We start from the raw sequence: 57,671 nt of genomic DNA on the forward strand, positions 1-57,671 counted from the left end.
GCAGGTCAGCCGGCTGAACCAGCGCCGAGCGCACGAAATGCGGATTTTCGCTCTGGAAGCATGCGGCCAACAGTAGCGGCAGCATCGCGATGCAAAGACGCCTGATCATGACAGCCCCCCGGCAGGTTTGATCGGCTAGACTCCTAACGCAGATTGGAAGGCTCTGCACGTCGTCTGTGCGACGCGCTGCAGTATTCGGACTGTGCGAGTTCGAGGACGGCCGTTAGGTGGTTCTTTCAATTGCGGTATAGGCTGGGATATTCCTTGCGGAACGCGGCCAGCTTCGGCTTGTCCCAGCGTGCGATGTAGGGGTGCTGCGGGTTCTTGCGCATGAAGTCCTGATGATAGGCTTCGGCAGGATAGAAGGCCCCGCTCTCCAGCTTCGTGGCGATCGGTTTGGGAAAGCTCTTCGCCTTGGTCAGCTTGGCGATATAGGCCTGCGCCGTGGCGCGCTGGAGGACGTTCTGAGGAAAGATCGCCGAGCGGTAGCTGGGGCCGACGTCGGGGTATTGCCGGTTCACCTGAGTCGGGTCATGCGCGACCGAGAAGTAGATCTGGAGCAGGGTGCCGTAGCTGACCTTGGCCGGGTCATAGACGATCCGCACGGCCTCGGCATGTCCGGTCTTCTCGGAAGACACGTCGCCATAGTTGGCTGTGCTCTTCTTGCCGCCGGCATAACCCGAGGTGACTGACTTTACTCCGCGCACATGCTCGTAGAGGCCTTCGATGCCCCAGAAGCAGCCGCCTGCCAGAACGGCCACCTGATCGCCGGACGGCACGGACTTTTCGGCCGGGGGAGGCGGGATGCGGCTGGCCGCGCTGCTCGTTTCGGCAGGCAGCAGGGTGCCGGCAGCCAGGGCGAGGGCGCCTGCGCCTGCCAGCAGGATAACGGGGACGGGGCGAATGGCCATGGTTGCTTCTCCCGGTGTCTGGGCGCTGGACGACAGTCCGTCCCATATCTAGGGCATGCAACCTGAACCTGCGCTAAAGCAGTGCCTTGTCGGCTGAAAAAGGTCAGGCGGCGCTTCTGGTCGTTCCGCGCACGATCAATTGCGGGGCATTCACGAAATGATCGGTATCCTCCCCGGCGATGCGCGCCTTGAGCTTTTCGACCAGCATCCTTGCGCCCAGACTGATTTCCTGCCGGATCGTCGTGAGCGGCGGCATGGTTTGCGAGGCAAGCGGCAGGTCGTCGAAGCTGACGATCTGCACGTCGTTGGGTACTGTGCGTCCATGCTGGTGCAGGACGCGCAATGCAGACATCGCGATCAGGTCCGAGGCTGCGAAAAGGCCGTCAGCCTGGCATTCCGGCAGCGCCTTTTCGATCTGGGGGCCCATGGTGGCGACTGCGAGGTCGATCGGCAGGTGGACGAGCGGGATGCCCGCTGCATCGGCAACGGCCTTGGCCGCCTGGTAACGGGTCGCGATCTCGATGCCGGTCGTGGTGCCGAGGAAGGCAAGGCTGCGCGCGCCGCAAGCAATCAGGTGCTCTGCCGCCATGCGGCCGCCAAGGGCATTGTCGGTTCCGACCACGCAGTGCCTCTGTCCCGGGGTGTGATGTCCCCACACGGTCAGCGGATGGTAATGCTCGGCTACGCTTTCGATGATGTCGAACTGGTCCGACTGGCCGATGACGATGACGCCGTCGACCATCCCCGAACCGCTTAACTGATCCAGCCAGTCGGTCGTATCGTCGGGGATCACGCGGCGCAGCATGACGTCGTAGCCGCTTTCCGTCAGTTCGTCGGCGATCTGACCCAGCAGCGTGAGGAAGAACGGGTCGGAGATATGCTGCTGCTTTTCATGGCCGAGGGGAACGACCACGCCGATCAGGCCCGTCTTTTGAGAGCGCAGCTTGCTTGCCATCTGGTTGGGGCGAAAGCCGTGCTCGCGCGCCAGCGTCTGGATACGATCGCGTGTTTCGGCATTGACCAGCGACTTGCCTGCCAGCGCGCGTGACACAGTGCCGGCCGAAACGCCCGCAATACGAGCAAGATCGGCAAGGGTGCGGACTTTCTGTTGGCCCCCGGTCTTTTCGGGGTAATTTTTGTTACTTGTCATAAGTCCCCATGATGGGCGCGGCTCTTACCACCATGGGATCGGGGCCGGAAGTTCATTGTCATCAAGGTGACTACTTGTTCACAATCCTTAACGACCCTTCGGCTTGCCTCCTGCCGAAACGAACATTGTCGCAATCGCGCCGATGAGCATGAGAACCCCGGCCAACATCAGTGCATTGCGCGAATCCCCGCCCAGCAGGGGCGTGTAGATCACCGGCATCGTCAGCGTTTCGATCAGCATGGGAATGACGATGAACATGTTGAAGATGCCCATGTAGATACCATAGCGTTCGGACGGGATGGAATCGGCGAGCATGACGTAAGTGTTGCCCATCATGCCGGCCCACCCCAGGCCGATGCCCAGCATCAGCGCGTAAAGCAGCGGCAGCGATCCGACGTTGGGGATGGCCAGCATGGCCAGCCCAGAGGCCGTCAGGCATGCGGCGTGGACGCTGCGTGCGCCCTGGCGCTTGACGATCGGGATGAGGGCAAGGGCGGCAAGAAAGGCGATGAAGTTGAAGAAGGCGCCCAGCTGCTGGGCGGTCAATATGCCGGAACGGAAGCCTTCGGAACCGGGGTCGGTCGTATCGAACAGAGAGCGCGCCAGCGCGAAGGCGATGTACTGCCAGTACACGAACATCGCATACCACTGGCACAGCATGGCCAGCGCAAGCTGGCGCATGGGGCGCGGCATCTGCCGGATGGCGCTGCCGATCTCGCGTAAGGTGGCTCCTGCCGTGAGCGGCGATCTGTCGATATGCGCGCGCTGTTCCTCGGAGAGGGGCAGTTCCGGTACGCGCCAGACCGAATAGACGATTGTCGCGATCGACAGGATCGCGCCGATCACGAAGGCGATGCGGATCACGATGGGAATGCCGTTGGGATCGAGCGCGTTGCGGTCGATCACGGCGGTGAGCAGCGAAGGGCTGAGATAGGACAGCGTCTGGGCAAGCCCGGTGAAAGCGCTCTGGGTAAGGAATCCGGTCGGTCGCTGGTCCGGGGCCAGGCGGTCTGCAACATAAGCGCGATAGGGCTCCATCGCGATGTTGTTGCCTGCATCCAGCAGCCAGAGCATGCTCGCCGCAACCCAAAGCGTGGGCGAATAGGGCATGGCCAGAAGGCACAGCGAACAGATCACCGCGCCGATCAGGAAATAGGGCGTGCGGCGGCCCAAGCGCGATCGGGTGCGGTCGCTCATGGCGCCGATGATCGGCTGGACGAGAAGGCCGGTGATCGGGCCTGCCAGCCAGAGCAGCGGCATGATTGCCTCGCTGGCGCCAAGTATGCCGTAGAATGGCCCCATGTTCGCCTGCTGCAGGCCGAAGCTGAACTGCAGGCCGAAAAAACCGACGTTCATCTCGACAATGCGAGCGAGCGGCAGACGCGGCTTGTTCTGCGCGGTCGACATGAACCTCTCTCCCGCACCAGACGCATGACATCGCCTGATTGGTCCATGGCTCGCACAATTGGTCTGGCCCCGCAATTCAATTGGGCGGTTTTGGCCCCCGCATCGCGAAAGCAGCGTTGCATGCCGTGAAATGGACAGGGGGGTGAAGTTTCACCCATTCGCTTGGCTATCGGGGACGGAAGGTGTGAGCGGCCGGATGAGCGGGGACACCACGATCTCGCGTCGGCCCGACCAATTTCGACATTACATGCCGAAGATTGATTATTGTTCTTTGATGTAATTTCGTTACACGAGTGGCAAGCATCATCTCGAGAAGCAACCGGCCCTCGGGTCGCAACCAGACATAGCAAAAAAGCGTTTAAAAATAATGTCGCCTTCGCATGTCACGCGAGGGCGGTTGATGCCGGAAGCCAATTCCGGGCTTATAACAGAGATTGTCGAGTCGGACCCTCCGGCGAGGGCAAGTTCCGATCCCGACAGAAAATCGCGGAGAAGGAAATGAGTGCAGGCGAAGTGGCCGATCCCGGCAAGTCGCGGTCGAGGCAGTCTTCCAGGGGCGCTTCCGGGCAGCTTGAGGAGTTAGTCGCGGATCGTATCCGGGACTCATTGCTCCCGGTCGATGGCCCTGCGGATGCCGCATGGATCGAGGACGCCGCGCGCAGCCTTCTTGCCGCCGCGGGCAACCGTCATGCCGGTGAGCCCGTGATCGATCTCACATCCGCGAGCGACGAGCGGCGCTACCTGCGCATTGCCTTGATCAACGACGACATGCCGTTCCTCGTCGATTCCGTCGCCGCGGCGATTGCCGATGCCGGGCTCGTCATCGACCGGCTTGCCCATCCTGTGCTTTCCGTAAAGCGCAATGCCAAAGGCAAGCTTGAGGGCCTTCCCGGCCTGGATGCCCCGGGAACCATGCGCGAATCGATGATCTACATCGAGACCGCGCGCGTCGATGCCCGCCAGCGCCGCGCCCTCATTCGCTCGCTCGAATCCACCCTGGCCGACGTTCGCAGCGCTGTGAAGGACTGGCCGCGCATGGTCGAGGCGATGACCATCGATGCCGAACAGGTCGACGATACCGAGGGGGCGGCGCTACTGCGCTGGTTCGCCGGCGGTATGCTCACCCAGCTCGGCCATGTCACGCGTCGGCGCGATGGTACGCATGGCCAGTTGCTGGGCGTGTGCCGCCGCGGAACCCGCGATATCCTGTCTGCCACCAGCTACGATCAGGCCTTTGCCGAGTTCGACCGCCAGGTCGAGGCGGGCACCATCGTTTCGCCGATGGTGATCAAGGCCAACCGCATGGCCACCGTGCACCGCCGCGTGCCGATGGACCTGTTCATCGTCCCGGTCATCGACGAGGGCCGGGTTACTGCCCTTTCGGTCCATGCCGGAATCTGGACGAGCGCCGCGCTCGCGGCGCCTCCGGGCGATGTCCCGCGCCTGCGCGTGCTGCTGACCGGCCTTGCCGGCAAGCTCGGCCTCGATCCGATCGGCCATACCGGCAAGGCCCTGGCCCATGCCCTGACCAGCCTGCCGCATGACCTTGTCCTTGGCCTTGGTTCCTACGACGTGGAGCGACTGGCGACGACGATGACGGGGCTGGTGGACCGCCCGCGGCCGCGCCTGCTGATCACCAGCGCACCGCTTTCGCGCCACCTTTTCGTGTTCGTCTGGCTGCCGCGCGACATGGTCTCGACCCAGATGCGCCGCCGCATCCAGTCGATGATCGAGGAAGCGGCAGAAGCGCCGACCATCGACTGGAGCCTGCAGGTCGAGGCCGGCAATCTGGCCATGATGCGTTTCACGCTCGACATTCGCGAAGGCGCCAGCGCGCTCAATGAAGATGCGCTCGACCAGCACCTGCAGGTCATGCTGCGCGGCTGGGGCGAAGCGGTTGAGGCTGTCCTGGCGCAAGGGATGGACCCGGCGCGTGCGGCTGCCGTCGCCGGGCGCTATGCCGATGCCTTCCCGCTGTCCTACCGCACCGATTACGGCCCGGTCGAAGCCGCGCTGGATATCTCGCACATGCGCAAGGTGGTCGTGGGCGAGGCGGCGGAAGGCGAACATCGCCATGGCCTGCGCGACGCGCGTCTCTATCGCCATGCCAGCGACGATGCCGCGCACCTGCGCCTCAAGGTCTATCAGGCAGAGGGCAGCCTGCCGTTGTCCGATGCGGTTCCGGCGCTTGAGAATTTCGGCTTTCGCGTCCTTGCCGAAGTCCCCACGCCGCTGGAGAGCGGGCGTATCGGCACGATCCACGATTTCACGCTGGCGCTGCCGGTCGGCCGCAGTGCGGAGGAAGTTCTGGGCCTCGGCGAAATGATCGAGGATGCGCTGTGTTCGGTCCTCAACAACGAGAGCGAGAACGATGCGTTCAACCGCCTCGTGCCGATGCTCGGCCTCTCCAAGCGCGAGACCAACTGGCTGCGCGCCTGGTATCGTTACTTGCGCCAGGGCGGTACCCATTTCGGGATCGCCACCGTAGTCGATGCGCTGCAGGGCGCGCCCCGCGTGACGACAGCGATCATCGCGCTGTTCCGCGCCATTCACGACCCGCAGTTCCAGGGCGACAGGGAGCAGGCGAGGCTGGATGCGGAAGAGCAGATCCGCGCAGGTCTCGCCGATGTCGTCGCCATCAACGACGACCGCCTGCTGCGCGCATACCGCGATCTCGTGCTGGCGATGCAGCGCACCAATGCCTTTGCCCATGCCGGGCAACTGGCACTGGCCTTCAAGTTCGATTCCGCGCTCGTTCCCGGCCTGCCCCGGCCGCTGCCCTGGCGCGAGATCTTCGTCTATTCTCGGCGCGTCGAAGGCATCCACTTGCGCGCCGGGCCGGTTGCACGCGGCGGCCTGCGCTGGTCCGATCGCCGCGACGACTATCGCACCGAGATCCTCGGGCTGATGAAGGCGCAGCGCGTCAAGAACGCGGTGATCGTGCCGACCGGGGCCAAGGGCGGCTTCTATCCCAAGCAGCTTCCCGATCCCGCGCTCGATCGGGCCGGATGGGCGGCAGAGGGGCAGGGCTGCTACGAGGTTTTCATCGCCACCCTGCTTTCGGTGACCGACAACATCGTCAAGGACAAGGTGGTCCATCCCGAAGACGTGGTGATCCTCGACGGTGAGGACCCCTATTTCGTCGTCGCGGCGGACAAGGGTACGGCCAAGTTCTCCGACGTTGCCAACGGCATCGCGGAATCGCGGGACTTCTGGCTCGACGATGCCTTCGCCAGTGGCGGATCCAATGGCTACGATCACAAGGCCATGGGTATCACCGCCCGCGGCGCCTGGCTTTCGGTGCGCCGCCATTTCCTTGAAATGGGCATCGACGTGCAAAGCCAGCCGGTACGCGTCATCGGCTGCGGCGACATGTCGGGCGACGTCTTCGGCAACGGCATGCTGCTGTCCAGGGCGATCAAGCTCGTCGCCGCCTTCGACCACCGGCACATCTTCTTCGATCCCGATCCGGACCCGGCAAGCAGCTGGGCTGAGCGCAAGCGCATGTTCGACCTGCCGCATTCCAGCTGGGACGATTATGACAAGTCGCTGATCTCGAAGGGAGGGGGAGTTTTCCCGCGCAAGCTCAAGTCGATCCCCCTCTCGCCGGAAATACGCGCGGCGCTGGGCATCGAGGCCGAGGCGCTCGATCCGGATTCGCTGATCACGGCGATCCTTTCCAGCCAGGCCGACCTGCTGTGGTTCGGCGGCATCGGCACTTACGTGAAGTCCGCCGGCGAAAACAATGTCGCCGTGGGCGATCCGGCCAACGACACACTGCGCGTCAATGCGGCCGACCTGCACGTCAAAGTCATCGGCGAGGGCGCCAACCTCGGCGTGACGCAGGCGGGGCGCATCGAGTTCGCCGCGCGCGGCGGGCGCATCAATGCCGACTTCATCGACAATTCGGCCGGCGTCGACTGTTCGGACAACGAGGTCAACATCAAGATCGCGCTCGCAGCGGCGCGCCGCTCGGGCAAGCTCTCGGAAAAGAAGCGCAACGAACTGCTGCGCGAAATGACCGACGAAGTCGCCGAACTGGTACTGGAGGACAACCGCCTGCAGGCCCTTGCGCTTTCGATCGCGCAGCGGGGCGGGGCCTCGTCCATGCCGTCGCACATTCGCCTTATCGAAATGCTGGAGGAAAGCGGCAATCTCGACCGCCGGAACGAGGGGCTGGCCGAGAACGACCTGCTCCAGCGCCGCGCGCTCGACGGGCAGGGGCTTACCCGTCCCGAACTGGCCGTGCTGCTTTCCAGCGGCAAGCTGGTGTTGCAGGACGCCATCGAGCAGAGCGACCTGGCGGCCGATCCCAGCCTGACCGATCTGCTGCTGGGGGCCTTCCCGGATCCGATGCAGGACAAGTTCGCGCGCTTCATCAAGGGCCATCGCCTTGCGCCTGAAATCATTGCGACCAAGCTGGCCAACCGCATCGTCAATCGCCTCGGCATCGTCCATCCCTTCGAGCTGGCCGAAGAGGAAGGCGTGGGGCTGGCGCAAATCGCCGCGGCCTTCGCCCTTGCTGTCCAGCTGTTCGATCTCGAAACGCTGTGGGAACGGCTGGAAGCCGCGCCGATGTCGGAAGATGCGCGCCTGCTGATGTTCGACCGGGTCGCGGTGGCCACGCGCGGGCACATGGCCGACCTGCTGCGCGCAGGGGCCGGGCAGGTTCCGCCGCATGAGTTCTTCGAGCGGATTGGCAAGCACGTGGCAGCGCTGGGCGTGGGAACCCAGTCCCTCCTGGGTGAGCGGACCCTGGCCCATTCGCAGCGGCTGCGCGCGGCGCTGCTGGAACGCGGCGCACCGGAAGCGGAAGCCACGGACGTGGCGCACCTGTTCGATCTCGACGGTGCGGTCGGCATCGCCGAACTGGCCGACAGCACCCGCATCGATCCGCGCAAGCTGGTCAACGCCTTTACCCGTATCGGCACTGGCCTCGGGCTCGACTGGGCGCAGTCGAGCGCGGCGATCATGAACCCGTCCGATCCCTGGGAGCGCCTGCTGGTTGCCGGGCTGGCCCGCGATTTCCAGCAGATGCGGCTCGAGTTCCTGCGCTCGCTGGCGCGCAGCAAGCTGGGCAAGTCCGATCCGATCGCCGCCGTCGAGGAATGGGGGCGGCACCACCGCACCTCGATCAGCACGTTCCGGGCCACCGTGGCGCGGGCGGAGAACACCGCCCCGATTACGCCGGCCATGCTGGCCCAGATCGCCAGTCAGGCACGCAACCTGCTGGGCCGCTGAAGAGAAGCCCACAGGTTCGCCGCCCCCCGGATCGGGTCCGGGGGGCGACCATCAATCGAATTCGCTCAGTCCAGCGGCATCGCGCGCATTTCCTTGATCGTCTCAAGCACGATGATCGACTTGACGTCGCGCACCCCGGGAATGCGCAGCAGCGACTTGAGCGTGATCTGCGACAGGTGCTCGACATCGCGCGCGATCACGTGGACGAGGTAGTCCATGTCGCCGGTCACCGCGTGGCAGGCGATGACATAGGAATTGTCCTGAATCGCCTGCTCGAAGCGCGAGATGTTGTCGTCGCTGTGCGCGTCGAGATTGATCAGCACATAGGCGTCGAGCTCGAATCCAAGCTTTCGCGCGTCGAGGATCGGCTGGTAGCCGACGATTACGCCATCGTCCTCCAGCCGCTTGATCCGGCGGCTTACCGGGGTGGCGGAAAGGGCCGTGCGTTCCGCCACTTGCGCCACGGGCATGCGCGCATCGATCTGGAGCGACTGGACGATCTTGCGGTCGAATTCGTCTAGGGGCACGGATCACCTACCGGAATGACTGTTCATGGTGGAATCCACCAATACCACAGCTAAACCATGAGACAATCGCATGAATATGAAGTGAAGTTCGTGGTATTGTCCAATCCATGAAGAAGCCCAGCACGGATACCAGCGCCAGCGGCCTTCGTGGCGAGTACGAGGGTGCCTCCGACGATTATACCGTCGGGCAGGATTGGCATGCCTATACGCCCCAGATGCACGAGCGCTGGCGGCGGCTTCATGCGCGCCAGTCGGCACTCACCGACCGTTATGCATGCCGCTCCTTCCGCGAGGGTCTGGCCCGTCTCGACTGCGCCGAGGGGATCCCGCGTTTCGAGGATGCCAACGCCATCCTTGGCCCGGCCACTGGCTGGCAGCTCGTCGCGGTCCCCGGCTTCATTCCCGATGCGGTGTTCTTCGATCATCTGGCCCACCGCCGCTTTCCGGTGACGCGCTGGGTCCGCGAGGAGCACGAGCTCGACTATCTGGTCGAGCCGGACGTGTTCCACGATTTCTTCGGCCACGTGCCGATGTTGCTTGATCCCGCGATCGCCGACTTCCTCGAACTCTATGGCAAGGCCGGCGAGCGGGCGATGGCAATGGATGCGCTGCCGATGCTGGCGCGCATCTACTGGTACACGATCGAATTCGGCCTCGTGCGCGAAGGCGATGAGCTGCGCGTGTTCGGCGCGGGGATCATCTCCTCCCACAGCGAGACGGTCTATTCGATCGACGATTCCGGTGTCCTGCGCCTGCCGTTCGATCCGGTCCGGGTCATGCGCACTGGCTACATGATCGACGATTTCCAGAAGACCTACTTCGTGCTCGAAAGCCTGCCCCAGCTCATCGACGACCTGGTCGGCCTCGATTTCGGGCCCGTCTACGAACAGTGGCGCGATGCGCCTGCGCTGCCGGCGGGCGAAAGCCTGCCCGGCGAAACCCCCTACAATCCGAAACGCGAGATGACCCCATGACCACCCAGTCCCCCACCGACCTGTTCGACAATCCCATCGGCCTCGACGGCTTCGAGTTCGTCGAATTCTCCGCGCCCGAAAAGGGCGTGCTGGAGCCGGTGTTCGAGGCCATGGGGTTCACGAAGATCGCCCGCCACCGCTCGAAGGACGTCGAGCTGTGGCGCCAGGGCGAGATCAACTTCATCACCAATTACGAGCCGCACAGCCCGGCCTGGTTCTTCAGCCGCGAGCATGGCCCGAGCGCCTGCGGCATGGGTTTCCGCGTGCGCGATGCGCGCAAGGCCTATGACGAACTGCTCGCCCGTTCGGCCGAGCCGGTGCAGGTCGCGACCGGGCCGATGGAACTGCACCTTCCCGGCATCCGCGGCATCGGCAACTCGATCATCTATCTCATCGACCGCTACGAGCGCGACGGTGATGGCGCGCTGTCGATCTACGACATCGATTTCGAATACCTGCCGGGCGTCGCACGGCACCCCGAAGGCGCCGGCTTCGACCGCATCGACCACCTGACGCACAACGTCTACGGCGGGCGCATGGCCTATTGGGCCGACTACTACGAGAAGCTCTTCAATTTCCGCGAGATCCGCTACTTCGACATCAAGGGCGAGTACACCGGCCTTACCTCCAAGGCGCTGACTGCGCCCGACGGCAAGATCCGCATTCCGCTCAACGAGGAAGGCGAAGGCGGCAAGGGCCAGATCGAGGAATTCCTGCGTCAGTTCAACGGTGAGGGCATCCAGCACATCGCGCTCATCACCGACGATCTGCTGAAGGCCTGGGACCGCCTCAAGGCGCTGGGCGTACCGTTCATGACCGCTCCGCCCGAGACCTATTACGAGATGCTTGATGAGCGTCTGCCCGGTCACGGCCAGCCTGCCGGTGAACTCAAGGCGCGCGGCATCCTGCTTGACGGCACCACAGAAGGCGGAAGCCCGCGCCTTCTGCTGCAGATTTTCGCCGAGGCGCAGGTCGGGCCGGTCTTCTTCGAGTTCATCCAGCGCAAGGGTGACGAAGGTTTTGGCGAAGGCAACTTCAAGGCCCTGTTCGAATCCATGGAGCGCGACCAGGTTCGCCGCGGTGTGCTGAAGGTGGAAGAACCGGCCGAGTGACACCGATGGGACCAGCGCGTCGGCGCCCGATGCGCGGCCCCACAAGGCCTGCCGGACCGAAATCCATTCCGGGTCGCCGGTCCGGCAGGTTCACGAACAAGCGGAGAGCGATACGATGACTGAAGGCAAGCATGCTAACGGAGCGCCCCGACTGGGGGGCATTCACCACGTTGCCTATCGTTGCCGGGATGCGAAGGAGACGGTCGAGTTCTACCGCGATGTCATGGGCATGGATTTCATGCTTGCCATCGCCGAGGACAACGTGCCCTCCACAGGTGCGCCCGATCCGTACATGCACATCTTCATGGATGCCGGCGGCGGCAATGTGCTGGCATTCTTCGAGCTGCCCAATGCGCCTGACATGGGCCGCGACGAGGCCACCCCCGCGTGGGTCCAGCACATTGCCTTCAAGGTCGATAGCGAGGAAGACCTGCTCGCCGCCAAGGCACGGGCCGAGGAACGCGGGCTGGAAGTGGTCGGGCCGACGCATCACGGCGTCTTCAAGTCGATCTATTTCTTCGATCCCAACGGCCACCGTCTTGAACTGGCCTGGCAATTCGGTACGCCCGAACAGATGAAGCGCCTCAACGACGTGGCCGAGGACATGCTCGAGGAATGGTCGCGCACCAAGAAGGCGCCGCGCCATGCCGCCTGGCTGCACGAGAAGATCGCCCAGGAAAGCTGAAAGGGCGGACCGCAATGCGTCTCTATTCCTACTACCGCAGTTCGACGAGCTATCGCCTGCGCATCGCCCTCAACCTGAAGGGGCTGGAGTACGAGATCGTGCCGGTCAATCTGCTCAAGGCGGAGCAGCGCGGCGAGGAATTTCGCAGGATCAATCCCTTCGCGGGCGTGCCCGCGCTCGAAGCAGAGGGAAGGTTCTATGCGCAGTCGATGGCAGTGCTCGAATGGCTCGACGAGCGCCATCCCGACAGGCGGCTGCTGCCGGTGGATGTCGAGGACCGCTTCGTCATGCGCGAGCTGGCGATGGCGATCGCAACCGAACTGCACGCCCCTCTGAACCTGCCCGTACTCAAGTATCTCAAGGCCGAACTCGGCCACTCGCAGGAAGAGATCGACACCTGGTATCGCCACTGGCTGGAAAAGACCCTCGTCCCGCTTGAGGCGAAGCTGGCGGCGCGCGGATCGGGCGATTTCCTGTTCGATGCGCCCGGCCTGTTCGAATGCGTGCTGGTGCCGCAGCTCTACAATGCGCGGCGGTTCGATTTCGATCTTGCGGCAATGCCGCAGATGACCCGGATCGAGGCGGCATGCCTGGCCCATCCTGCCTTCGTGGCCGCACATCCCGACAATCAGCCGGATTGCCCGAAATGACCTTGCAGCGCCCTTCCAGCGGCACCGTGTCAGGGGGGCTAAGGGCGTTTACTTAGAATTAGGCATAGTGTGTACATAAGTGCGCATGACTTCCCGACGCCACACAGAACGGAGATTCGCCAGCCGGGAGGTGCATGGGCTGCAGCACTCCTATCTGTTTCGCGTCTCGCCGCGCATGGCCTGGGTCATCGTCGCCACGCTCCTGCCGATCCTGGCGATAATCGAGGTCCATGCCTCCCCCGGCATCTGGTTCGGCCCCGTTTACCTGGCGATCCTTGCCTTCGCCGCATGGTCGCTCAACTCGCTGGTCGCCGTGGCCATCGGTTTCGGCATCATCGGCGTAAGGCTTGCAACGGGCGAATTCCTGCTTGCCACTAGCAATGGTCCGGATGGCGCTCCGAACCTGGCGGTGCGGATCCTGGGCATCATGATCGTGGTTCTCGTCATCGGTGCGGCCCGCAAGGCCTGCGAGCGCGAATGGCGCGCGGCCCGGATCGATGCGCTGACCGGGGCCTGGAACCGCTCCGCCTTCTTCGAGATCCTGCGCAAGAACCGGAAAAGCGACGGCTGGCATGCGCTGATCTATGCGGACATCGACGGCCTCAAGCGCGTCAACGACGAGGAAGGTCACGCACAAGGGGACGAGAACCTCAAGGTCTTCGCCGAGACCGTGCGCAAGACCATCCGCAAGGGCGACGTGCTGGCGCGCATGGGCGGCGACGAGTTCGTCATCTTCATGAAGCTCAAAGACAAGGACTCCGGCACTGCGGTCGCCAACCGGCTCGACACCGCCCTGAACACCGAATTCGGCGAAAGCCGCTTTCATCTGACGTGCAGCCTTGGCGTCCTGCTTCTGCCGGAAGGCTCGACCTCCATCGACGGCGAACTGCGCGCGGCCGACGAACTCATGTACATGGCCAAGAAATCGCGGTCCGGCGTGCTAGTGTCGACCGCCTTCGAAAGTGGCGGCAGGGTCCAGTTTTCGCCGTGCCTGATCGAGCAGGACCAGCTCGGACACGATTCCGTAGTGCGCCAGGTCGACAGGGTACCCATGGCCGAGCCATCCTCGGTTTCGGACAGTCACGCCGCCGCCTGACTGCGGAGCGAAGCCGCCGGGTTCCTGATCACCTCGCGCCGTGACGCGCAAGTGCACCTCATGCCCTGGGGCGATACGGGAAGCGCGGGGGTGTCCGTTTCCGCCCGCTTCTGACCGCGGCAGAAGTTTCGCTCAGAACGCGCCGCGATCCAGTTCTTCGAGGCCCAGTTCGCGGCAAAGTGCCGCGCGGGCGGCGACAAGCTCATGCCATAGCGCGGGTGAGGCGAGGTCCTCTACTGCAAGCTGTTCCGGCCAGAGCCGGGCGACGAGCGCCTCGATTGCGCTGAGCTTTTCGGGTGTCGCGATGAAGCGCGGGTCGACCGTCGCGGGATCGGCCACTACGCGCAGGCGCAGACAGGCCGGGCCGCCGCCATTGGCCATCGATTCGCGCAAGTCGTGGACGAAGAGGTGCCGGATCGGTCCGTTGCCCGCGACATGCGCTTCCAGCCATTGCCAGACCGCGGGCGTCTCTCGCGCCTCGCCCGGAAGCACCAGCGCCATTTCGTCCGAGGGCAGCGTCACCAGCTGGGCGTTGAACAGATAGGAGGAAATCGCATCGGCGAGGCTGACCGCGCTGGCGGGCACTTCGACGATCTCGATTTCCGGCAGCTTGCCGCGGAGCTCTGTATAGAGGCCCTCGCGGTCGGCGAAGGCCTGTTCATGCGTGAAGAGGACCCGCTCGTTGGCAACGGCGACGACGTCGTTGTGGAACGCGCCCGCGGCGATGGCCGCCTCCGACTGCAGCGCGAGGACCGTGCGCTCCGGCGCAAGGGCATGCAGGCGAGCGACGGCGGCGCTTGCCTCGCGGTGCTGTCGCGCTGGGAAAGGGCCGCCGCTTTCGCCGTAGACGAAGACCTCGATGCCGGGTCGGTCATGGCCCGCACACAGTCGCATGTGATTGGCCGCCCCTTCGTCTCCGAAGGGGGCAGGGACCGGCGGGTGAACCGCGAAATGCGCTTCGTTGGCGAAGGCGATCTGCAATTGCGCCAGCGTTTCACGCCATTCGTGGCTGCGGTGCGGCATCGTCACGAGGTTGGCCACGGTCAGGTGGCAGCGGCCGTCGGCGGTGTCCGGGCCGGGCGAGACGGTCGCGGCATTGGCCGCCCACATCGACGAGGCGGACAGAGCATTGGCCCGCAAGGGCGCGCTGGCGGCAGCCATGTCGGTGCCGAGCTGACGCAACCAACCTTCGTCCGGACGGCGTTGCGGCAGGAAGAAACCCTGCGCCAGCCCGCGCTCGAGGTTCGCGCGCATTTTTGCCAGGCCCTGAAGCGCCGCGGCGCGAGGCCGCGCGACTTTCCCGGCGTTCTTTGCGGAAGCCAGATTGCCAAGGCTCAGGCCGGCATAGTTGTGGCTGGGTCCGACAATTCCATCGAAGTTGATTTCCGTCAGCATCAGAGCACCTCAGGCAGGGGCGTAAGTTACGGTATCGCCAACGCTCACGCCCAGCAGTCTGGCGGCCTGTTCGTCGAGGCTCACCCCGTCTTCGGTCTCGGCAAGATGACCAAGGCAGGCGCGGAATCCGGCAAGGTGGCCGGTGGAGACGAGATGCGAGGGCGAGCCTTCGACATTGGCCGTAATCAGCGCGACCTTGGCGTCCTTCGCCTCCTGAATGGTGCGGATGCGGTCGGTTTCGACCATCATCGAAGGGCCGCCGTCGAAGATGTCGATATAGTTCTGGAAGGCAAAGCCCTCGCTCTCCAGCATGCGCATGGCCGGGCGGCCGGAGAAATGGGGCTGGCCCATGACCTGCCGGGCCCCTTCGGACAGCAGCGCGGTATAGATCGGGTGCTTGGGCATGAGGTCGGCAATGAACTGGTTGCCGTGACGGCCGTTGAATTCGTCGGCATCGCGAAAGCTCATGTCGAAGAAGCGGCCTGCAAGTCCGTCCCAGAAGGGCGAATTGCCGGCATCGTCGATGGCTCCGCGCAGTTCGGCCAGGGTGCGGTCGGCGAAGCGCGCGCGATGGGCGCGAATGAACAGGTAGCGGCTGCGCGCCAGCAGCTTGCCGACGCCCGCCGAACGCTCGGTCGCATCGAGGTAGAGCCCGCCCACCTCGCTCGATCCGTCGAGGTCGGTGCACAGGGTCAGCATCTCGGCCCGGAAAGTGCGGTCCAGCTCCTTGGAGTGCTGGGTGATGCGCCCGATGCGATAGGAATAGAACGGCCACTCGGTGCCGACCTGCGAAAAGATCTGGCAGGTGCCGTGCACCTTGCCGGTCTCGGTATCCTCGAGGATGAAGACGAACAGGTCGTCGTTCAGCGTGTCCTCGTCGCGGGCAAAGGCGCGCGCGGCGCGTTCCAGCTTGCCCTTGAGCGTCGGCTTGTCGGGCGGCAGGTTGGTGAACCCGCCCCCGGTGCCCTTGGCCATGCGGTAGAGGGCATCGAGATCCTTTTCCCGGGCCGTGCGCAGCAGGAACGTCATCGGGCAACTCCGTGTCTGTCGAGGCGGTGCATGACCAGCGCGGTCAATTGCGCGCGGGCATCGAGCGAGTCGGCCAGCAGGAACTCGTCCGGTGAGTGGATCGCGCCGCCGCAGGCGCCCATCGTGTCGATCACCGGAACGCCGCAGGCTGCAATGTTGTTGCCATCGCACACGCCGCCGGTGTCCTTCCAGGTCATCGCCTGCCCCAGATCCGCCGCAGCCTGGGAAACGAGGCCGAACAGCTTCTCGGTCTTCTCGCCCACCTGCTTGGGAGGGCGCGAAACCCCGCCATGCAGGTGTATCCGAACTTCGTGGCGGACGGATACTTCGGCGATGGCCGCCTCGATCATCTGCCGGGCATGCTCGGCCAGCTCGGGCGTGCGCGGGCGGATGTTGAAATGCACGATGGCAAGGTCGGGCACGGTATTGTTGGGCGCACCGCCCTCGATCCGGGCCGGGTTGACCGACAGCCCTTCGCGCTTGCCGGCGGCAAGACGCATGGCAAGGTCCGAAGCAGCGACGACGGCATTGCGCCCGTCCTCGGGGTTGCGCCCCGCATGGGCGGACTTGCCGGTAATCACCGCTGCGTAATTGCCCGAACCGGGGCGCGAGCGCGCCATGATCCCGCCGGGAAGCGCAGGTTCATAGGTCAGCGCAGCCAGCTTGCCCTCGGCAAGCCGGGCAATCAGCGGCGCCGAGGACAGCGAGCCGGTTTCCTCATCGGCGTTGATCATCACGTCGTAACCCAGCGTGGGCCCGCCCCGCTCATAGGCTTCCAGCCCCGCCAGCATCAGCGAGAGGCCGCCCTTCATGTCTGCGGTGCCGGGGCCGTGCAGGGTGTTGTCGTCAAGCCAGTCGCACGTCTGGAAGGGGTGGTCCTTGGCATAGACGGTGTCCATGTGGCCGGTCAGGATCACCCGGCGCCTGGCCGCTGGCCGCACGGAGACGACGAGATGGCGACCATGAGCGACCTCGTGGGTCTGGCCCGTGGCATCGACTTTCTCGACCGGCGCAGGCTCGACCAGCGATACCTCGCCCGGCAGCACGGCAAAGGCATCGGCAAGGCGTGAGGCCATTGCGGCCAGCCCATCGAGGTTGCCGGTGCCGCTGTTGATCGCGGCCCAGTCCAGCGTGCGTTCGAGGATCGGCGCGCGTTCCACCGGCGCCAGCAAGGTGCGTTCGTCGTGCGTCAACCCGGTCATCAACGCAGCTTTCCGTCGAGCGCGCCCATGTTGCCGCTCGCGTCGGAGGCTTCGAAGCTGGCCATCGGGTAAGCGCAGTAGTCGGCGGCGTAATAGGCGCTGGGGCGGTGGTTGCCGCTCTCGCCCAGACCGCCGAAGGGCATCGAGCCTGCCGCGCCGGTCGTTGGCCGGTTGCGATTGACCACGCCCGCCCGGCTTTCGAGGACGAAGCGCTGCCACAGGCCGTCATCGGCGCTGACGAGACCGGCGGAAAGGCCGAAGCGGGTGTCGTTTGCCGCTGCCATCGCGGCATCGAAGTCCGCCACGCGGCAGACCTGCAGGACCGGGGCGAAGATCTCTTCGTCCGGAACCGATACGCCGGTCACGTCGAGCATGGCAGGGCGCACGAAGGCGGCGCTGCGGTCCTCGACGCTGCCGAACGGCTCGACCACGCGCGCGCCGCGCTCGACCAGTACCTCGAACTGCGCGCGGGCCTTCGCGGCGGCGCCGCTCGAGATAAGCGGGCCGATATAGGGCTCGGGCGTCTCGTCCCATGCGCCGATCAGCAGGCGCCCGGAAAGGTGCGCGACCGCTTCGACGAGGTCATTGCCGAAGGCGGTATCGGGCACAATCAGGCGGCGCGCGCAGGAGCAGCGCTGCCCGGTGGTGACGAAGGCGGACTGCACGACGATGGCCGCGGCTTCCTCCACGTCTCCGTCCCATGCGACGAGCGGGTTGTTGCCGCCCAGCTCCAGCGCGAGGATGACGTCGGGCCGGTCGGCGAAGAGGTGCCGGAAATGCGCGCCCGCACCGGCGGAACCGGTGAACAGCAGCCCGTCGATCGCGCCTGAAACCAGCGCCTCGCCGGTTTCCCGCGCGCCTTGGATGCACTGGAACACCCCCTCTGGAAGACCGGCCTCGGCCCAGGCCTCGGCCATCGCCGCGCCGGTGGCAGGCGTCATTTCGGAGGGCTTGAAGACCACCGTGTTACCCGCGAGCAGGGCGGGGACGATGTGGCCGTTGGGCAAGTGGCCGGGGAAGTTGAACGGGCCGAGCACCGCCATGACGCCATGCGGGCGATGCCGCAGGACCGCCGCGCCGAAGGGCATGTCGCTGCGCCTTTCACCGGCGCGCTCGGCCTGCGCGGTGATCGAGATGCCGACCTTGCCGATCATCGAGCCCAGTTCGGCAAGGCCCTCCCAACGCGGCTTGCCGGTTTCGCGGCTGATGATCGCGGCAATCTGCTCCTTGCGCGCTTCCAGCACGGCCTTGAAGCGCTGGACGGCGGCGACCCGGTCTTCGACGGCAAGCGCTGCCCACCCGGGAAAGGCCCGGCGCGCGCGGCGCAGTGCGGCGTCCACTTCGGCCCGGCCGGCGGCTGCGCCTTCCCAGACCACGGCGCCGGTTGCGGGATCGATCGACTGAATATGGCTCATTGCTGCCTCGTGACTGCGAAGATGCCGGTGGCGTTCCCGGAGTCGAACGTCAGGTCCAGCATACCGGTTGCCGGGTCGATGTCTCGCGTGATGAATTCGTAGAACGAGCCGGGCACCTCGCGCATGATTTCGGAGCCGTCGGCAAGGCGGAACGGGCGTTCCACCTTGTCGGCAAGGATCGCGGTCTGGCGTACCCGGCCGTTCTGCGACACCTCGACGCTGGGCTTCATGGGATAACCTTCCTCGCGAAGGTCCTCGGCAAGTTGTACGACATCGTCGGTGCGCGTGGTGGCGTGGTTGAAGGCGTTGCCTTCGGTGGCGATCCAGGCGGCTTCCTTGCTGTGTTCGAGCAGGGCTTCGTAGTCTGCGAGGGCCGGTGCCGGATGCTGCCGCCCGAAGGCGCGCAGGGCACCGGCAACGATGGTCGCCGCCTGTTCGGGCGAGCAGTCTCCTTGCGCATCGAGCGCCTGCAGCGCCGACCACTCTGCCACGCCGATGGGATCCTCCGAACCTGCGAAGACGCGCTCGGCTGCCGCTTGCGTCGTCTCGGGCAGCTCGTTGACATGCAGTTCCGAGACGAAGAACTGCGGGACCGTTTCGGGCAGGTCGCGATGGAGGAGGGCGCGGCCGGTCATCTTCAGCTTGGGCAGCGGGTAGAGCCCGCCGACTTCGTAGCCCATCGGCGCAAGGAAGCGCGTGAAGGCCTCGCAGCCCGAAGGCAGGTCGCCGGTCGCCCCGTCGATGGTGCGCAGCGCGCCGTGGTCGAAGGCGATCGTCTCACCTTTTGCGCGGATCTGCGCGACGTAGCGCGCGGCCGTAGGGACCCGCTCGAGCAGGTCCAGGAACAGCGCGGCATTGAGCGCCATGGCCACTTGCGCGCGGCTGGGCCGCTCGTCCGTGTCCCGCAGCACCGGGTCGATCGAAAGCGTCGTCAGCGCGAACGCGGCGCGGTCCTCGCCGACGGCTGAGGCGAGCAGGCGAAACAGGGTTTCCCGGCTGGAGACGGCGGTGCTGGGGGCGGCAACCATGACATCCTCTTTGTTTATTTATTGCGCGTACTTGCAATATATGTAACGCGCAGGGCGAAGTCCACCACCGCGCGAAACTTCACGCAAATGGCTGGAAACCGACTTTTTCGAGGATGTCTTGCAAGATCCGTGCGGCAGCGCCGGGCGGAAGACCGTTCCGCCCGGGCCGCCGTGCCGGATGTCAGCCGTGAGCGCCGAATTCGTTGGCGATGGCGGTGGTGATCCGCAAGCTCAGGGCATAGGACCTGGCGATGGGATCGATGTAGTCGCGGTGGATCTGCGAATAGCCCGACGCGCTCGAGTCCGGATAATCGCTCGGCAGGTCGACGCTGAAGTCGTTGATCGACGGGAAGCTGATCGGGAACGCCCGGCGCAGCTGCGACAGACCGTCGTCGACGCGCAGCGAGAAGAACATCTCCAGCACGTCCTCGCGGCTGATGTCATTGGCGCGGCTGAAGGCCGGAACCATGACCGCGCGCAGGAACATGTGCTTGAACAGCGCGATGCGCAGCGATTGCAGAACGCCGAGGCTGCGGCGGGTATGCTCGCGGTCGGGCAGCGGCGATTCGTCCGGGATCTGGTCGAGCAGGCGGTGCAGCTTCATCGCATCGACCCGCAGGCGCGAGGCGAGGCGGCGGAACACGCCGGTCCGGTCGTCCTTGGTCAGGTACTCGCCGATCTTGAGGCAGGCATCGGAGATGTGCTGCTCGTCGCCGCGATAAGGGCGGCTGGCCCAGTAGGCCGAGTTGAACAGCTCGCCATAGGCGGCCACCGTCTTGATCGAACCCAGCGCATTGGCCGCACGGGCGAGCCGGATGAGCTGGCGCCCGCGCTCGCTTTCGATGAGCAGGCTGGCGATTTCCTCGATGTTGCCATCGGCCGCCGTGCCGATCCCGGCGATCACGTTCACCGGATAGCCAAGCTGCTGGAGGATCGCATTGTGCGGGATCGCGCGGATCTGGCGCAGGCTCATGGTCCGGTCGCCGGAAAGATCCGACTGTCGGCGCGACTTGCGGCTGCCGGTATCGTTGAGCAGGCCCAGGCCGAAGGCGGTGATCGCGCGCGAGTAAGTGTGGCTTTCCAGGTGTTCGTGCTGGACACCGCGGATCGCCCGGTAGAAGTCGAGGCTGAGGTCGGTACGGCGATAGAACACGTCGGTAGGCGAATTGGTATCCGCACCCCACAGCGGCCGTTCGGCCATGCGGGTCAGCGTCGCCAGGGCCAGTTCGTCCGATCCGAACCAGAGATAACCGTCGCCGCCCTGGAACGATACTTCGGGTTCCAGCCTGATCCCGGCGCGCAGGAAGCGGCGGCGGGCCCAGGGCGACATCTGCCAGTCGAAGCGGTCCTCGATGCTGGAAGGATGGGCGCCGCGGCCCATGGATTCGCCACCGGTGTTGAAGATCAGCGCGGCAACGTCGGTCATCGCGTTCGCGGCCATGGCCTCGGCAAGGCGGCCCTGCAGGCGCTCGATGGCGAGTGCGGCGGGGATCTGGCCGACAAAGCGGCCTGCGTCGGAGAAGCCGGTCTGGATCGAGACGCGCCCGCGCTTGCGGGCATATTCGCGGTAGGCCGGTTCGGACAGCACTGCGTCGAGGAAGCGGCCGCCGTGTTCCAGCGCGCTCTCCGTCTCGAACAGGGGCGAGACATCGACCTTGTCGTCGATCCCGAACATGCGCGCGAAGTACAGGGCGGCCAGCACTGTGGTCGGCTGTTCGCACTCGGCCACGAGCATGCGGATCGGAGTATCGGAATCGATGTGCTGCAGGATCTGCGCCATCGCCAGGAACTGGCGTACCGCCGTGCTGTTCTCGATCGCCAGTGCCGCGAAGTTGGAACGCAGCGGCTTAACTTCGGCCAGCAATTCGCGCATGCGGACCAGCGCCGCCTGGCTGGCGAGGCTGAGTTTGCCGTCCGGATCGATGCGGCGGCGGATCGCGTTCTGAAGCTGCGATGAGTTCACCCGGAAGTGGATCCAGCCCATGCCCAGGCCATCGGAGCGCATCGCTGCGGCCACCACGAGCAACTGGCGCGCGACGTCCTGATCGGCGTGGCGCGCTTCCTCTTCCAGCTCGGCGATCACGCCTTCAAGGCTGACCAGCTTGTCGGGATGTTCGGCGGTCAGCGCATTGGCCGCAGCCGAGAGCGCTTCGGGCTGGGACAGGTCTTCGGCAAAGCGCGCGGCCATGTCCGCGGCGAGCTTGCCCGCGCGTTCGAGCCGCTCGGCAATCGCGGGCTCGGTGGACATGAGGTCCTGCGCATAGGCGGCCAGCCGCATCGCCTTTTCCTCGAGGCGATAACGGATCGAGGTGGACCACGAGATGTCGGTGCGCCCGTCCATGTCATAGCCGACCCAGGTGGCGAAGCGCACCGGCATCGGCTGCAGGCTCTTCCAGCGCTTGGGCCAGCGGGTGGCGGCAATATCGAACAGGCGGGCACTGATCCGGTCGCGGGCCTTCTGGCCACGAGCGAGCGCGGCCATCGCCCTGTCGTGTTCGTAGTCGAGCGTGATCGTATCGCGCTGGGGCGAGGCGGAGCAGACCGCCGCTTCGCTGAAGTCCCCGTTGGAGGCCGACTGCGCTACCGATTCGGTCTGCGCCGAGGTCAGCAGGAAGGTTGGGTGTGCGGTGAAGACGACGTGCGCGGCCGGACGCTGCCAGCGGGCGGCGAACTCGCTGAAGTCTTCCTCGTTCGCGATGCTGTCGATTCGCACATCGTTCTGCGTGACGGGAACCGGTTTTAACAGGCGGTCGAGCCGGGCGGCCCGGGCCCGCAGGCCTTCGCATTCCATTTCGGCGACCAGCCGCTCGATGTCATCGAGCGACATTTCGCCGTTCTCGAGCTTGCGCGAAAGCTCAAGCCCGAGCTGGAAGACCGGATTGTACAGCGGGGTCTGCGCCGTCAGGGGGTGCAGCTCCCGCAGGCGGGCGTTGAGGTCCTCGACCGTGTTCAACGCCGCCCCGCTCATCGTGCAAGCCCCGCTGCGGTTCTTGCGTCGGCTTCGATCTTCTTCGGATCGGGCTTGCCCTTGGGTACCATCCAGCTACCTCCAACACAGATTACGGCATCGAGAGCGAGCCATTCCGGCGCATTGGCCGGAGTGACGCCGCCGGTGGGACAGAACTTCGCCTGCGCCAGTGGGGCGGAGATCGCCTTGAGTGCGGGCGGTCCGCCGGCAGCCATGGCCGGAAAGAACTTGAGCCGGTCGAAGCCCATGTCGAGCGCAAGCATGACGTCGCTGGCATTGGCCGTACCGGGCAGAAACGGGACCTCGCGCTTGATTGCAGCTTCGCCGAGGCGCGGGGTGAGGCCGGGCGAGACGATGAATTCGGCGCCGGCATCCAGCGCCCTGTCGAGATCGTCGGGATTGAGCACGGTGCCGGCACCGACGACGGCGCCGGGTACCTGCTTCATGACCTTGATCGCCTCGATCGCGCAATCGGTGCGCAGCGTCACTTCCAGCGCGGGCAGCCCGCCGGCGACAAGCGCCTCGGCCACGGGCAGGGCGTGTTCGATATCTTCGATGACCAGCACCGGGATCACCGGTGCGAGGCGCATGACCTTTTCGACCGATGCGGAAAGGTTGCTCATGCAGTATGCTCCCTGACGAAGGCGGCAGCCGCGCCGAACAGGCCGGGCTGCGGATGGGTGATCAGCTTGACCGGCAGTTTCGCCATCATGCCGGCGAAGCGGCCCTTGGCGCAGAAACGGTCGGAAAAGCCTGACTTGAGAATGGTTTCGCGGATCCGGTAGCCCAGCCCGCCGGCGATCACGACGCCGCTGGCACCCTGGGCAAGGGCATAGTCGCCCGCCGCGGCGCCCAGCGAGAGGCAGAAACGGTCCACGGCGGCGGCGGCGAGGCTGTCCTCGCCGGACGTACCGGCGGTCCAGATCTCGACATCGCTCAGTTCATGGATGGCGCGCCCTTCAAGGGCGGCGAGCGTCTGGTAGATGTCGACGATGGCGGGGCCGGAGACGACACGTTCCACCGAGACGCGGTTGTGGCGCTTGCGCAACCGGGCGAGGACGGCGTCCTCGATCTGGTCGAGCGGGGCGAAGTCGATGTGGCCGCCTTCGGTCGCCTGGACGTGATAGGTGCCTTTTCCGTCGCGCCAGAGATGGGCGACGCCAAGGCCGGTGCCCGGGCCGAGTACGCTCACCGTGCCCGACGCGGGCAGCGGCGTGTTTTCGGGGCCTGCCAGGTCGAGGAAATCGTCCTCGGCGGCGCAGGCCACCGCATGGGCCACGGCAGCGAAGTCATTGACGATGGTATGCCGCGTCGCGCCCAGCTTCTCCTCGATGAGGGCAGGGCGGATGATCCATGGGTTGTTGGTGAAGTGGATCACTTCGCCGCCAACCGGACCGGCCACCGACATCGCCACGGCATCGGGCAGGGTGCCGCCGTTCATTTCGCGAAAGGCCTGCCAGGCAAGCTGGAAGCTGGCGTGATCCTTGGTGTGCAGAGTCGCCGGTTCACCCAGCGTAATCGCGCCGCCTGCGTCCACGCTGGCAATGGCGAAGCGGGCGTGGGTGCCGCCGATATCGACAGTGACGAGTTCCATCCCGGCAGCCACCGTCACAGACCTGCCACTTCGAGCATGGCCGATCCGCCCTGTTCGGCGCCGCCCGCGCTCATGCGGAACATGGCGAAGAGTTCACGGCCCATGCCCATTTCCGCGGCGGGTGCCGGGGCGGGCTGGCGTGCGGAGAGGTCGGCGGTCGTCTCGAGAGTGCCGTCCTCGGCCGAAAGGCGCACCACGTCGCCATCGCGCAGCAGCGAGAGCGGTCCGCCGCCCAGCGCTTCGGGAGTGACGTGGATCGCGGCGGGAACCTTGCCCGATGCGCCGGACATGCGCCCGTCGGTGACCAGTGCAACCTTGTGGCCGCGGTCCTGCAGCACGCCGAGCGGCGGGGTCAGCTTGTGCAGTTCGGGCATGCCGTTGGCGCGCGGTCCCTGGAAGCGCACGACGACGACGACGTCCTTGTCGAGTTCGCCGTTCTTGAACGCCTGGGCCACGGCTTCCTGCGTTTCGAACACGCGGCAGGGGGCCTCGATCGTCCAGCGCTCCTTGTCGACCGCCGAGGTCTTGAACGTGGCGCGGCCGAGATTGCCGGAGACGAGGCGCATGCCGCCGTCCGGCTGGAACGGTTCGGAAACCGGGCGCAGCATGGTGTCGTCGCCGCTTTTCGCGGGAGCGGAAGTCCAGGCAAGGGCCTCGTCCATCAGCACCGGTTCCTGCGCATAGTCGCGCATGCCGCCCGGCGAGACGGTCAGCACGTCCTCGTGGGCAAGCCCCGCGTCGAGCAGTTCGCGCACGACCCAGGCCATGCCGCCGGCCGCGTGGAAGTGGTTCACGTCGCCCGAGCCGTTGGGATAGACGCGGGTGATCAGCGGCACGGCAGCGGACAGCTCCGACAGGTCGTCCCAGTCGAGGATGACGCCCGCCGCGCGGGCCATCGCGGGCAGGTGGATGGCGTGGTTGGTGGAACCGCCGGTCGCCAGCAGGCCGACACAGGCGTTGACGATGGCCTTCTCGTTCACGACCTGCGCCATCGGGCGGTAGTCTTCGCTCTTGCGGCCCATTCCGGCGAGGCGGTGGACGGCGGCGCGGGTGAGCGCCTGGCGCAGCGGCGTGTTGGGCGGGACGAAGGCGGCGCCCGGCATGTGCAGGCCCATCATCTCCATCATCATCTGGTTGGAGTTGGCAGTGCCATAGAAGGTGCAGGTGCCGGCCGAATGGTAGCTGGCGCTCTCGCTGGCGAGCAGGTCCTCACGCGTGGCCTTGCCTTCGGCGTAGAGCTGGCGGGTCTTCTGCTTCTCCTTGTTGGAGATGCCGCTGGGCATGGGGCCCGACGGCACGAAGACGGCGGGCAGGTGGCCGAAGCGCAGCGCGCCGATCATCAGGCCGGGCACGATCTTGTCGCAAATGCCGAGCAGGGCCATGCCGTCGAACATGGCGTGGCTCATGGCGATGCCGGTGGACATGGCAATGGTATCGCGGCTGAACAGCGAAAGTTCCATGCCGTCGAAGCCCTGGGTGACGCCGTCGCACATGGCGGGCACGCCGCCGGCGACTTGCGCCGTCGCGCCCACTTCGCGGGCCCACAGCTTCATCTGCTCGGGATAGCGGCCATAGGGCTGGTGGGCCGAAAGCATGTCGTTGTAGGCGGTGACGATCGCCAGGTTGTTGGCGCTGCCGGTGGCGATGGCGGACTTGTCCTCGCCGGCCGCGGCAAATCCGTGGGCCAGGTTAGAGCACGAGAGGAAGCTGCGGTCCGAGTGCCGGTCGGCCTCGCGCGCGACGAGATCGAGATATCGGGCGCGGCTGTCCTTCGAGCGCTCGATGATGCGGTCGGTAACCCGAGCCACTGCCGGGGCGAGATCAGTCATTATGTCACTCCTGCTTTCCGGCCTCGCTCCTCTCCCCCTGAGAGCTTCGGCCTTTTACGGCCCTGCGACCGCCTAGAATTATTCGTGCCAGGTAACGCCGTCGCGTTCGGCCAGGGCGATGGCGGCCGAGGGCCCCCAGCTGCCGGCCGTGTAGGTCTTGGGTTCAAGCGCCTGCTCGTCCCAGCCGGCGCGGATCGCATCGATCCAGTCCCACTGCGCCTCGACTTCGTCGCGGCGCACGAACAGCGTCTGGTCGCCCTCGATCAGGTCGAGCAGCAGGCGTTCGTAGGCGATGCGCCGCTGCGGGCCGGCAAAGGCGTCGGGCATGGTGATCGCCAGCGGCACGCTGCGCAGGCCGATGCCTTCGCGGTCGAGGCCGGGGATCTTCGCCATCAGCGAGAGGGTGATGTTCTCTTCGGGCTGGATGCCGATGACGAGGCGGTTGGGCACCGTCTTGGCGCCGCGGCCCGAGAAGATCGAGTGCGGCACGTTGCGGAACTGGACGACGATCTCGGTCGTGCGGCGCGGCAGCCGCTTGCCGGTGCGCAAGTAGAAGGGCACGCCCTGCCAGCGCCAGTTGTCGATGTGCGCCTTGATCGCGACGAAAGTTTCGGTGTTCGAATCCTTGCCCAGTTCCTCGTCGTAGCCGGGCACGGCCCCGCCCGAGATCGCGCCGGCGCGGTACTGGCCGGTGACCGTTTCGCTGACGTTGACCTTGCGCAGGCTGCGCAGGACCTTGACCTTCTCGTCGCGCACGTTGGTGGCATCGTAGGAGACCGGCGGTTCCATCGCGACGAGCGCGAGGAGCTGGAGGATATGGTTCTGCACCATGTCGCGCAGCGCGCCGGAATCGTCGTAGTAGCCGACGCGCGATTCCAGGCCGACCGTTTCGGCGACGGTGATCTGCACGTGATCGATGTGCGCCGCATTCCACAGCGGCTCGAACATCAGGTTGGCAAAGCGCAGCGCCAGCAGGTTCTGGACCGTTTCCTTGCCCAGGTAATGGTCGATCCGGTAGATCCGCTCCTCGGGAAAGGCCGAGGCGACGGCATCGTTGATGACGCGGCTCGATGCGAGGTCGACGCCGAGCGGCTTTTCCAGGCCGATGCGCACATTGGGCCCGGCCAGGCCGCTGCTCTGCAGGCCGTGGATCGTCGGCTCGAACAGGCTGGGGGCGGTCGACAGGAAGATCGACAGGCCTTCCTCCGGCTTGCCCACCTTCTCGGCCAGCGCCTTGAAGCCTTCCATCTCGTTGGCGTCGAGCGCCTGGTAGCTCAACCGGTTGAGGAACGTCGCCAGGCCGCCGCGGCGGTTGGCAGGCAGGAACTGCTCCAGCGACTGGCGCGCAAAGTTGCGGAACGACTGGTCGTCCATGTCGGAACGCGCGGTGGCGACGATCTCGATACTCGGATCGAGCAGCCCTTCGGCATCGAGCGCACACAATGACGGCAGCAGCATCCTGCGCGATAGATCGCCGGTGGCACCGAATAGCAGCAGGCGATCGGAAGTGAATTTCGTCACGTGTACGATTCCATCATGGACAAGGTGCGCCGGGTCAGACGCGCATGGGAACTGGCGGGCGAATTGCCCCTCGCATTTGCAGCATATCAATAGTGCCCTGCGAACGCTAGGTTATCGGCATACGAATTCCCACTCCGCTTCGCGGACAGGTCTCCGAATTGGCCGGTTCGCGACAAAAGCTGTCTATGCTTTGGCGCGATACCGTTTCCAAGCGGCGATCGCTGCCATATCATTGTCTTGCGGGTTTCCTACCCTGGCTGGCCCGAAGATCGGGGATGGAACGAGGAGAGAGCTTTTATGACGGTGGAGGGTGTCGGCCTTCTGGAACATCTGCAGACCCCCGCCATGGTCGTATCGCGAGGGCAGGTGCGCTTTGCCAATTCCGCAGCCAAGGCGCTGCTGGGTGCGCATATCGTGGGTCAGGACGTGCGGATCGCCATTCGCGATCCCAAGGCGGTGGCGGCGATCCTCAGCGACAAGGGCGGGACCGCACAGGTTTCCGGGCTTTCGACCGGTGGAAGCGTCTGGGAAGTCGATTGCCGCGTCCTTGCCTCGAACGATCGGCTGGTCAGCCTCTATGACCTGTCCGAGCGGGTCAGCGTCGCCAAGTCCCACGCCGATTTCGTTGCGAATGCCAGCCACGAACTGCGCACGCCGCTCGCCAATGTGCTGGGCTACGTCGAGACGCTGATGAATCCCAAGGCGGGCGGCAACGAAGGCGTGCGCCTGCGCTTCCTCGACACGATCCGGCACGAGGCGCAGCGCATGCAGTCGCTGATTTCCGATCTCATGTCGCTTTCCCGGATCGAGGCGGTGAAGCACGAAGTGCCCGCCGACCGTGTCGACATGGTTGCGCTCTCGAACGAGATCGGGGGCGAATTCCGCACCAGCGCGACGGTCACGGTCAAGGCGAACTGCGAAAAGGCGGTCATTGCCGGCGATCGCGGGCAGATCGGGCAAGTCTTGCGCAATCTCATCGACAACGCGCTGAAATACGGCAAGGCCGGCGGTCCGGTCGAGGTCTCGATCGAGGCGGCGAGCACCGGCTGGGTATTGCTTACCGTGCGCGACGAGGGCGAGGGCATCGCGCCCGAGCATCTGCCGCGCGTGACCGAGCGTTTCTATCGCGCGGACACCAGCCGCAGCCGCGCGGTCGGCGGCACCGGACTGGGCCTCTCGATCGTCAAGCACATCGTCGAGCGCCACCGCGGCCGCTTCGACATCGACAGCCGCCCGGGAACCGGGACGACTGCCTCGATGATGCTTCCCTTGCGAGAGGAACAGCCGGCGGAGTAAGTCTGGCACCGCGGCGATGGAGATGCTTGCCCCACCGCCGCGGTAATCATCAGAAGTCCAGTTCGAAGCGGGTGCCGATGACCTGCGCGTTGTAGTCCCGGTCGCCCGAGGGCAGGGCCGTCGCACCGCTGTAGTCGAGCAGCGCATAGTTCACGTTGAAGCGCAGGTTCTGGATCGGCGACCAGATCAGGCCGACGATGTAGCCGTTCTGCGTTCCGCCCCGGATGTCGCGGCTGTTGAGGTCGAGCCAGTCGTAGCGCAGGTTGACCTGGATCGAGCCGATGCCGTCCTCACCCAGCGGGTGGGCCGGTGCAGATGACGTGAATACGCCGTCCTTGTAGCCCCGGCTGTCGCCCGAAGTGATGAAGTAGCCGACTTCGGCATAAGCGCCGCGGAACGTCACGTCGGGCTGGCCGATGCGGTTGGCGCGCTGGACGTGGACTTCGCCCACGCCGTGCCAGCGGCCCGAGATCGCCGCCAGTTCGAGGCCATAGTGGGTTTCATCCGACAGGTTCATCGCCGGAGTGCCGATCAGGCGGGTATTGGTGGAGTGGACGAGCGGGCGCTGGCCATAGATCGTGGTGCTGTCTTCCAGGCGGTTGAGCTTGCGCCAGTGCGCCGAGCCGCCGAAGTGCAGCTGCGTCTCGCCGATCTTCGGCGCGAAGACGAGGCGGCCATCGAAGCTGATGGAGTTGTTCTCATCGCCGCCCTTCGTTCCGTCGCTGCTGTTGGAAAGCGCTTTGATGTCGTCGGTGAAGACGCCCGCCTGCGCCAGCCACGGCCCGCGCGAATATTGCGCTGCCAGGCCCAGGCGGCGTTCGAAGTTGAAAGCATCGGTGAAGGCCGCGCGCTCCATGACGCTGCCCGTGGTGTCGCCGGTCAGTTCGTCGAGCGACTGGAAGCTGTTCTGGTTGCCGAGTGTGACCAGCCAGGGTCCCTTGGAATAGCTGAGATAGGTATCGACCAGGTCGACTGAGTTGTCGGAGAGTTCCAGCTCCAGCTTGTAGCCGAAGCCTGCACCCAGCTTGCCCTGCGCGCCCAGACGGATGCGGCGCACCTCGTTCGAGAAGCCAAGCCCCTTGTCGGCAAGGCTCGAGGGGGCGGAAACGTAGTTGGCATCGGCCTGGATGCGGCCCTTGACCTTGAACTGCTTGTCGCCCTCGGTGAACTGGGGGCTGCCCTTCCATGCAATCTTCGTGCTGGGCTTGGCCACAGGCTGCTCGCTCGCAACCGGCGTTGCTGCCTGAATCGGTGACGTAGACGCAGGAGTGCTCGCATCGTTCGATGCCTGTGCGCCAGTCCCGTCCGCGCCAATGGCCAGACGGCTCTCAAGCGCTTCCAGGCGGGCTCGCAGCGCGCGAATCTCTTCGCGCATGGACTGCGCTTCGGCGTCACCGATATCCTGCGCCATCGCAGGTGCAGGAAGTGCAGCGACAAAGGCTGCAAGGGCGGTCGTGGCCAGCAATCGGCTCATTCTTGTCAAACTCCGCATGGTTCCCCCGGGCAATCCCCGGCCAGTGGGGACCGGCCTCTATGACCATTCAATGACACTTTGGTGACAAACATGACTGCAATGTAACAAAATGTTGACGGCGGATGCCGGGGGGTTTGTCCCCCCTGACGACGTGCATCCGCGCAATCCCGTAGATCTTCCAAAACGGGCAGACACAATTTGTAATTAAATGCGTGAACCAGCCGGTCGGAGCGATCGGTTCAATTCGTGGTTTGGTCCCAATCCTGAAGCAAAGCTTAGCGTTGTTTTTGCATGGAAATCTATTCCGGGTCGCCGAACGAAATATAGTGGAAATAAAAGGACAGGTTCAGTGAGAAAACTACAGGCAATTTCGGCCGTGGCCGTTGCCGTGTCTGCCGGGTGGGCGCTTCCCGCTGCGGCGCAAGTCAGCAAGTCGGCAGCCGTTCTGGAAGAACTGCAGGCCATGCGCGCCAAAATGGAAGTCATGGCGCAGCGTATCGACAATCTCGAATCTGAACTTGAACAGGCCAATGCCAAAGCCGAGGCCGCAAGCCAGTCGGCACAAGTCGCAAGGGCCGACGCCAGCACCGCCAGGAAATCCGCCGAAGAGGCCTCGCCCGTCAAGGTCGCCTGGAAAGGCGCGCCCAAGTTCAGCGACGACAAGGGCTGGAGCTTCAAGCCCCGTGGCCGAATCCAGGTGGACATCGGCGGAACCGACGCGCCGAGCGGGCTCTCGAAAGGCGCCAATGCCTCGCTCGGCACGGCGACGGAAGTGCGCCGCGCCTGGTTGGGCTTCGAAGGGACGATGCCGGGCGGTATCGGCTATCGCTTCGATGCCGACCTGACCAATTCCAGCCTGGCACTGGCGGACGCCTACATCAGCTACAAGGCGAATCGGAACCTGACGCTCGTTCTGGGCAACCAGCGTCCCTTCACCGGGCTCGAGGACATGACCGCCGTCCTCAACACCACCTTCATGGAGCGCAGCAGCTTCAGCCAGGCCTTCGGCTTTGAGCGCCGCGTTGGTATCGCCGCGAACTACAAGACCAAGGACGTGCTGGTCGAAGCGGGCCTGTTTGCCGACGACATGTCGAGCATGAGCGCGGATACGGACAAGAGCTGGAGCCTCAACGGGCGCGTGGTCTTCATGCCCAGGCTGGGCAACGGCACGCTGCATCTGGGGGCCTCGGCCCAGTATCACGATCTCGCCGGTTCGGTTACCAGTACGCGCTATCGCACGCGGCCGTTCCTGCACACGGCGGATGTGCGCCTGGTCGATACCGGCACCATCACGGCCACCAGCGAGCGTCGTTACGGCGTTGAGGCTGCCTACATGACCGGGCCCTTCCATGCGGTCGTCGAAGGCAACGCAATCACGGCGGTGCGTCCCGGTCTCAGCAATCCGACCTTCAAGGGCGGCTACGCGGAAGTCGGATATGTCCTCACGGGTGAGAAGGCGCCTTACAAGGGCGGAATATTCGATCGGCTGAGGCCCGCCAAGGGAATCGACGAGGGCGGTATCGGCGCCATTCAGGTCAATCTGCGATTCGATCATCTCGATCTCAACGATTCAGACATCGTCGGTGGTCGCCAGGATACCGCGGGCGTGTCATTGGTCTGGGCCGCGACGAGCAATCTGCGCTTCACGGCCAATTACGGCCACCTGTGGTTGCGCGACGCAGCGATTACCGCTGACGGTGATGACAGCTACACCGCCGACAGCATGGGCATGCGCGCCCAGATCGACTTCTGACCTGCAGCAAGGGAAGCGCCGCCAGGATTTTGCTGGCCGCGCTTCCCTTGCAAGGCATTGTAACTACCCCTAGACCTGCCCCCGGTCGGCGCGCTTCGCCGGTCGGGGGCTGGCTCATTTTCGGGCCCAGTCGTCCGCGGTTGAAAACGGATGTTCTTTCCGTAATTTGAGGGGCAATCGTACAATGTCACTTCATCGTCATAGAAGTGTCATTGTACCCCAATAGGGGCGTCCCAGAATTGAAGCCCAAGGGGTATTGCCATGCATTCTACCAAGACGTTCTTCGTTGCCGCCGTCTCTGCGATGGCTCTCACCGCTTGCGGCGGTTCGGGTGGAGCGGGCTCCGGCGCGCGTGACCAGATCAAGGCCGTCGGCTCGTCGACCGTCTATCCCTTCGCTACCGCAGTGGCCGAAGCCTACGCCAAGGCGACCGGCGAAAAGTCGCCGGTCATCGAATCGACCGGCACCGGTGCCGGCATGAAGCTGTTCTGCGCCGGCGTCGGCGCCCAGCACCCCGACATCGAGGATGCCTCGCGCCGGATGAAGAAGTCCGAGTACGAGATGTGCCAGAAGAACGGCGTGACCGACATCGTCGAAATCCAGGTCGGCATCGACGGCATTGCCTTCGCCGAAGCCAAGAACGGCCCGGGCATGAAGCTCACCCCGACCGACATCTACAAGGCGCTGGCCGCCGACCCGTTCGGCAAGCCCAACACCGCCAAGACCTGGAAGGACGTCAATCCTTCGCTCCCCGACGAACCGATTCTAGTCTACGGCCCGCCGTCGACCTCGGGCACGCGTGACGCACTCAAGGAGCTGATCCTTGAAGCCGGCTGCAAGACCGATCCGGCAATGGCCGCGCTCAAGGACAGCGACAAGGACAAGTACGAGGCAACCTGCCACGACATCCGCGAAGACGGTCCCTATGTCGATGCCGGCGAGAACGACAACCTGATCGTCCAGAAGATCTCGCAGAACCCGAAGGCGATCGGCATCTTCGGCTACTCGTTCCTCGAAGAGAACGCCGGCACCATCAAGGGCATTCCGATGTCCGACGTCGAGCCGACCTACGAGACGATCTCGAACTTCTCCTACCCCGGCGCCCGTCCGCTCTACATCTACGTCAAGAAGCAGCACCTCGCCCCGATCAAGGGCCTCAAGGGCTACGTCGAGGAGTGGACCAAGCACTGGGGCCCCGATGGCGACCTCAAGGCGAAGGGCCTGATTATCGCGCCGGAAGACGTGCGCGCCAAGAATGCCGAAGTCATCGCCAACATGACTCCGCTCGACCCCTCGGTCCTCAAGTAAGCGTGTAAACGGCCAGATATGATCTTCACTGCAGTCCTGCTGGCCGTTTTCGGCCTTGGCCTCGTCGGCTGGTTTGCCGCGCGGGCCAGGGCCAGGCTGCTCTATACCGGCCGGGGATCGATGCATTCGATGCCCGGCTACCATGGCTGGCACATGGCGCTGTGGATCGTGGTCCCGGCGCTGCTTGCCTGGGGTGTGTGGTCGGCGATCATGCCGGGCCTGGTCGAAAGCGCGGTCCTGGCCGATCCGGCCGCGGCCCAGCTTCCGCCGGACGACATGAACCGCGCGGCAATCCTTGCCGATGCCCGTGCCATCGCCGCCAATCCCGATGCCGTCGCTTTCAACCCGCTGTCCAACGCCCTGGCCGAGCCGATGCGCGCGGCCCAGCAGCGCTTCGGACTGATCGGAGCCCTGCTTGTCGTCATCGCGGCGCTGGCCGGCGGCGGCTATGGCTTCACCAAGATTCGTGCCGGCTTCAAGGCGCGCACGCAGGTTGAGCGCGCGATTCTTGGGCTGCTGCTCGCCGCCTCGCTCATGGCGATCCTCACGACATTCGGCATCGTCGCTTCGCTGGTGTTCGAGGCTGGGCTGTTCTTCAAGGACGTCTCGCCCATCGCCTTCCTGACCGGCACCCACTGGGCGCCGGGCAATGCGGGCGGCACTGACCTCAACGACAATTTCGGCGCCGTGCCGCTGTTCTGGGGCACAATCTACATCGGCGCCGTCATCGCCATGCTGGTCGCCATCCCGCTCGGCCTGATGAGCGCGATCTACCTGACCCAGTACGCCTCGGGCCGCATCCGCAAGATCCTCAAGCCGGTGCTTGAAATCCTCGCGGGCATTCCGACCGTCGTATATGGCTACTTCGCCGCGCTGACGGTGGCACCTATCATCCGCGACTTCGCAGGCTCGCTGGGCATGGCCAATCCCTCGACCGAGAGCGCGCTGGCCGCCGGCCTCGTGATGGGCGTGATGATCATTCCCTTCGTCTCCTCGATGGCGGACGATGCGCTGGCCGCGGTTCCCCGCGCCATGAGCGACGGTTCGCTCGCGCTGGGCGCCACCAAGTCGGAGACGATCAAGAGGGTGCTGCTGCCGGCCGCGCTGCCGGGCATCGTTGCCGGCGTGATGCTGGCGATCAGCCGTGCCATCGGCGAAACCATGATCGTGGTCATGGCCGCGGGTGCCGCCGCGCGACTTTCGGTCAATCCGTTCGATTCCATGACGACCGTGACCTACCAGATCGTCCAGCTGCTGACGGGCGACCAGGAATTCAACAGCCCCAAGACGCTTTCCGCCTTCGCGCTGGGCCTGGTGCTGTTCATTGTCACGCTGATCCTCAACATCATCGCCCTTCGGGTCGTGAAGCGTTTCCGGGAAGCATATGACTGACGCAGGCTGGCAATCGCCCGAGTTTACCCGGCGCCTGGCCAAGCGCCATGCAGCCGAGCGCCGGTTCAAGCGGCTCGGCTTCAGCGCCATCGCCCTGAGCCTCGCCTTCCTGGCGCTGTTGCTCTTCATCATGCTGCGCAATGGTCTTGGCGGCATCGACTGGCAGTTCCTGTCCGGTTCGGATTCCACCAATGCCCATGTCGCGGGCGTCTGGGGCGCGACCAAGGGGTCGCTGCTGACGATGCTGGTCACCTTGCTGCTCTCGTTTCCGATGGGCGTGCTTGCTGCCGTCTATCTCGAGGAATTCGCGCCCAAGAACCGGCGCTGGGTGGAATGGGTCGAAGTCTCGATCAACAACCTGGCGGCGGTGCCGTCGATCATCTTCGGCCTGCTGGGCCTTGCCGTGTTCATCAACACGCTGGGCTTTCCGCGCTCTTCGCCGCTCGTCGGCGGCCTGACGCTGGCGCTGATGACGATGCCGGTCATCGTCATCTCGGGCCGCAACGCGATCAAGGCCGTGCCCCCGTCGATCCGCGATGCCGCGCTGGCGATCGGCGCAAGCAAGGTGCAGACCGTGTTCCACCACGTCCTGCCGCTGGCCCTGCCGGGCATCCTGACCGGCACGATCATCGGCATGGCCCGCGCGCTGGGTGAAACCGCGCCGCTGCTGATGATCGGCATGCGCGCCTTCGTCGCCACGCCGCCGGGTGGGGTAACCGACCCTTCCAGCGTGCTGCCGATGCAGATTTTCCTGTGGTCGGACGAAATCGACAAGGCCTTCGTCCAGAACACTTCCGCCGCCATCATCGTCCTGCTGGTCTTCCTGCTGGCGATGAACGGCCTTGCGATCTACCTTCGAAACAAGTTCGAAGTCCGCTGGTAGGGACATGACCGAAACCAAGCTTACAGCCCGCAACGTCGACGTTTACTATGGTCAGAAGAAGGCCATCGACAACGTCTCTATCGATATCGACAACGGTCTCGTCACGGCATTCATCGGCCCTTCGGGCTGCGGCAAGTCGACCTTCCTGCGTTCGCTGAACCGCATGAACGACACGATTGCCGATGCCCGCGTGACCGGCGAGATCCTGCTTGACGGCGAGGACATCTACGCCGCGTCGATGGATCCGGTCGCCCTGCGCGCCCGCGTCGGCATGGTGTTCCAGAAGCCGAACCCGTTCCCCAAGTCGATCTACGAGAACATCGCCTACGGCCCGCGCATCCATGGCCTCGCCTCGAACAAGGCCGACATGGACGTGGTGATCGAGCGTTCGCTGACCAAGGCCGGCCTGTGGGACGAAGTGAAGGACCGCCTGCACGATGCCGGCACCGCGCTCTCGGGCGGCCAGCAGCAGCGACTGTGCATCGCGCGCGCCATCGCGGTCAGCCCCGAGGTGATCCTGATGGACGAACCGTGCTCGGCGCTGGACCCGATCGCGACGGCGAAGATCGAGGAGCTCATCGACGAGCTCAAGGAGAACTACGCGATCGTCATCGTGACGCACTCGATGCAGCAGGCCGCGCGCGTTTCGCAGCGCACCGCTTTCTTCCACCTTGGCAACCTTGTGGAGTATGGTGAGACCGACCAGGTCTTCACCAACCCGCGCGAGGAAAAGACCAAGGACTACATTACCGGCCGCTACGGCTGACAAGGAAATAGCCATGGTTGACCATACCGTTAAGGCCTTTGACTCCGAGATCGGACAGCTGCGTGGCCTCGTCGCCGAAATGGGCGGACTGGCAGAAGTGGCGATCCGCGATGCGATCCAGGCGCTGACCAATCACGACGAGGAACTCGCCGGGCAGGTCGTCGCCGCCGATGCCAAGCTCGACGCGCTCGAGGCGGAAGTGGACCGTCTCGCGGTGCGCACGATCGCCCTGCGCGCGCCGATGGCGGACGATCTTCGCGACGTCATCGCCGCGCTCAAGATCTCCGGCGTGATCGAGCGCATCGGCGACTATGCCAAGAACATCGCCAAGCGCGTCAATGCGCTCGACGGGCGCAACAAGGTCGAGCCGATCACGCTCGTACCGGCGATGGCCGAGATCGCCGAGGGCATGGTTCGCGACGTGCTCAACGCCTACGGCTCGCGCGATGCCGCGCTTGCAGTCGAAGTCATCCGCCGCGACCAGAAGCTGGACCAGTTCTACAACACGTTGTTCCGATCGCTGTTGACGCACATGATGGAAAGCCCCTCGACCATCACCGTGGCGACGCAGCTGCTCTTCATCGCCCGCAACCTGGAACGCATCGGCGATCATGCGACCAATGTCGCCGAAATGGTCTACTACGCCGCGACCGGCGAATATTGCACCGAGCGCGACAGCCAGACCGATGACACAGGGGCTCCCGAATGAACCCGAATGTCCTTGTCGTCGAAGACGACCGCGCGCTGTGCGAACTGCTGACCTGGAACCTCAGCGCCGAAGGCTATGAGGTGCGCAGCACCGGCGACGGCGAGGAAGCGCTCCTGCTGGTGCAGGAACAGGCGCCCGATGCCATCGTGCTCGACTGGATGATCGAGAACGTGCCGGGCATCGAAGTCTGCCGCCAGTTGCGCAAGGACAAGGAAACTGCGCAGATCCCCATCCTCATGCTGACCGCGCGCGGCGAGGAAGAGGACATGATCCGCGGCCTCAAGACCGGTGCCGACGACTATGTCACCAAGCCGTTCAGCCCGCGCGAACTGCTGGCCCGGATCGAGGCGCTGCTGCGTCGCTCGCGGCCTTCGCTGGCCGGTAGCGTGCTGCAGTGGGGCGACATCGAACTCGATGCCACCTCCCACCGCGTCCGCCGCGGCGGTGAGCCGCTGCACCTCGGTCCCACCGAGTTCCGCTTGCTGCGCTACTTCATGGAGCGGCCCAACCGCGTCGTTTCGCGCCAGCAGATCCTCGACGGCGTCTGGGGCATGGATTCCGACATCGACGAACGCACGGTCGACGTTCACATCCGCCGCCTGCGCAAGGCGATCAACCGCCCCGGCGAGACCGACCCGATCCGCACCGTCCGCGCGGCGGGCTATGCGATGGACGTCAACTGACGCCGATCCGGTGAGGCGAGGGGCCAGCGCCGGGATTGCGCGGCCCCGGCTTCTTGCCCACGGCGAAGCGGGCAACTCGCCCAGCTCCAGCTCGCACCCCGCTCAGGCTGAGCTTGTCGCCGCCTGTGCAGACGGCCCGCATATTCTGTCCAATCTTCGACGTGGCTGCTCAGGCGGCCGACAGCAAGTCGCGTTCGGCGTCGTCGGCGGCAGTGGAAATGGCGCTCAGGAACTGGTCGGTTGCGCGCTCCCAGGAATAGAGTTCGCCCAGCAATGCTGCATCCTCGCGGCTGACCGTCAGCGCGCGGGCGATCGCGCAGGCGAGCGAATCGTCGACGGCTCCCGCCGGGCGCGGCAGACGGGCTTCCACGCCGCAACCGTCGCGCCCGAGAATGTCGACGGGGCCGGTAACCGGAAAGGCCGCGACCGGTGTGCCGCAGGCCAGCGCCTCGATCACCACGAGCCCGAAAGTGTCGGTGAGGCTGGGAAACACGAAGCAGTCGGCGGCGCGGTAGGCGCTCGCCAGTTCCTCGCCTGAAAGCGCGCCGAGGAAATGAACATGCGGATAGCGCCGGCGCAGGCTTTCGAGCGCCGGACCGTCGCCGACCACGACCTTGCTGCCCGTCACATCGGCATCGAGGAAGGCTTCCAGGTTCTTTTCCGGCGCGACGCGGCCGACGTTGAGCAGGACCGGGCCGGGCAGGGCGCGCATGGCCGGATGGCGCGCACCCTGGGGTGTGAATAGCTGCTGGTCGATGCCGCGGCTCCAGCGCCGCGTATGGCTGATGCCGCGCGATGCCAGCTCCCGGGCGAAGCTGCAGGTGGAGACGAGTACGGCGCGGCTCGGCGCATGGAAGCGCTGCATGATCGGCCAGAAGCGCTCGGCGCTGATCCCGGTGCGCACTGCGGCATATTCGGGAAAGCGGGTGTGGAACGCCGATGTGAACGGCACCCCGCGCGACAGGCACCAGCCGCGTGCGGCCCAGCCGATCGGGCCTTCGGTCGCGATGTGGACGATGTCGGGCCGGGTCCGGTCAAGCATCCGGCGCACCCCGAAGCGCGGCGCCATGGCGAGCCGGATCGAGGCATAACCGGGCATCGGCAGGGTCAGGAAGTGTTCGGGCGTGACCCGGTCGACTTCGTGCCCCCGGCGCTGCAGCTCGTCGAGCGTCGCCGCGAGCGAGCGGACGACGCCGTTGACTTGCGGAAGCCAGGCGTCGGTCGCGAGCGTCAGCCTCACGCGCCGACCCTGGCCGTACTTTCCGCGGGGGCAGCCGCCCCGGCAGGGACCGCCACAGGGGCTGCCTGGTCGTGGCCGCCGGCTTCCGCGACCCAGTCGATGATCGCGATTTCGCCGGAGAGGCTTTCGGCCAGCGCCGTGCAGCTTTCGACCCAGTCACCGTCGTTGTAATAGGTGATGCCGCCAAACTGGCGGATTTCGGCGCAGTGGATATGGCCGCAGACAACGCCGTCGAAGCCGCGGTTGATCGCCTCGCTCGCCACCGCTTCCTCGTAGCTGCACACGTACTGGACCGCGTTCTTGACCTTCTTCTTCATGTAGGCGGAAAGCGACCAGTACGGCATCTTCAGGCGCCGGCGCACGGCGTTGAAGGCGATGTTGGCGCGCAGCAGCATGCCGTATGCCTTGTCGCCCAGGAAGGCGAGCCACTTGTGGTAGAGCACGACGCCGTCGAAGGCATCGCCGTGGGTCACCAGCAGGCGGCGCCCGTCGAGCGTCTCGTGCACCGCTTCCAGCACCAGTTCGACGCCGCCGAAGGTCAGACCGGCATAGTCGCGCAGCATTTCGTCGTGGTTGCCGGCAATGAAGACGACGCGGGTGCCCCGGTGCGCCATCTTGAGGATGCGGCGGATCACTTCATTGTGGGCATCGGGCCAGTACCAGCCTTTGCGCAGCCGCCAGCCGTCGACGATGTCGCCGACCAGATAGAGCGTCTGGCATTCCACCGAACGCAGGAAGTCCACCAGCATCGCGGCATTGCAACCGCGCGTGCCCAGGTGAACGTCGGAAATCCAGATGGTGCGATACTTGCGCTTGGGCCGAAAGCCCTTCGGGTCCGGCAAGTCGAGCCAGGCCGGAATCTTGCCGCTACGTTCGAGAAGACTGTCGACATCGGTCCGCATCAGAATGCTTCCCCCCGGTTGTTACCGATGTTTTTCTTCGCATTTTCCGGTTGCGCGGGCGTGACGGTTGCGGGTCAGTTTAATGACAGCGCCAGTTTTCACGCGCTTGTCATCGATATGTCACCCGTTCGTCACACTAGAGCGCCACTAACCCCAACGTATTGACAAGGCAGGGGGCAATGCGGCGCATCGACATTCTATTGGCAAGCGAACTGACCGGAGGGCTGGCGCCTTTCCGGCACGACGACATCGAGGTCGTCCTGCATCGCTGGACCGATTTTGCCGAACTGCCGCTGATCGAAGGCGCGCTCTGGATCTTCATCGACTGGGTCCTGCCCGAGATGTCGGGTCTGGAACTGTGCCGGCGGCTGCGTGCCGATGCGATCACCTCGCACGCGCATGTCACAATCGTGCTTGAGGAAGACAACGTCGAGGACCGCAAGCGCGCGCTGCGCATGGGCGCGGACGACTACATGGTCGGCCCGCTCACCCGCAATGCGCTGCTCGACCGGGTTCTGGGCGCGAGCCTGAGCGAACAGGACAGCGCCGGGATCCGGGTGGTCGCGCAAGGGGACCTGACCGTCGATCTTGCCGCATTCCAGGCCCGCTGGCAGGGCAAGCCGATCTCGCTGATGCCCAACGAACTGCGCCTGCTGCGTTACTTCATCGAGCATCCCGGCCGTGTCTTCACCCGCACGCAGCTCATCGCCGCGCTCGGCAAGCAGGAACCGCCGGTGGACGAACGCACCGTCGATGTCTGGATCGGACGCCTGCGCCGGGCCCTCAAGGGCGTGGGCGCAGGCAATCCTTTGCGCACGGTGCGCTCGCTCGGCTACGTCTTCGATACGCTCTGAGGCTCAGCCGAGCCAGCCCGCCGTCTGCGCCAGCAGCCACAGGCCGATCACCAGGAACAGCAGCGCGGCCGCCATGCGCACGACATTGAGCGGTACCCGCTTGATGATCTCGTGCCCCAGGAACACCGCCGGCACGTTGGCTATCATCATGCCGATGGTGGTCCCGCTCATGACCGGCAGGACGCTCTGGAAGCGGGCGCCCAACGCGATCGTGGCGAGCTGCGTCTTGTCGCCCATCTCGACGATGAAGAAGGCTATCGCGGTGGCCACGAAAGGGCCGAAGCGGCTGGGCCTGGCTTCCTCGTCCTCGTCGAACGTGTCGGGGATCAGCGTCCAGGCCGCCATCAGGATGAAGCTGGCGGCCACCAGGTAGCGAAACCACAGGCCGTCGAGGAACGCGGCAGCCTGTTCGCCGACCAGCGCGGCCAGGAAGTGGTTGGCCAGCGTTGCAACGAAGATACCGGCAACGATGGGCCAGGGACGCTTGAACCGGGTGGCCAGGACGATCGCGAGCAACTGCGTCTTGTCGCCGATCTCGGCGAGGGCGACGACGGCTGTCGATGTGAGCAGGGCTTCCAAGGTATTCTCCGGGCCGGGCGACAGACAAGACAATAGCGTGGCAGAACCCGCCCGGCCGAGCGGAGCTGCAACGCCATTGGTCTCGCCCGAACGGTTGCCCGTTCTCCTGTGCGCCATGGTCTCTCGACCAAGTATGTTGACGACAGGGCACTGACGGTCCGCTTGCACAGACGCCAGCTGGCTACTCCCCAGATGACGGGGTGCGTCTAACCGCTCGCCGACCGCTTTGCAAGGCGCAGAAAAAGGGGCCCGATCGCATGAGCGACCGGGCCCCGAGGTTGCCGTAGGAAGGGCAGGGACCTTCCCAGTGAGGATCAGGATCCTCGGGTCAGAACTTGAACGAGGCCGAAGCCGAGAAGGTACGGCCCACCTTGTAGGTGTTGTAGTCCACCCGGCCGTCGACGAAGGACTGGTATTCCTCGTGCTTCCGGCCGGTCAGGTTGCGGCCTTCGAGCTTCAGCTCGACTTCCTTGCCGCCGACCATGAAGCCCTGGCGAAGGACCACGTCGATGGTCAGGCCCGGATATTCGAAGATGTCCGGCTGGCCCGAGTTCGCAAGGCCGCGGCTGACCGCGCGCTTGCTGGCGTAGTTGAACAGGATCGTCTGCTGCGAAAGGCTGTCGGTGTCTTCCAGGCCGATCTGCAGGTTGGCGATGTGTTCGGACTGGCCGGTCAGCGGGGCGCCGTCGACGAAGTAGTCGGTGGCGAGCGACGTGCCGGTGCCGGCGCCGTAGATGCGTACGACGTCGCTGTCGCTGACCTTCAGCTTGGACTTCGTGTAAGTGTAGTTGCCCATGAGCATCAGCCTGCGCGTTTCGAAGAACTTGCCGCCCAGGCTATCCAGGTAGAAGTACTTCTGCAGCTCCAGCTCGGCGCCGTAAAGATCGGCGGTCGGCGCGTTGGCGTAGGACGTGATGAAGGTTTCCGAACCGGTCAGGAAGGATTCGATCGGCTTGTCGATCTTCTTGTAGAAGGCGCCCACCGACATGCGCTGGTCGCGATCGAAGTACCATTCGTAACGGCCTTCGATGTTGGTCAGCTTGCTGTCCTCGAGGAACGGGTTGCCCTGATAGGTGCGGTTCGTGTCGGGGTCGAAGTACGGTTGGTACAGCAGTTCGCGGAACTGCGGGCGGGCAATCGTCTTCGAACCGTTGAGGCGCACCTGCATGCTCGGATTGATCTCGTAGGTGAGCGTCAGGGCCGGCAGGAAGTACTCGTTCTTGAGATCAGTGGCCTTGCTCGGATCGGCTCCGATCGGGCGCAGGATGGTCGATTCCTTGGCATATTCCCAGCGCACACCCAGATCGAAGGAGAGCTGGTCGGTCAGGGCGCCTTCGAGCTTGCCGTAGAAGGCGTGGTTGAGCAGGCGGGAATCGAACTGGGCGGTGCTGGCTTCGGGCTCGCGCAGCTCCAGGCCATAGTTCACGCCGAAGTCCTGCAGGTACCAGGTGCCCGGCTGCAGCAGGACGTCGAGGCGAAGCAGGCCGAAGTTGGAGATCTGCGTCTGGTCGCCGTTCGCGTAGATCGCGAAGGAACGCCGCGTGTTGGTGCGCGAATTGATCTGGTAGGCATAGCCGACGCTGCCGGTCCAGCCGGGGCTGAAGGTATGCGAAAGATCGACGCCGGCGGACCAGACGTCTTCGTTCAGGCGCGAGAAGGTGATCGTCGTCGGGTCCTGGTTGCCATTGCCCAGGCGGTTGACGAAGTACTGCCCGTAGTTGTCGCTATCGACGTTGGTGCGCAGGTATTCGGCCTCGATCTCGAAGGGCGCGAGGCGCTTGGAGTTCGCGTAGCCGGCGCGCACGTCGATCGAGGTGTCGTCTGCCGGCTTGAACTCGCCGACGAACTGGGTGTCGATCAGCTGACGTTCGTACCAGGCCGTCGTCTGGTTCATGTAGTCGGCCTGGATGTTGTTCTCGCGCTTGCCCAGGCTCAGGCTGGTGTGCTTGACCGTGTCGTGGATGTAGACGTTGGTCCAGCGGATCTTGTTCTCACCCCATTCGAGGCCAAGACCGAACAGGCCGTTGCCGACGATGCGATTGTCGGTGTTGACTGCGTTGAAGTTCTCGAACAGCTGGCTCGGTTCTGCCGTGGTGCCCTGCGCGCGCTGACGGATGATGTCCTTGGTCTGCGTCGTGTTCGAGTAGCTGGCGGCGGCGATCACGCCAAGCGTGGCGTCGCCGAGTTCGATCGCGGTGCCGCCGGTTATCCCGCCCGAGAAGTTCGGCTGGGTCTTGGTGTCCTTCTGGATGACGGCATTGCGGCCGTTGACCAGAATTCCGCCAAGCTGCTGGGCGAGGTCACCGGTGGGATCGATGACGGTGTTGCTGTTGAAATAGCTCTGCAGCGACTTGGGAATGGAACGGTTGCCGTTGTCCCAGCCCGTCCAGTCGGTCTTGCTGCCATAGTAGCTGTAGCTGAGCTTGTTGGTGGTCTCGGTATCCCAGCCGAGGCCGCCGCTGACCGTGAGGAAGGTCTCGGTCGGGATGGCCTTGGTGGTGAGGTTGATGACACCGCCGCCGAACTCGCCGGGGAAATTGACCGAATAGCTCTTCTGGACGAGCGACGAGGCCACGATGCTGGTCGGGAACAGGTCCAGCGGCACGACGCGCTTGAGCGGTTCGGGGCTGGGCAGCGGCGAGCCGTTGAGCAGGGCGAGCGAATAACGGTCGCCAAGGCCGCGCACGTAGACGTAGCCGTTGCCGACGACGCTGAGGCCGGTCACGCGGCCAAGGGCGCCGGCGATGTCGCCTTCACCGGTGCGTGCGATTTCCTGGGTGGAGAGCACCGAAATGACCTGCGGGGCGATGCGCTGGATGTTGCGATCGCGTTGGCCGGTGACGATGATCGCGCCGCCGGGCAGCGATACGTCCGGCGCGTCTTCCTCCTGGGTGGAAGTGTCTGCCTGATCGTTCGATGCGCTGTTGGCGTCATTGCTGGTCGTGGCACTTTCCTGAGCCGAAGCCATGGCAGGCGTCAGCATCGCGGTGGAAAGCAGCAGCAGCGAAACAAGCCGCGGCTTGGTCATTTGATGTCCCCCTGGAACAAGTATTTATGCGAAGAGGGGGACGGCCGAATTCGGACCGCCCCCCTTGTCGTCAGTTATGGGCGGCCGGATCAGGTGGTCGGCAGAGCCGTGCAGCTTTCACCCGAACCGAAGTTGGCGGTCGCGTTGTCGCAGGTCCAACCCTTGTACCAGGTGTCGCTCGAGTCCTTCACGGCGCCGATGTAGGTGACTGCATCGAAGAAGCTCGAGAGCGTCTTGATGTCGGCGTAACCGGCCACGCCGGCTTCGTTGGTGCCGTTGACGAAGGTGCTCGAAAGCGTCGAGGTGAAGGCATCGTCGTTCAGGTTGGTGCCCGAAGCGAACTGCGAAGCCGAGTAGCCCGAAGCGTTCGTGCCGCTGTCGATGTACTTGGTCGAACCGCAGGACATGACGGTCGAGTAGGCCTTCAGCGTCGCCGGGGTGGTGCCCGAGCCGTTCAGGCGCAGACACTCGTTGTTCGGTGTGTTGATGATGCCGTTGACCCAGGTGATGTCCGAGTTGCCGCGGATCAGTACCGAAGCCTGGTCGTTCGATTCGTTGTTCGAGCTCGAGCTGGGCTGGACGCCGGTGAAGTTGGCGATGACGGTCTTCTGACGCGGGGTGTCGGTTTCGGCACCGTTCGAGTCGATTTCCATCAGCGCGTCGCCGCCGCCGTCACGCTGCAGCAGCATGACATACTGGAAGTAGCCTTCCAGGCCGGTGTCGAGGTCGAGGCTGTCATCGTCGGCGTTGACCGAGATGTAGTGCTTGAACTGGACCTTGCCGCCGAAGAATTCGGCACCGTCGTCCGAGCTGTTGACCGACTGGAAGTAGTCGAGCGTGGTGCCCGAGCCGACGCCTTCGGCGGTCAGCGACTGCAGTTCCTTGCCGTTGCTCAGGACATAGCCCGAGTAGCGGATCTGGACGTACTTCATGGTGCCGGCGTTGTAGGCGTTGTCCTGACCGCCGAAGACGGCCTTGTTGACCGCGCCTTCGGTGTCGCGCTCACAGGTCTTCGCGGCGGTCGAGCCGTAGTTGCAGTCGGTCACGATGCCGCGGCCGAGCAGCACGACGCCGCCCCACTGGCCCTGCGAGCTGTCGTCGTTGGTGCCGACGACGTTCTGGCGGCTGGTGAAGATGATCGGCTGCGAGGCCGTGCCGACGGCATTGATCTTGTTGCCGCGGTTGACGGCGAGCCAGGCGGCTTCCGAACCGTTTTCACCGTAGATGATGACGCCCGGATCGATCGTCAGGGTGACGTCGGTGTCGGCGGTCAGCGAACGGCCGTTGCAGCTGGCAGTGGTGGTGGTGAAGGGCGAACCCGAAGTCGGGGCCGAGAAGCCGCCGTCGCAGCCGACGTCGACGCGGCCGTTCAGGCGATAGACGACGCCGGCGACCTTGGGCAGGCTCGAGCTGACGTCGACCAGGGCGGGAAGGGTGCACACGCGCCACGAACCTTCGGGGCCGGAGATCGTGCCGCTGTCGGTCAGGCCGCCGGTGGCGTTGAAGGTGGGGCAGCTGTCAGCCGCGACGACGGTGCCGGAACCCGAAGTCGGGGTCGGGGTCGGAGCGGGCGTCGGGTTGTTGATCGTGATGCCGCCAGCACCCGGCGACGAGATGTCGTCGGCGCCGCAACCGGCAAGAGCAAGTGCGCTGCAGCCAACCAGCAGCAGACCAGAAATTTTCTTCACGTGAGTTCCCCCGTTTTTCAGGTCGGACGAAGCGGCGAATCCGCCTTCGTTGAGGGGGCGTTTAGGATGAGGGGGTGACAGTTTGTTGGCGATCCAATGACAGAAATATACATTTATGTGACGGTGATATGACGATTGTTCGATATCGGCCGGACTGAGGCTCGCGACTCGCCGTTGTCAGGGCGATTCACATCCAGATTGCAGTTTTATGACAGTCCTGTCATTTTCTTGAGGTCGCGGGTTTTTCAGCAGAAGATGCACTTATCGCAAGAATGATCGGGAGAGTTGCATGTCGCTATCCATACTCGTCGCAAGTGTCCTCATGGGGCAGTCGGCCTTTTCGCTGACGCTCGAAGTTCGTCCCCAGGACGAAGTCGATGTCGCCTACGAGGAGCTGGCGGCCGGGAAGAATGAAGAGGCCATCGCCAAGCTGCAGCGCATGGGCGCTGCGCAATCGAACGATCCTGCGGCCCTGATCAACCTGGGGTCCGCGTACGCCCGCGTCGGCATGGCCCAGCAGGCCATGGTCAGCTACAAGGCCGCGGCGGCCAGCCCCGAGCGCTACGATCTCGAACTGGCCGATGGCTCCTGGATGGATTCGCGCTGGGCTGCCCGCACGGCCATGAAGGGCATCGCCACCGGCCAGACCCTGGCGGTGCGCTGATCGCCTCCCAACCCTGATTTCAGGGCCGGGGCCGCGCCCCGGTCGACAACCGGCAATCGCACGCTGGCCTTTCGGGTAACACTTTATAATAATGGTCGCCAGTATAGTGGGGCCGTCGGGGAGGGCCGGCGGCCTTTGCTACGTACCTGAAACAGTGACTGGCGATTGCAATATGACTGTCTCTTTAGCCGTCTCATCGTCACACACTTGTCATCATGGTGGCGCACTTGGCCCTCACACGGAGGGCATGGTGATTCGAGATTCTATCATTCGCACCCGCACTTTTAGCGGAATTTCCAAGGCTTTCGCCGCGTTTCTCGCGGCCATGGGCATGGCGCTGACGCCGAACCTGGCCAGTGCGCAGACCGTGACGACGCAGGATCCGGCCGGCAGCGGCCCGATCGTCGCCGCGCTGGGCTGGCTGCAGGGCACGCTGCTCGGCAATGTCGCGACCGCGGTCGCGGTCATGGCGGTGGCGGCCGTCGGGTTCATGATGCTGACCGGCCGCATGAACTGGCGCTTCGGCGCGACCGTCATCATCGGCTGCTTCGTCCTGTTCGGCGCCGGTGCGATCGTTTCCGGCATCCAGTCGGCGGCGGGCTGAGGGCGCGGCTGATGAGCCTGGCCCGCTATCCCGTCCATCGCGCGCTCACCCGGCCGCAGATGTTCGCCGGGGTGACATACAGCTTCTTCATCATCAACGCTGCGGTGACGACGGAGATCTTCCTTATCACCAAGAGCTTCTGGGCGCTGCCTGCAGCGCTCGCGATCCATGGGGTCGGATACCTCGCATGCTTGCGCGAACCCCGGGTATTCGACCTCTGGATCGCCAAAGTGAGCAAGTGCCCGCGCGTTGCCAACTGGCAGCGCTGGGGTTGCAACAGTTACGCACCCTGAGATCGATTCGGGGGTGGGGAGTACAGACATGGCGCCAAAGACGAAGTCGCGACGCGCAATCCCGGGCCTGAAGGGCTGGGCCGGCAAGGAAGCCCTTGTCGGCGACCGGCTGCCCTACCAGGCGCTGGTGGACGAGAACGTCGTGCTGCTGCGCGACGGTTCGGTGATGCTGTCGCTGATGGTCCCGGGCCTCGCTTTCGAAACTGCCGATACAGACGAGCTGAACGCCCACGTCGCCACCCGCGAAGTGCTGCTGCGTTCCTCGCTCGATGCGCGTTTCGTGCTGTACCACCACGTGATCCGCCGCCGGGTCGAGATCGAGCTGGAAGGTCACTTCGACGATCCGCTTGCGGCGCACATCGATTCGCGCTGGCGGGCCCGCACCGGTTCGGGCGCGCTGTTCGTGAACGACCAGTTCATTACCCTTGTCCGCCGCCCCGCGCGCGGCAAGGCGGGCTGGGCCGACAAGCTGTCCCGCATGATGAAGCGCAAGGGCGGCGAGGCGGTCGAGGCCGATCCCGCCGACGTGCGCTCGCTGCGTGCCGCCGCCAGTGCGATGGTCGCCTCGCTCGGCTCCTACGGCGCGCGCATGCTGGGCGACTACGACACCGCCAAGGGCCAGTGCTCCGAGGTCCTCGAACTGCTTTCGGCGCTCTACAACGGCGAGATGCGGCCCGTACGCCGCCCTGCCGAGGGCACCGATATCGGCCATATGCTGCCCTATCGCCGGATCAACTTCGGCATGGACGCGCTGGAACTGCGCGGGGCTTCGAATGCCTCGTTCGCCTCGGTCGTCAGCCTCAAGGACTATCCCGATTCGACCGCTCCGGGCCTGACGGACGCCTTGCTGCGCCTGCCCTGCGAGCTGGTCCTGACCGAGACATATGCGCCTTGCGACCGCCAGATCGCGCGTGAACGCATCGATCTTGCGATCCGCCGCCTGCGTTCGGCGGACGAAGAAGCGATGGCCGAGCGCCGCGAAATGGCGAGCGCTCGCGATTCGCTCGGCACCGGCGCGGTCGGTTTCGGCGATCATCACCTCTCGGTGCTGGTGCGTGCCGATTCGCTGGAAGGGCTCGACGAAGTGACCGCGATGTGTGCGGCCTCGTTGGCCGATGCCGGGGCTGTCGCCGTACGCGAGGAAGTCAATCTCGAACCGGCCTTCTGGGGCCAACTTCCCGGAAACGAGGGCTTCATCGTCCGCCGCGCGCTGATTTCCAGCGCCAACATGGCCTGTTTCGGCAGCCTGCACGGCTTTGCGATGGGCCAGGCGAGCGGCAATCACTGGGGCGATGCAGTGACGCTGCTGTCGACCACCAGCTCGACACCGTTCTTCTTCAACTTCCACCAGGGCGACCTCGGTAACTTCACTGTCATCGGTCCGTCGGGTTCCGGCAAGACGGTGGTCATGAACTTCCTCGCCGCCCAGGCGCAGAAGTTCGCGCCGCGCACGATCCTGTTCGACAAGGACCGCGGCGCCGAAGTCTTCCTGCGCGGCATCGGCGGCACCTACAGCCGCGTCGCCGCCGGACATCCGACCGGGTTCAACCCGCTCTCGCTGCCCGACACCGCCACCAACCGCGCTTTCCTGCGCGATTGGCTCGGCGTCCTGCTTTCGGCCAACGGCCCCGAGGAACTGGCGACGATCGCCGGCGCGGTCGATGCCGCCTATGCCAACGATCCGAGCCTGCGCCGCCTCTCGTATTTCCGCGAGTTGCTGGCCGGTTCGCGCCGTCCGCAGCCGGGCGACCTCGCGTCGCGGCTCGATGCCTGGATCGGCGGGGGCGAGCATGGCTGGCTGTTCGATAACCAGTACGACCGGCTCGACCTTTCGGCCCGCGTGCTGGGCTTCGACATGACTGCGCTGCTGGAAAGCCCGCGCCTGCGCACGCCGGTGATGATGTACCTGTTCCACCGGATCGAAGAACGCCTCGACGGCGAACCGACGATGATCCTGATCGACGAGGGCTGGAAGGCGCTCGACGACGAGGTCTTCGCCGCGCGCATCCGTGACTGGCTCAAGACCCTGCGCAAGCGCAATGCGCTGGTCGGTTTCGCGACCCAGTCCGCGCGCGATGCGCTCGACAGCAAGATTGCCACGGCGCTGGTCGAGCAGACCGCGACGATGATCTTCATGCCCAATGCGCGCGCCCGCGCCGAGGACTACTGCGAAGGCTTCGGCCTGACCCAGCACGAACTCGACGTGATCCGCACGCTGCCCGCGCATTCGCGCTGCTTCCTGATCCGCCAGTCCGATGCCTCGGTCGTGGTCCGGCTCGACCTTGCGGGAATGCCCGAGGTTCTGACCGTCCTGTCAGGGCGCGAGAGCACGGTGCGCAAGCTCGACACCTTGCGTGAGCGCTATGGCGACGATCCGGCCGCATGGTACCCGGTACTGACCGGGATGACCTGGCCGGGCGACGCCGAGGATGGAGCCGCCTGGATCCAGGCGGCCGAGTGAGCGGGCGATGAGCGGCACCTGTCAGCAACTCGCGGAAGTGGCTTCGGCCGGCGTCGCACCGGCATTGCGCGCGGTCGACTGCATGGCCGGCGAGACGATTTCCTCGGCCTTCGCCCGCCTGTTCGGCGCAGACGGCGCGCTTGCGCCGGTGCTGACGATCCTGCTCACGCTCTACATCGCCTTCTTCGCCTTTTCGCTCATCACTGGCCGTTCCACGCTCGGCATCTCGGCGCTGACGCCGCGGATGCTCACGCTCGGTCTGGTGCTGACTTTCGCGACGAGCTGGATCGCCTACCAGAACGTCGTGTGGAACCTCGCCGTCGGCGGGCCCGACTGGATCGCCTCGATCCTGATGGGGGCCAAGGGTTCGGCGACGCAGATCTTCGGCGACCGTATCGACATCGTCTTCCAGGCCATTGGCGAGGCATCGCAAAACGTCAGCAATGGCGCGGGCGGTGAAGGCGGCGCGCAGGCGCAGGCCGCCGCGCAAGGGGGCATGTTCACCCCGACCAGCGTGATGTGGCTGGGCGCGCTGATCCTGCTGCTCGGTACCGTCGGCATCCTGCTGACCGCGCGCATCGCCCTTGCGGTGCTGCTGGCGCTGGGCCCGATCTTCGTTGTCATGGCTCTGTTCGGCGGCACCCGCGGATTGACGGCGGGCTGGCTGCGCGGGGTCGTACTGACCGCGGTCACGCCTCTCTTCGTGGTGCTGGGCGGAGGCATATCGCTCGAACTGCTGGTGCCCATCGTCGCCAAGCTGGTGCAGGGCGCGCAGCTCGGCGAGATCGATGGCCGGGCAGCCATGGCGCTGTTCCTCGTCGCTGCCGTGCACATGGCGCTCATGGGCATGGTGCTCAAGGTTGCCGGAACGCTGGTCTCGGGCTGGAATGTCTTTGGCCTGGCCGGAGCGGGCTCTTCGGGCAAGTCGCGGGCCGACGCCGGATATGCCGCTGCGCAGACCTATGCCGCGCCTGCACCCGCCGCGCCGCTGCTTCCGGCGCAGAGCCGTACCCCGGCGGTTTCGGCCGCAAGCGCTGCGGCCATGCACGAATCCGCGAACGGCGGCGGCTCCGATATGGGCCGCTCGGGCGATCGCCGCACCGTCGTGACGCAAGTGACGGGCGGCGGTGTCGAGCCGGTCGGCCCGAGCAGGGACGCGCGGGCGCGCGGCATCGGCAGCCGTTTTCGCAGCGCATCAAACGATACCGGCCGGATGCCGGCAAAGGAGAAGATTCGATGATCCGCCACAAGGCACGGGGCCTCGCCTCCGCACTGTTGGCCCCCGCAGCGCTCGCGCCCGTCCTGCTGGCCCTCGCCACACCGGCCATGGCCGAGGACCCGCGGCTGGTCGATCATCCTTATGACGAAAACGAAGTCGTGCGCATCGACGGCAAGGCCGGGGTGCAGGCGACGATCGCTTTCGGCAAGAACGAGGGGATCGAGAACGTCGCGGTCGGGGATTCGCAGAAGTGGCAGATCACGCCGAACAAGCGTGCAGACCTGCTCTTCGTGAAGCCGCTGGAGGCCAGCGCGCGTACCAACATGACCGTGGTGACCAATCGCCACACCTATTTCTTCGACCTCGTCGCTGCGCCCCGCGCGAAGCCGCTCTACATGCTGCGCTTCACCTACAAGGACGAACCGCAGGATGCACCGGTCCCGGGCAGCGAGGGGCTTGAGGGCCTACAGCCCGCCGAGCGCGCGCTGGCCGAGGGCGACCCCATGGCGCTGCCCGCCGATCCGGCGGCCCTGAACTTCTCGTGGAAGCGCACCGGCTCGGCCAGGCTGCAGCCGACACGCGTCTATGACGATGGCGAGCAGACCTACCTGCTCTGGCCCGAGCGCACGTCCGTTCCGGCCATCCTGATCAAGAACGAGAAAGGCGATGAAGGCCCGGTCAACTATGCGGTGCGCGGGTCGACCATCGTCCTGGCCGAAGTGCCCAGCCTGATCATCCTGCGCTCTGGCAAGGCCACGGCCGAACTGGAACGCACCGGTGAAGTCCGCACCAGCGCGGCGGTGGCCGCAAACACGCCCGACGCCGGCTCGACCGCGGCGTCTTCGAAGGGGAACTGAGACATGGCGCCCAATTCTTCCCTGCGCGAACGCTTCGACAATGCAGCCCAGGACGACCCGCGCGAAGGCGAGGGCGCACAGGTCATCGACCTGGCGACCCGCAATGTCCTGCCGCAGGTCAGCCAGCGCAAGAAGGGCGACGGCTTCGGACTTGCCGCCGGTGTCCTGATCGTCGCGGCGCTGGGCGGCGTGACGCTGTGGACCATGGACGCGGCGCGCAACGGTGCACCGCAGCAGGCGCCTGCGCCGGCCGTCAATCCCAATGAGGTTCCGGCTGCGGCCCCGGCTCTGGCCGCGCAAAGGCCGGCCCCGGCGATGCCCGCGCCGCAGCCTGCCCCGGCGCCGCAACCGGTTCTCGCCGCGCCGCCTGCGGTCAACCCGGGCGCTGCCACGGCATCCAATCCCTACGCCAGCCCGACCGTCGTCTTCGATTCCAGCGGCTCGGGCGCCGCGGCACCGGTTGCCGGCCCGGCCGATGGCAAGGGCACCGGCAATGCCAACGACGATTTCGCCGCCCGCGTCGGCGGGACCGGCACGACCGCGGCAGCCGCGCGCTCGTTCGATCCCTCGACCACGGTCACGCAGGGCACTCTGATCCCGGCAGTGCTGGAAACCGCCATCGATACCGACGTGCCCGGCTACGTGCGCGCCATCGTCTCGACCGACGTGCGCAGCTTCGATGGCAAGCACGTCCTCGTGCCCCGTTCCTCGCGCCTGATCGGCCAGTACAAGAGCGGCTTGTCCGCAGGTCAGAAGCGCGCCTACGTGATCTGGAGCCGCCTGATCCGTCCCGATGGCGTTTCGGTGAACCTGGGATCGCCTGCGATTTCCTTCGGCGGCGAAACCGGCCTGCCGGGCAAGGTGAACAGCCACTTCTTCGAACGCTTCGGTTCGGCGATGCTGCTCTCGGTGGTCGGCGGACTGACGACGATTGCTTCGGGCGGAACCGGCGTGGTGATCTCCGGCGGCCAGTCCGCAGCGGCCAGCGCCGTGCAGTCGGGCGCGACCATCGGCCCGACGATCCGCGTGCGCCAGGGCGAGCCGATCCGCGTCTTCACCGCCAAGGACCTCGACTTCAGCGAGGTCCAGTGATCCATCATGGCAGACGTCCTTCCCCTGCAGCCGGACCGCGCGGCGCCCGTGTCTGAGTTCGAGGCCGAACTCGATCCGCAATTGCCGCGCAGCGTCTATCTCGACGCTTATCTTGCGCCGCTGCGCCACTGGCTCGACCGCGAGACGGTGACCGAGATTCTCGTCAACCGACCGGGCGAAGTCTGGGTGGAAGACGCTGCCCATCCGGGCATGCAGCGCATTGCCTTGCCGGAAATGGACAGCCGGCTGCTGCAGCGCCTTGCAGAGCAGGTGGCGCGCATCAGCCATCAGGGCATCAACCGCGAACACCCGCTGCTTTCCGCGACGCTCCCGGCTTATGGCGGGCAGAGCGGCGCGCGCATCCAGCTCGTCGGGCCGCCGGCCACGCGTGCCAACTGGGCACTGGCGATCCGTCGCCATCGCCTGCTGGAACTGCCGCTCGACGCCTACGATCGCGGGCCGATCCCGGCCCCTGTCGAAGAAGCGATGCCCGATCCGCTGGCCCAGCCGATCGCGTTCCTGCGCGAAGCGATCCGTCGCCGCCGCACGATCCTGATTTCGGGCGGAACCTCGACCGGCAAGACGACCTTCCTCAACGCCATGCTGTCCGAAATTCCCGCGCATGAGCGCGTCGTCCTCGTCGAGGATACCGCGGAACTGCGCCTGCCCGGCGCGAACGGCGTGGGCCTGATCGCGGTGAAGGGCGAACTGGGCGAGGCCAAGGTCTCGGCCAACGACCTGCTGCAGGCCGCGCTGCGCCTGCGCCCGGACCGCATCGTCCTGGGCGAACTGCGCGGCAACGAGACGGTGAGCTTCCTGCGCGCGATCAACACCGGCCACCCCGGTTCCTTTTCGACCGTCCACGCCAATTCGCCGCGCGGTGCGCTGGAGCAGATCGCGCTGATGTCGATGCAGACCGGCATCGGCCTGACCCGCGCCGAGACGCTGGAATATGCAGCTTCGGTGATCGACATCGTTGTCCAGCTCGACCGGCGCGAAGGCAAGCGCGGCATCAGCATGATCGCCGAGAGCCAGACGCTGGTGCATTGAATTTCGCGGCCGGTGCCGGTCGTGACCCCGTCTCTGACCTGCCGGTATGTCAGCTCGCGGCGAGCGCCTGCGTCTCGTTGCGACCGCAAACCATGACGCTCCATTCCAGCTTGAGCCATTCGGCCAGCGCGCGCAGGTCTTTGCCGATTCCGGCGCTGTAGAGTGCCTGTACCGTTTCATCGAGCGAGAGCACGAGGCGGCCCCCCTCAAGGGTGAGCGAGCTGTGTTCCAACGCCAGCGGTGTGCAGCCGGTGAGGCGGCGGCACAGGCGCACGGCAAGGCCCCAGGTGATGCCGCGGTCGAGGTCGCTGCGGTCGGCGAGCTTGCAGAACTGCTCGGGAATTTCGGTCAGGCCAGAATTGGCAAAGACGGTCATGGCCATCATGGCGCGCCCGCGCTTGTCGAGGCCGATCCAGCGCTTGCGCAGCGCCCAGGTCATGGCTTCCTCCGTACGCATGTTGGGCTCGGTACGCATGGCCGCCAGCGCGAGCAGGGTGGAAGCCTTGCGCAGATTGCCTTCGCCGGGGGCGTCCTCGCAAACCTGCGCGGTCCACGCGGTCACGGCCGTGGCGGCCTTGGGCGAGGCGAAAGCGCTGCGGGCAAAGCCGCTCACGCTCGCCAGCATCGGGTCCTGGGCCTTCATCTCGTCCGGCAGGTGCTGGAACAGCAGCCCTTCGCGCAGGCCCCACGAGGAGAAAATCAGGCGCGAGGGCGCGGTCTCGTCGATGAGCTGGGCCAGCAGGGCCGCCGCATCGGGGAGGGTTGCCATGCGCGAATTGGTAATGCGCGGGTCGGCCTTCTCGAGCTTGCCCTTTTCGAACTTGCGGCACAGCTTGAGCGCTTCCTGTGCCGAGATCTCGAAATCGTGGGGATCGTCGAGCGGCCAGTCGATCTCGCGCATCGCCTGTAGGGCGAGCGCGCGCCACGACCCGCCGACGATGTAGAGCGGCTGATCCTTGCCCCGTTTCCATCCGCGCTCGGCAAGGGCGGAGCGCACGGTTTCGGCAAAGCTGTCCGGTCCCGCTGCGCGCAGGTCGGGCAAGCGCAGGGTGCCGAAGGGCAGGGTGATGCCGCCAGGCAGGACCTCGCCGTCGATCTCCACAAGTTCCAGGCTGCCGCCCCCGAGGTCGGCTGCGATGCCCTTCGCGCCGGGGAAGGCCGCGATCACGCCGGTCGCACTCGTGCGCGCTTCCTCGTCGCCCGAAAGCAGGCGCGGCGAGAGCCCGTAGCTGCGCACTTCGGCCAGAAATTCAGGGCCATTGGAAGCATCGCGCGCGGCCGCCGTGGCAACGCATTCGACGTTGTCCACCTGCATCAGCCGGAGCAGCTCGGCGAAGCGGGCGAGCGCGGAAAGCGCCGTGCGCATCGACTTTTCGGAGATCGCCCCGGTCTTGCCCATGTCCTTGCCGAGGCGGGCATTGACCTTTTCGTTGAGAATCACGACGGGTGCGCGCGCCGGGCCGTTATAGACCACCAGACGCACGGTATTCGACCCGATGTCGATGATCGCGCGCTTCTCGCTCGTGTGGCTGATGCTGTTCATTCTGACTGGACGAATCGCATGGCCCCGGGTTCAGGGGCCCGTATGTCAGATATTACCGCGTCGAAGCGAGAGCTTTGGTACCTTTCGTCCACTGGCAATCGATGCACCGCGTCCTGACAGCGACGGATTGGTCATGAAATAGCGATGAAGATTGAAGGGGTTGTCGCTTTCGCCGACCCTTTCGTAGTGCCCGTCGGGTTCCAGCATCCAGCTTTGCTCGGTGTCGAGCAGGTTGGCCAGCATGACCTGGTCCAGAACCTGATCGTGAACGGTCTTGTTGCGCATGGGCACCATGACTTCGACGCGCCGGTCGAGATTGCGGCTCATACCGTCGGCAGAAGTGATAAAGACGTGGGCCTTGCGGTTGGGCATTTCCGCGCCGTTGGCGAAGGCCCAGATCCGCACATGCTCAAGGAAGCGACCGATCACCGACTTGACCATGATGTGCTCGGAAAGACCGGGAATGCCGGGGCGCAGGCAGCAGATACCGCGCACCACCAGCATGATCTCCACGCCCGCCTGGCTGGCGTCGTAGAGCCGGTCGATCAATTCGGGGTCGGTCAGGGAGTTCATCTTCGCCCAGATCGCGGCCGGCCTGCCTGCAGCTGCATTGGCAATCTCGGTGTCGATGCATTCGTACAGCTTCGGGCGCAGCGAGATCGGCGATATCGCAAGCACCTCGGTGGTCTTGGGCTCGACATAGCCGGTGATGAAGTTGAACAGGCGCACCGCATCGCGCCCCGCAGCCGGATCGGCGGTGAAATAGGACAGGTCGGTATAGATGCGCGCGGTGATCGGGTGGTAGTTGCCGGTGCCGAAATGGCAGTAGGTGCGATGGCCTTCGCCTTCGCGGCGCACGACCATCGAGACCTTGGCGTGGGTCTTCCAGTCGACGAAGCCATAGATCACCTGGACCCCGGCGCGTTCCAGCTGGCTGGCCCAGAGCAGGTTCTGTTCTTCGTCGAAGCGGGCCTTGAGCTCGACGACGGCGGTAACCGACTTGCCGGCCTCGGCCGCCGCGATCAGCGCCGAGATGATCGCCGACTGCTTGCCCGCACGGTAGAGTGTCTGCTTGATCGCCACCACATCCGGGTCTCCCGCGGCCTGGCGCAGGAAGTCGATCACCACCTCGAAGCTTTCGTAGGGGTGCTGGATGACGATGTCCTTCTCGCGAATGGCGGCGAAGATGTCACCGTCATGTTCGAGAATGCGTTCGGGATAGCGCGGGGAATAGGGCTCGAACTTCAGTTCGGGTCGGTCTTCGTCGCAGATAGCCGACAGACCGGAGAAGCCGATGATCCCGTCGGTTTTCATGATCAGCGCGCGGTCAAGGCCGAGCTGGTTGCGCAAGAGGTCCTCGGCGGCCGGATCGAACTTGCCCTGCAGTTGCAGGACGATGACGATGCCGCGGCGCCGGCGCTGGATGGCAGTGCGGTAATAGCGCACCAGATCCTCGGCATCTTCCTCGATCTCGATGTCGCTGTCGCGCAGGACGCGGAACACGCCGTGGCCGTTGACGGCAAAGCCCGGGAAGATCTGGTCGGTGTTGCGGCAGATCAGGTCCTCGATCGAGATCCAGGCGGCTTCCTCGCCGGGAAT

At 65.3% G+C, this 57,671-nt stretch carries 46 protein-coding genes (2 of these 46 cut by a window edge); 23 read left to right on the forward strand and 23 right to left on the reverse strand.

Annotated elements, in window-relative coordinates; all coding sequences use genetic code 11:
- From JI59_RS13580 to JI59_RS13595, 4 genes are all read right to left on the reverse strand, one after another.
- Window positions 1–109 carry the 5' portion of a hypothetical protein gene (locus tag JI59_RS13580; RefSeq protein ID WP_007012134.1) on the reverse strand. 1,079 nt of this gene lie to the left of the window's left edge, so only the first 109 of its 1,188 coding nucleotides appear in the window; the start codon lies at window positions 107–109; its stop codon lies off the left edge, out of view.
- Window positions 110–236: 127 nt separating this feature from the next.
- Window positions 237–911: a peptide-methionine (S)-S-oxide reductase MsrA gene (msrA, locus tag JI59_RS13585; protein ID WP_007012133.1), complete on the reverse strand. Its 675-nt coding sequence runs from the start codon at window positions 909–911 to the stop codon at window positions 237–239.
- A 103-nt stretch (window positions 912–1,014) separates the two neighbouring features.
- Window positions 1,015–2,061 (reverse strand): LacI family DNA-binding transcriptional regulator, encoded by a 1,047-nt coding sequence (locus JI59_RS13590; protein ID WP_007012132.1) that lies wholly within the window; start codon window positions 2,059–2,061, stop codon window positions 1,015–1,017.
- An 87-nt stretch (window positions 2,062–2,148) separates the two neighbouring features.
- A complete protein-coding gene (locus JI59_RS13595; RefSeq protein ID WP_007012131.1) occupies window positions 2,149–3,468 on the reverse strand; it encodes an MFS transporter in 1,320 nt (439 codons plus the stop codon).
- Between the two features lie 498 nt (window positions 3,469–3,966).
- Here JI59_RS13595 and JI59_RS13600 point away from each other — a divergent pair, with 498 nt between their 5' ends.
- Complete coding sequence (locus tag JI59_RS13600; RefSeq protein ID WP_007012130.1) at window positions 3,967–8,709, forward strand: NAD-glutamate dehydrogenase domain-containing protein; 4,743 nt, start codon at window positions 3,967–3,969, stop codon at window positions 8,707–8,709.
- Between the two features lie 65 nt (window positions 8,710–8,774).
- On the opposite strand, the gene JI59_RS13605 is transcribed toward JI59_RS13600, so the two are convergent.
- Window positions 8,775–9,236, reverse strand: a complete 462-nt coding sequence (locus JI59_RS13605) for an Lrp/AsnC family transcriptional regulator (protein ID WP_007012129.1) — start codon at window positions 9,234–9,236, stop codon at window positions 8,775–8,777.
- 107 nt (window positions 9,237–9,343) lie between these two features.
- Here JI59_RS13605 and phhA point away from each other — a divergent pair, with 107 nt between their 5' ends.
- The 5 genes from phhA (at window position 9,344) to JI59_RS13630 (ending at window position 13,753) form a co-directional block, all read left to right on the forward strand.
- Window positions 9,344–10,210, forward strand: coding sequence for a phenylalanine 4-monooxygenase (gene phhA / locus JI59_RS13610; protein ID WP_007012128.1), 867 nt, complete (start codon window positions 9,344–9,346; stop codon window positions 10,208–10,210).
- Window positions 10,207–11,322, forward strand: coding sequence for a 4-hydroxyphenylpyruvate dioxygenase (hppD, locus tag JI59_RS13615; protein ID WP_007012127.1), 1,116 nt, complete (start codon window positions 10,207–10,209; stop codon window positions 11,320–11,322). Before phhA ends, hppD begins: the two co-directional genes overlap by 4 nt.
- Before the next feature lie 115 nt (window positions 11,323–11,437).
- Window positions 11,438–12,007: a VOC family protein gene (locus JI59_RS13620; protein WP_007012126.1), complete on the forward strand. Its 570-nt coding sequence runs from the start codon at window positions 11,438–11,440 to the stop codon at window positions 12,005–12,007.
- A gap of 14 nt (window positions 12,008–12,021) precedes the next feature.
- Window positions 12,022–12,657 (forward strand): maleylacetoacetate isomerase, encoded by a 636-nt coding sequence (gene maiA, locus JI59_RS13625; RefSeq protein WP_007012125.1) that lies wholly within the window; start codon window positions 12,022–12,024, stop codon window positions 12,655–12,657.
- Between the two features lie 130 nt (window positions 12,658–12,787).
- The gene (locus JI59_RS13630) at window positions 12,788–13,753 is read left to right on the forward strand and encodes a GGDEF domain-containing protein (RefSeq protein WP_007012124.1); all 966 of its coding nucleotides are present in this window, start codon (window positions 12,788–12,790) and stop codon (window positions 13,751–13,753) included.
- A gap of 132 nt (window positions 13,754–13,885) precedes the next feature.
- On the opposite strand, the gene JI59_RS13635 is transcribed toward JI59_RS13630, so the two are convergent.
- From JI59_RS13635 to zwf, 10 genes are all read right to left on the reverse strand, one after another.
- Window positions 13,886–15,148 carry an N-succinylarginine dihydrolase gene (locus JI59_RS13635; protein WP_007012123.1) on the reverse strand — a complete coding sequence of 421 codons (1,263 nt, stop codon included), beginning with the start codon at window positions 15,146–15,148 and terminating at the stop codon, window positions 13,886–13,888.
- A 9-nt stretch (window positions 15,149–15,157) separates the two neighbouring features.
- The gene (locus JI59_RS13640; RefSeq protein WP_007012122.1) at window positions 15,158–16,177 is read right to left on the reverse strand and encodes an arginine N-succinyltransferase; all 1,020 of its coding nucleotides are present in this window, start codon (window positions 16,175–16,177) and stop codon (window positions 15,158–15,160) included.
- Window positions 16,174–17,379, reverse strand: a complete 1,206-nt coding sequence (locus JI59_RS13645) for a hydrolase (RefSeq protein WP_007012121.1) — start codon at window positions 17,377–17,379, stop codon at window positions 16,174–16,176. Before JI59_RS13645 ends, JI59_RS13640 begins: the two co-directional genes overlap by 4 nt.
- A complete protein-coding gene (astD, locus tag JI59_RS13650) occupies window positions 17,379–18,794 on the reverse strand; it encodes a succinylglutamate-semialdehyde dehydrogenase (RefSeq protein ID WP_007012120.1) in 1,416 nt (471 codons plus the stop codon). Before astD ends, JI59_RS13645 begins: the two co-directional genes overlap by 1 nt.
- Window positions 18,791–19,822 carry a 2-oxoadipate dioxygenase/decarboxylase family protein gene (locus JI59_RS13655; RefSeq protein ID WP_007012119.1) on the reverse strand — a complete coding sequence of 344 codons (1,032 nt, stop codon included), beginning with the start codon at window positions 19,820–19,822 and terminating at the stop codon, window positions 18,791–18,793. The genes astD and JI59_RS13655 overlap by 4 nt, the downstream gene beginning before the upstream one ends.
- Window positions 19,823–20,003: 181 nt before the next feature.
- The gene (locus tag JI59_RS13660; RefSeq protein WP_007012118.1) at window positions 20,004–22,790 is read right to left on the reverse strand and encodes a phosphoenolpyruvate carboxylase; all 2,787 of its coding nucleotides are present in this window, start codon (window positions 22,788–22,790) and stop codon (window positions 20,004–20,006) included.
- Window positions 22,787–23,413, reverse strand: a complete 627-nt coding sequence (eda, locus tag JI59_RS13665) for a bifunctional 4-hydroxy-2-oxoglutarate aldolase/2-dehydro-3-deoxy-phosphogluconate aldolase (protein ID WP_007012117.1) — start codon at window positions 23,411–23,413, stop codon at window positions 22,787–22,789. The genes JI59_RS13660 and eda overlap by 4 nt, the downstream gene beginning before the upstream one ends.
- Window positions 23,410–24,384 carry a glucokinase gene (locus JI59_RS13670; RefSeq protein WP_038576189.1) on the reverse strand — a complete coding sequence of 325 codons (975 nt, stop codon included), beginning with the start codon at window positions 24,382–24,384 and terminating at the stop codon, window positions 23,410–23,412. The genes eda and JI59_RS13670 overlap by 4 nt, the downstream gene beginning before the upstream one ends.
- A 14-nt stretch (window positions 24,385–24,398) precedes the next feature.
- Complete coding sequence (gene edd / locus JI59_RS13675) at window positions 24,399–26,213, reverse strand: phosphogluconate dehydratase (RefSeq protein WP_007012115.1); 1,815 nt, start codon at window positions 26,211–26,213, stop codon at window positions 24,399–24,401.
- 78 nt (window positions 26,214–26,291) lie between these two features.
- Window positions 26,292–27,734, reverse strand: a complete 1,443-nt coding sequence (gene zwf, locus JI59_RS13680; protein ID WP_007012114.1) for a glucose-6-phosphate dehydrogenase — start codon at window positions 27,732–27,734, stop codon at window positions 26,292–26,294.
- A gap of 297 nt (window positions 27,735–28,031) precedes the next feature.
- Between zwf and JI59_RS13685 the strand changes: the two genes are divergently transcribed.
- Window positions 28,032–29,030: a sensor histidine kinase gene (locus tag JI59_RS13685; protein WP_038576191.1), complete on the forward strand. Its 999-nt coding sequence runs from the start codon at window positions 28,032–28,034 to the stop codon at window positions 29,028–29,030.
- A 49-nt stretch (window positions 29,031–29,079) separates the two neighbouring features.
- On the opposite strand, the gene JI59_RS13690 is transcribed toward JI59_RS13685, so the two are convergent.
- Window positions 29,080–30,504 (reverse strand): OprO/OprP family phosphate-selective porin, encoded by a 1,425-nt coding sequence (locus tag JI59_RS13690; RefSeq protein WP_007012111.1) that lies wholly within the window; start codon window positions 30,502–30,504, stop codon window positions 29,080–29,082.
- Between the two features lie 349 nt (window positions 30,505–30,853).
- Here JI59_RS13690 and JI59_RS13695 point away from each other — a divergent pair, with 349 nt between their 5' ends.
- The 7 genes from JI59_RS13695 to phoB all read left to right on the forward strand — a co-directional run bounded on the left by JI59_RS13695 (window position 30,854) and on the right by phoB (window position 37,998).
- A complete protein-coding gene (locus tag JI59_RS13695) occupies window positions 30,854–32,257 on the forward strand; it encodes a porin (RefSeq protein WP_007012110.1) in 1,404 nt (467 codons plus the stop codon).
- Between the two features lie 261 nt (window positions 32,258–32,518).
- Entirely contained in the window at window positions 32,519–33,565 is a 1,047-nt protein-coding gene (locus tag JI59_RS13700; protein WP_007012109.1) for a substrate-binding domain-containing protein, read from the forward strand.
- Between the two features lie 18 nt (window positions 33,566–33,583).
- Entirely contained in the window at window positions 33,584–34,957 is a 1,374-nt protein-coding gene (pstC, locus tag JI59_RS13705; protein ID WP_007012108.1) for a phosphate ABC transporter permease subunit PstC, read from the forward strand.
- A complete protein-coding gene (gene pstA, locus JI59_RS13710; protein ID WP_007012107.1) occupies window positions 34,950–35,840 on the forward strand; it encodes a phosphate ABC transporter permease PstA in 891 nt (296 codons plus the stop codon). Before pstC ends, pstA begins: the two co-directional genes overlap by 8 nt.
- A gap of 4 nt (window positions 35,841–35,844) precedes the next feature.
- Window positions 35,845–36,606, forward strand: coding sequence for a phosphate ABC transporter ATP-binding protein PstB (pstB, locus tag JI59_RS13715; RefSeq protein WP_007012106.1), 762 nt, complete (start codon window positions 35,845–35,847; stop codon window positions 36,604–36,606).
- A 13-nt stretch (window positions 36,607–36,619) separates the two neighbouring features.
- Window positions 36,620–37,315, forward strand: coding sequence for a phosphate signaling complex protein PhoU (phoU, locus tag JI59_RS13720; RefSeq protein ID WP_007012105.1), 696 nt, complete (start codon window positions 36,620–36,622; stop codon window positions 37,313–37,315).
- Complete coding sequence (gene phoB / locus JI59_RS13725) at window positions 37,312–37,998, forward strand: phosphate regulon transcriptional regulator PhoB (RefSeq protein WP_007012104.1); 687 nt, start codon at window positions 37,312–37,314, stop codon at window positions 37,996–37,998. Before phoU ends, phoB begins: the two co-directional genes overlap by 4 nt.
- Window positions 37,999–38,167: 169 nt before the next feature.
- Here the strand turns inward: phoB and JI59_RS13730 are convergent, their stop codons facing one another.
- Both JI59_RS13730 and JI59_RS13735 read right to left on the reverse strand, forming a co-directional pair.
- A complete protein-coding gene (locus JI59_RS13730; protein WP_007012102.1) occupies window positions 38,168–39,238 on the reverse strand; it encodes a glycosyltransferase family 4 protein in 1,071 nt (356 codons plus the stop codon).
- Window positions 39,235–40,140 carry a UDP-2,3-diacylglucosamine diphosphatase gene (locus JI59_RS13735; protein ID WP_007012101.1) on the reverse strand — a complete coding sequence of 302 codons (906 nt, stop codon included), beginning with the start codon at window positions 40,138–40,140 and terminating at the stop codon, window positions 39,235–39,237. The genes JI59_RS13730 and JI59_RS13735 overlap by 4 nt, the downstream gene beginning before the upstream one ends.
- 179 nt (window positions 40,141–40,319) lie before the next feature.
- Here JI59_RS13735 and JI59_RS13740 point away from each other — a divergent pair, with 179 nt between their 5' ends.
- On the forward strand, window positions 40,320–40,994 hold the full coding sequence (locus JI59_RS13740; RefSeq protein WP_007012100.1) for a response regulator transcription factor: 675 nt from the start codon (window positions 40,320–40,322) through the stop codon (window positions 40,992–40,994).
- A 3-nt stretch (window positions 40,995–40,997) separates the two neighbouring features.
- Here the strand turns inward: JI59_RS13740 and JI59_RS13745 are convergent, their stop codons facing one another.
- The 3 genes from JI59_RS13745 to JI59_RS13755 form a co-directional block, all read right to left on the reverse strand.
- Complete coding sequence (locus JI59_RS13745) at window positions 40,998–41,573, reverse strand: TMEM165/GDT1 family protein (RefSeq protein ID WP_007012099.1); 576 nt, start codon at window positions 41,571–41,573, stop codon at window positions 40,998–41,000.
- 328 nt (window positions 41,574–41,901) lie between these two features.
- Entirely contained in the window at window positions 41,902–44,601 is a 2,700-nt protein-coding gene (locus JI59_RS13750; protein ID WP_007012098.1) for a TonB-dependent receptor domain-containing protein, read from the reverse strand.
- 89 nt (window positions 44,602–44,690) lie between these two features.
- Window positions 44,691–46,289: a hypothetical protein gene (locus tag JI59_RS13755; protein WP_007012097.1), complete on the reverse strand. Its 1,599-nt coding sequence runs from the start codon at window positions 46,287–46,289 to the stop codon at window positions 44,691–44,693.
- Window positions 46,290–46,578: 289 nt separating this feature from the next.
- On the opposite strand from JI59_RS13755, the gene JI59_RS13760 reads away from it, so the two are divergent.
- From JI59_RS13760 to virB11, 8 genes are all read left to right on the forward strand, one after another.
- On the forward strand, window positions 46,579–46,953 hold the full coding sequence (locus tag JI59_RS13760) for a hypothetical protein (protein ID WP_038576194.1): 375 nt from the start codon (window positions 46,579–46,581) through the stop codon (window positions 46,951–46,953).
- A gap of 247 nt (window positions 46,954–47,200) precedes the next feature.
- The gene (locus tag JI59_RS13765; RefSeq protein WP_007012095.1) at window positions 47,201–47,557 is read left to right on the forward strand and encodes a TrbC/VirB2 family protein; all 357 of its coding nucleotides are present in this window, start codon (window positions 47,201–47,203) and stop codon (window positions 47,555–47,557) included.
- A gap of 11 nt (window positions 47,558–47,568) precedes the next feature.
- The gene (locus JI59_RS13770; RefSeq protein WP_007012094.1) at window positions 47,569–47,850 is read left to right on the forward strand and encodes a VirB3 family type IV secretion system protein; all 282 of its coding nucleotides are present in this window, start codon (window positions 47,569–47,571) and stop codon (window positions 47,848–47,850) included.
- Window positions 47,851–47,878: 28 nt separating this feature from the next.
- The gene (locus tag JI59_RS13775; protein ID WP_007012093.1) at window positions 47,879–50,311 is read left to right on the forward strand and encodes a VirB4 family type IV secretion/conjugal transfer ATPase; all 2,433 of its coding nucleotides are present in this window, start codon (window positions 47,879–47,881) and stop codon (window positions 50,309–50,311) included.
- A gap of 7 nt (window positions 50,312–50,318) precedes the next feature.
- On the forward strand, window positions 50,319–51,551 hold the full coding sequence (locus tag JI59_RS13780) for a TrbL/VirB6 family protein (protein WP_007012092.1): 1,233 nt from the start codon (window positions 50,319–50,321) through the stop codon (window positions 51,549–51,551).
- Complete coding sequence (locus tag JI59_RS13785) at window positions 51,548–52,387, forward strand: TrbG/VirB9 family P-type conjugative transfer protein (protein WP_007012091.1); 840 nt, start codon at window positions 51,548–51,550, stop codon at window positions 52,385–52,387. The genes JI59_RS13780 and JI59_RS13785 overlap by 4 nt, the downstream gene beginning before the upstream one ends.
- A 3-nt stretch (window positions 52,388–52,390) precedes the next feature.
- Window positions 52,391–53,479, forward strand: coding sequence for a TrbI/VirB10 family protein (locus tag JI59_RS13790; RefSeq protein WP_007012090.1), 1,089 nt, complete (start codon window positions 52,391–52,393; stop codon window positions 53,477–53,479).
- 6 nt (window positions 53,480–53,485) lie between these two features.
- Entirely contained in the window at window positions 53,486–54,529 is a 1,044-nt protein-coding gene (gene virB11, locus JI59_RS13795) for a P-type DNA transfer ATPase VirB11 (RefSeq protein ID WP_007012089.1), read from the forward strand.
- 49 nt (window positions 54,530–54,578) lie between these two features.
- Here the strand turns inward: virB11 and JI59_RS13800 are convergent, their stop codons facing one another.
- On the reverse strand, window positions 54,579–56,072 hold the full coding sequence (locus JI59_RS13800; RefSeq protein ID WP_007012088.1) for a Ppx/GppA family phosphatase: 1,494 nt from the start codon (window positions 56,070–56,072) through the stop codon (window positions 54,579–54,581).
- A gap of 45 nt (window positions 56,073–56,117) precedes the next feature.
- Window positions 56,118–57,671 carry the 3' portion of an RNA degradosome polyphosphate kinase gene (locus JI59_RS13805; protein WP_007012087.1) on the reverse strand. It continues 630 nt past the right edge of the window, so only the last 1,554 of its 2,184 coding nucleotides appear in the window; its start codon lies beyond the right edge, outside the window; the stop codon is at window positions 56,118–56,120.

It is taken from the genome of Novosphingobium pentaromativorans US6-1 (assembly GCF_000767465.1).
Classification (GTDB): Bacteria; Pseudomonadota; Alphaproteobacteria; order Sphingomonadales; family Sphingomonadaceae; genus Novosphingobium; species Novosphingobium pentaromativorans.

Bases quoted from the DNA above. Each gene is read 5' to 3' on its own strand.
- eda (WP_007012117.1), bottom strand. From the start codon at position 23,413: ATGAGCAACCTTTCCGCATCGGTCGAAAAGGTCATGCGCCTCGCACCG.
- JI59_RS13690 (WP_007012111.1), bottom strand. From the start codon at position 30,504: ATGAGCCGATTGCTGGCCACGACCGCCCTTGCAGCCTTTGTCGCTGCA.
- maiA (WP_007012125.1), top strand. From the start codon at position 12,022: ATGCGTCTCTATTCCTACTACCGCAGTTCGACGAGCTATCGCCTGCGC.
- phoB (WP_007012104.1), top strand. From the start codon at position 37,312: ATGAACCCGAATGTCCTTGTCGTCGAAGACGACCGCGCGCTGTGCGAA.
- JI59_RS13700 (WP_007012109.1), top strand. From the start codon at position 32,519: ATGCATTCTACCAAGACGTTCTTCGTTGCCGCCGTCTCTGCGATGGCT.
- pstA (WP_007012107.1), top strand. From the start codon at position 34,950: ATGACTGACGCAGGCTGGCAATCGCCCGAGTTTACCCGGCGCCTGGCC.
- virB11 (WP_007012089.1), top strand. From the start codon at position 53,486: ATGGCAGACGTCCTTCCCCTGCAGCCGGACCGCGCGGCGCCCGTGTCT.
- JI59_RS13640 (WP_007012122.1), bottom strand. From the start codon at position 16,177: ATGACGTTCCTGCTGCGCACGGCCCGGGAAAAGGATCTCGATGCCCTC.
- edd (WP_007012115.1), bottom strand. From the start codon at position 26,213: ATGACTGATCTCGCCCCGGCAGTGGCTCGGGTTACCGACCGCATCATC.
- JI59_RS13800 (WP_007012088.1), bottom strand. From the start codon at position 56,072: ATGAACAGCATCAGCCACACGAGCGAGAAGCGCGCGATCATCGACATC.
- JI59_RS13770 (WP_007012094.1), top strand. From the start codon at position 47,569: ATGAGCCTGGCCCGCTATCCCGTCCATCGCGCGCTCACCCGGCCGCAG.
- JI59_RS13645 (WP_007012121.1), bottom strand. From the start codon at position 17,379: ATGACCGGGTTGACGCACGACGAACGCACCTTGCTGGCGCCGGTGGAA.
- JI59_RS13660 (WP_007012118.1), bottom strand. From the start codon at position 22,790: ATGAGCGGGGCGGCGTTGAACACGGTCGAGGACCTCAACGCCCGCCTG.
- astD (WP_007012120.1), bottom strand. From the start codon at position 18,794: ATGAGCCATATTCAGTCGATCGATCCCGCAACCGGCGCCGTGGTCTGG.
- JI59_RS13685 (WP_038576191.1), top strand. From the start codon at position 28,032: ATGACGGTGGAGGGTGTCGGCCTTCTGGAACATCTGCAGACCCCCGCC.
- JI59_RS13775 (WP_007012093.1), top strand. From the start codon at position 47,879: ATGGCGCCAAAGACGAAGTCGCGACGCGCAATCCCGGGCCTGAAGGGC.
- JI59_RS13735 (WP_007012101.1), bottom strand. From the start codon at position 40,140: ATGCGGACCGATGTCGACAGTCTTCTCGAACGTAGCGGCAAGATTCCG.
- JI59_RS13590 (WP_007012132.1), bottom strand. From the start codon at position 2,061: ATGACAAGTAACAAAAATTACCCCGAAAAGACCGGGGGCCAACAGAAA.
- hppD (WP_007012127.1), top strand. From the start codon at position 10,207: ATGACCACCCAGTCCCCCACCGACCTGTTCGACAATCCCATCGGCCTC.
- pstC (WP_007012108.1), top strand. From the start codon at position 33,584: ATGATCTTCACTGCAGTCCTGCTGGCCGTTTTCGGCCTTGGCCTCGTC.
- JI59_RS13670 (WP_038576189.1), bottom strand. From the start codon at position 24,384: ATGGAACTCGTCACTGTCGATATCGGCGGCACCCACGCCCGCTTCGCC.
- JI59_RS13765 (WP_007012095.1), top strand. From the start codon at position 47,201: ATGGTGATTCGAGATTCTATCATTCGCACCCGCACTTTTAGCGGAATT.
- JI59_RS13780 (WP_007012092.1), top strand. From the start codon at position 50,319: ATGAGCGGCACCTGTCAGCAACTCGCGGAAGTGGCTTCGGCCGGCGTC.
- JI59_RS13740 (WP_007012100.1), top strand. From the start codon at position 40,320: ATGCGGCGCATCGACATTCTATTGGCAAGCGAACTGACCGGAGGGCTG.
- JI59_RS13620 (WP_007012126.1), top strand. From the start codon at position 11,438: ATGACTGAAGGCAAGCATGCTAACGGAGCGCCCCGACTGGGGGGCATT.
- phhA (WP_007012128.1), top strand. From the start codon at position 9,344: ATGAAGAAGCCCAGCACGGATACCAGCGCCAGCGGCCTTCGTGGCGAG.
- JI59_RS13785 (WP_007012091.1), top strand. From the start codon at position 51,548: ATGATCCGCCACAAGGCACGGGGCCTCGCCTCCGCACTGTTGGCCCCC.
- phoU (WP_007012105.1), top strand. From the start codon at position 36,620: ATGGTTGACCATACCGTTAAGGCCTTTGACTCCGAGATCGGACAGCTG.
- JI59_RS13635 (WP_007012123.1), bottom strand. From the start codon at position 15,148: ATGCTGACGGAAATCAACTTCGATGGAATTGTCGGACCCAGCCACAAC.
- JI59_RS13655 (WP_007012119.1), bottom strand. From the start codon at position 19,822: ATGGTTGCCGCCCCCAGCACCGCCGTCTCCAGCCGGGAAACCCTGTTT.
- JI59_RS13760 (WP_038576194.1), top strand. From the start codon at position 46,579: ATGTCGCTATCCATACTCGTCGCAAGTGTCCTCATGGGGCAGTCGGCC.
- msrA (WP_007012133.1), bottom strand. From the start codon at position 911: ATGGCCATTCGCCCCGTCCCCGTTATCCTGCTGGCAGGCGCAGGCGCC.
- JI59_RS13595 (WP_007012131.1), bottom strand. From the start codon at position 3,468: ATGTCGACCGCGCAGAACAAGCCGCGTCTGCCGCTCGCTCGCATTGTC.
- pstB (WP_007012106.1), top strand. From the start codon at position 35,845: ATGACCGAAACCAAGCTTACAGCCCGCAACGTCGACGTTTACTATGGT.
- JI59_RS13750 (WP_007012098.1), bottom strand. From the start codon at position 44,601: ATGACCAAGCCGCGGCTTGTTTCGCTGCTGCTGCTTTCCACCGCGATG.
- JI59_RS13790 (WP_007012090.1), top strand. From the start codon at position 52,391: ATGGCGCCCAATTCTTCCCTGCGCGAACGCTTCGACAATGCAGCCCAG.
- JI59_RS13600 (WP_007012130.1), top strand. From the start codon at position 3,967: ATGAGTGCAGGCGAAGTGGCCGATCCCGGCAAGTCGCGGTCGAGGCAG.